57 protein-coding genes and 1 pseudogene (2 of these 58 running past the window's edge) are annotated in these 55,247 nt (G+C 67.0%); 8 read left to right on the top strand and 50 right to left on the bottom strand.

All coding sequences use genetic code 11. From position 1 onward, the window contains the following. From ABE571_RS01380 to ABE571_RS01200, 37 genes and pseudogenes are all read right to left on the bottom strand, one after another. A protein-coding gene (locus tag ABE571_RS01380) for a flagellar biosynthetic protein FliQ (protein WP_019184809.1) crosses the window boundary here: on the bottom strand, positions 1-61 show its beginning. The gene continues 209 nt to the left of window position 1, outside the view; only the first 61 of its 270 coding nucleotides appear in the window; the start codon lies at positions 59-61; its stop codon lies off the left edge, out of view. 38 nt (positions 62-99) lie between these two features. Beyond that, on the bottom strand, positions 100-882 hold the full coding sequence (fliP, locus tag ABE571_RS01375; protein WP_121036736.1) for a flagellar type III secretion system pore protein FliP: 783 nt from the start codon (positions 880-882) through the stop codon (positions 100-102). A gap of 2 nt (positions 883-884) precedes the next feature. After that, positions 885-1,286 carry a flagellar biosynthetic protein FliO gene (gene fliO, locus ABE571_RS01370; protein ID WP_313211870.1) on the bottom strand — a complete coding sequence of 134 codons (402 nt, stop codon included), beginning with the start codon at positions 1,284-1,286 and terminating at the stop codon, positions 885-887. Continuing rightward, positions 1,283-1,621 (bottom strand): flagellar motor switch protein FliN, encoded by a 339-nt coding sequence (fliN, locus tag ABE571_RS01365; protein ID WP_121036738.1) that lies wholly within the window; start codon positions 1,619-1,621, stop codon positions 1,283-1,285. The genes fliO and fliN overlap by 4 nt, the downstream gene beginning before the upstream one ends. Beyond that, the gene (gene fliM / locus ABE571_RS01360) at positions 1,618-2,625 is read right to left on the bottom strand and encodes a flagellar motor switch protein FliM (RefSeq protein ID WP_313211869.1); all 1,008 of its coding nucleotides are present in this window, start codon (positions 2,623-2,625) and stop codon (positions 1,618-1,620) included. Before fliM ends, fliN begins: the two co-directional genes overlap by 4 nt. Before the next feature lie 8 nt (positions 2,626-2,633). After that, complete coding sequence (locus tag ABE571_RS01355) at positions 2,634-3,152, bottom strand: flagellar basal body-associated FliL family protein (protein WP_313211868.1); 519 nt, start codon at positions 3,150-3,152, stop codon at positions 2,634-2,636. Between the two features lie 114 nt (positions 3,153-3,266). Then, complete coding sequence (locus tag ABE571_RS01350; protein ID WP_346493120.1) at positions 3,267-4,418, bottom strand: flagellar hook-length control protein FliK; 1,152 nt, start codon at positions 4,416-4,418, stop codon at positions 3,267-3,269. Further along, on the bottom strand, positions 4,418-4,876 hold the full coding sequence (gene fliJ / locus ABE571_RS01345) for a flagellar export protein FliJ (RefSeq protein WP_070471607.1): 459 nt from the start codon (positions 4,874-4,876) through the stop codon (positions 4,418-4,420). The genes ABE571_RS01350 and fliJ overlap by 1 nt, the downstream gene beginning before the upstream one ends. A 3-nt stretch (positions 4,877-4,879) precedes the next feature. Then, positions 4,880-6,259 carry a FliI/YscN family ATPase gene (locus ABE571_RS01340; protein ID WP_313211866.1) on the bottom strand — a complete coding sequence of 460 codons (1,380 nt, stop codon included), beginning with the start codon at positions 6,257-6,259 and terminating at the stop codon, positions 4,880-4,882. Continuing rightward, entirely contained in the window at positions 6,256-6,891 is a 636-nt protein-coding gene (locus ABE571_RS01335; protein ID WP_088435059.1) for a FliH/SctL family protein, read from the bottom strand. The genes ABE571_RS01340 and ABE571_RS01335 overlap by 4 nt, the downstream gene beginning before the upstream one ends. Next, positions 6,888-7,874 (bottom strand): flagellar motor switch protein FliG, encoded by a 987-nt coding sequence (gene fliG / locus ABE571_RS01330; RefSeq protein WP_026070041.1) that lies wholly within the window; start codon positions 7,872-7,874, stop codon positions 6,888-6,890. Before fliG ends, ABE571_RS01335 begins: the two co-directional genes overlap by 4 nt. A 13-nt stretch (positions 7,875-7,887) precedes the next feature. Further along, the gene (gene fliF, locus ABE571_RS01325; protein WP_346493049.1) at positions 7,888-9,528 is read right to left on the bottom strand and encodes a flagellar basal-body MS-ring/collar protein FliF; all 1,641 of its coding nucleotides are present in this window, start codon (positions 9,526-9,528) and stop codon (positions 7,888-7,890) included. A 12-nt stretch (positions 9,529-9,540) separates the two neighbouring features. Further along, entirely contained in the window at positions 9,541-9,903 is a 363-nt protein-coding gene (fliE, locus tag ABE571_RS01320) for a flagellar hook-basal body complex protein FliE (RefSeq protein ID WP_313211863.1), read from the bottom strand. Positions 9,904-10,213: 310 nt separating this feature from the next. Then, on the bottom strand, positions 10,214-11,710 hold the full coding sequence (locus ABE571_RS01315; RefSeq protein ID WP_313211862.1) for a sigma-54 dependent transcriptional regulator: 1,497 nt from the start codon (positions 11,708-11,710) through the stop codon (positions 10,214-10,216). Further along, positions 11,707-12,084 carry a response regulator transcription factor gene (locus tag ABE571_RS01310; RefSeq protein WP_026070040.1) on the bottom strand — a complete coding sequence of 126 codons (378 nt, stop codon included), beginning with the start codon at positions 12,082-12,084 and terminating at the stop codon, positions 11,707-11,709. Before ABE571_RS01310 ends, ABE571_RS01315 begins: the two co-directional genes overlap by 4 nt. A gap of 14 nt (positions 12,085-12,098) precedes the next feature. Beyond that, entirely contained in the window at positions 12,099-13,511 is a 1,413-nt protein-coding gene (gene rpoN, locus ABE571_RS01305) for an RNA polymerase factor sigma-54 (RefSeq protein WP_313218269.1), read from the bottom strand. A 264-nt stretch (positions 13,512-13,775) separates the two neighbouring features. Further along, a complete protein-coding gene (locus ABE571_RS01300) occupies positions 13,776-14,408 on the bottom strand; it encodes a response regulator transcription factor (protein ID WP_121036749.1) in 633 nt (210 codons plus the stop codon). Between the two features lie 87 nt (positions 14,409-14,495). Further along, entirely contained in the window at positions 14,496-15,077 is a 582-nt protein-coding gene (locus ABE571_RS01295; RefSeq protein WP_346493048.1) for a PilZ domain-containing protein, read from the bottom strand. Further along, complete coding sequence (locus tag ABE571_RS01290; protein WP_346493047.1) at positions 15,074-15,373, bottom strand: hypothetical protein; 300 nt, start codon at positions 15,371-15,373, stop codon at positions 15,074-15,076. The genes ABE571_RS01295 and ABE571_RS01290 overlap by 4 nt, the downstream gene beginning before the upstream one ends. Continuing rightward, a complete protein-coding gene (locus ABE571_RS01285) occupies positions 15,370-15,657 on the bottom strand; it encodes a hypothetical protein (RefSeq protein ID WP_019184790.1) in 288 nt (95 codons plus the stop codon). Before ABE571_RS01285 ends, ABE571_RS01290 begins: the two co-directional genes overlap by 4 nt. Continuing rightward, a complete protein-coding gene (gene fliS / locus ABE571_RS01280) occupies positions 15,654-16,073 on the bottom strand; it encodes a flagellar export chaperone FliS (protein WP_019184789.1) in 420 nt (139 codons plus the stop codon). The genes ABE571_RS01285 and fliS overlap by 4 nt, the downstream gene beginning before the upstream one ends. Positions 16,074-16,210: 137 nt before the next feature. Then, positions 16,211-17,551 carry a flagellar filament capping protein FliD gene (fliD, locus tag ABE571_RS01275; RefSeq protein ID WP_346481047.1) on the bottom strand — a complete coding sequence of 447 codons (1,341 nt, stop codon included), beginning with the start codon at positions 17,549-17,551 and terminating at the stop codon, positions 16,211-16,213. Between the two features lie 183 nt (positions 17,552-17,734). Continuing rightward, complete coding sequence (locus ABE571_RS01270; protein ID WP_346482283.1) at positions 17,735-19,285, bottom strand: flagellin; 1,551 nt, start codon at positions 19,283-19,285, stop codon at positions 17,735-17,737. A 223-nt stretch (positions 19,286-19,508) separates the two neighbouring features. Next, positions 19,509-20,336 carry a flagellin gene (locus tag ABE571_RS01265; RefSeq protein ID WP_346493119.1) on the bottom strand — a complete coding sequence of 276 codons (828 nt, stop codon included), beginning with the start codon at positions 20,334-20,336 and terminating at the stop codon, positions 19,509-19,511. 21 nt (positions 20,337-20,357) lie between these two features. Further along, positions 20,358-21,050 (bottom strand): annotated as a pseudogene (locus ABE571_RS01260) (flagellin); the annotation flags it as partial. An 86-nt stretch (positions 21,051-21,136) separates the two neighbouring features. Further along, the gene (gene flgL, locus ABE571_RS01255) at positions 21,137-22,345 is read right to left on the bottom strand and encodes a flagellar hook-associated protein FlgL (protein ID WP_346493046.1); all 1,209 of its coding nucleotides are present in this window, start codon (positions 22,343-22,345) and stop codon (positions 21,137-21,139) included. Next, complete coding sequence (flgK, locus tag ABE571_RS01250; protein WP_346493045.1) at positions 22,342-24,222, bottom strand: flagellar hook-associated protein FlgK; 1,881 nt, start codon at positions 24,220-24,222, stop codon at positions 22,342-22,344. The genes flgL and flgK overlap by 4 nt, the downstream gene beginning before the upstream one ends. A gap of 8 nt (positions 24,223-24,230) precedes the next feature. Further along, positions 24,231-25,445 carry a flagellar assembly peptidoglycan hydrolase FlgJ gene (flgJ, locus tag ABE571_RS01245; protein ID WP_346493044.1) on the bottom strand — a complete coding sequence of 405 codons (1,215 nt, stop codon included), beginning with the start codon at positions 25,443-25,445 and terminating at the stop codon, positions 24,231-24,233. A 1-nt stretch (position 25,446) separates the two neighbouring features. Next, entirely contained in the window at positions 25,447-26,562 is a 1,116-nt protein-coding gene (locus tag ABE571_RS01240) for a flagellar basal body P-ring protein FlgI (protein ID WP_346462694.1), read from the bottom strand. Between the two features lie 106 nt (positions 26,563-26,668). Then, a complete protein-coding gene (flgH, locus tag ABE571_RS01235; protein WP_346482288.1) occupies positions 26,669-27,361 on the bottom strand; it encodes a flagellar basal body L-ring protein FlgH in 693 nt (230 codons plus the stop codon). A gap of 22 nt (positions 27,362-27,383) precedes the next feature. Beyond that, a complete protein-coding gene (flgG, locus tag ABE571_RS01230) occupies positions 27,384-28,169 on the bottom strand; it encodes a flagellar basal-body rod protein FlgG (protein ID WP_102788470.1) in 786 nt (261 codons plus the stop codon). Positions 28,170-28,274: 105 nt separating this feature from the next. Next, positions 28,275-29,030, bottom strand: a complete 756-nt coding sequence (locus ABE571_RS01225; RefSeq protein ID WP_121036760.1) for a flagellar basal body rod protein FlgF — start codon at positions 29,028-29,030, stop codon at positions 28,275-28,277. Between the two features lie 32 nt (positions 29,031-29,062). Next, positions 29,063-30,286: a flagellar hook protein FlgE gene (gene flgE / locus ABE571_RS01220; RefSeq protein WP_313212291.1), complete on the bottom strand. Its 1,224-nt coding sequence runs from the start codon at positions 30,284-30,286 to the stop codon at positions 29,063-29,065. Positions 30,287-30,317: 31 nt separating this feature from the next. Then, complete coding sequence (locus ABE571_RS01215) at positions 30,318-31,004, bottom strand: flagellar hook capping FlgD N-terminal domain-containing protein (RefSeq protein WP_346493043.1); 687 nt, start codon at positions 31,002-31,004, stop codon at positions 30,318-30,320. A gap of 26 nt (positions 31,005-31,030) precedes the next feature. Next, positions 31,031-31,438 carry a flagellar basal body rod protein FlgC gene (gene flgC, locus ABE571_RS01210; protein WP_346493042.1) on the bottom strand — a complete coding sequence of 136 codons (408 nt, stop codon included), beginning with the start codon at positions 31,436-31,438 and terminating at the stop codon, positions 31,031-31,033. 3 nt (positions 31,439-31,441) lie between these two features. Further along, complete coding sequence (flgB, locus tag ABE571_RS01205) at positions 31,442-31,837, bottom strand: flagellar basal body rod protein FlgB (protein WP_152150781.1); 396 nt, start codon at positions 31,835-31,837, stop codon at positions 31,442-31,444. Positions 31,838-32,067: 230 nt separating this feature from the next. Further along, positions 32,068-33,012 (bottom strand): chemotaxis protein, encoded by a 945-nt coding sequence (locus ABE571_RS01200; RefSeq protein ID WP_070471614.1) that lies wholly within the window; start codon positions 33,010-33,012, stop codon positions 32,068-32,070. A gap of 105 nt (positions 33,013-33,117) precedes the next feature. Between ABE571_RS01200 and flgA the strand changes: the two genes are divergently transcribed. The 4 genes from flgA (at position 33,118) to ABE571_RS01180 (ending at position 35,820) form a co-directional block, all read left to right on the top strand. Further along, positions 33,118-33,765: a flagellar basal body P-ring formation chaperone FlgA gene (gene flgA / locus ABE571_RS01195; RefSeq protein WP_313218283.1), complete on the top strand. Its 648-nt coding sequence runs from the start codon at positions 33,118-33,120 to the stop codon at positions 33,763-33,765. 109 nt (positions 33,766-33,874) lie between these two features. Next, positions 33,875-34,177 carry a flagellar biosynthesis anti-sigma factor FlgM gene (gene flgM / locus ABE571_RS01190; protein WP_313212294.1) on the top strand — a complete coding sequence of 101 codons (303 nt, stop codon included), beginning with the start codon at positions 33,875-33,877 and terminating at the stop codon, positions 34,175-34,177. Between the two features lie 2 nt (positions 34,178-34,179). Further along, positions 34,180-34,512: a hypothetical protein gene (locus ABE571_RS01185; RefSeq protein ID WP_026070037.1), complete on the top strand. Its 333-nt coding sequence runs from the start codon at positions 34,180-34,182 to the stop codon at positions 34,510-34,512. Between the two features lie 84 nt (positions 34,513-34,596). Further along, on the top strand, positions 34,597-35,820 hold the full coding sequence (locus ABE571_RS01180) for an ATP-binding protein (RefSeq protein ID WP_346493041.1): 1,224 nt from the start codon (positions 34,597-34,599) through the stop codon (positions 35,818-35,820). Positions 35,821-36,038: 218 nt separating this feature from the next. Here ABE571_RS01180 and ABE571_RS01175 read toward each other — a convergent pair whose 3' ends face one another. Continuing rightward, the gene (locus ABE571_RS01175) at positions 36,039-37,796 is read right to left on the bottom strand and encodes an EAL domain-containing protein (protein ID WP_346493040.1); all 1,758 of its coding nucleotides are present in this window, start codon (positions 37,794-37,796) and stop codon (positions 36,039-36,041) included. A gap of 3 nt (positions 37,797-37,799) precedes the next feature. Continuing rightward, positions 37,800-39,905 (bottom strand): PAS domain S-box protein, encoded by a 2,106-nt coding sequence (locus ABE571_RS01170; protein ID WP_346462275.1) that lies wholly within the window; start codon positions 39,903-39,905, stop codon positions 37,800-37,802. A 150-nt stretch (positions 39,906-40,055) separates the two neighbouring features. On the opposite strand from ABE571_RS01170, the gene ABE571_RS01165 reads away from it, so the two are divergent. Continuing rightward, positions 40,056-42,842 carry an EAL domain-containing protein gene (locus ABE571_RS01165; protein WP_346493039.1) on the top strand — a complete coding sequence of 929 codons (2,787 nt, stop codon included), beginning with the start codon at positions 40,056-40,058 and terminating at the stop codon, positions 42,840-42,842. Positions 42,843-43,209: 367 nt separating this feature from the next. On the opposite strand, the gene ABE571_RS01160 is transcribed toward ABE571_RS01165, so the two are convergent. The 6 genes from ABE571_RS01160 to ABE571_RS01135 all read right to left on the bottom strand — a co-directional run bounded on the left by ABE571_RS01160 (position 43,210) and on the right by ABE571_RS01135 (position 47,617). Beyond that, positions 43,210-43,506: a hypothetical protein gene (locus ABE571_RS01160; RefSeq protein ID WP_313218288.1), complete on the bottom strand. Its 297-nt coding sequence runs from the start codon at positions 43,504-43,506 to the stop codon at positions 43,210-43,212. A gap of 99 nt (positions 43,507-43,605) precedes the next feature. Further along, complete coding sequence (locus ABE571_RS01155; RefSeq protein ID WP_121036770.1) at positions 43,606-44,796, bottom strand: methyl-accepting chemotaxis protein; 1,191 nt, start codon at positions 44,794-44,796, stop codon at positions 43,606-43,608. Positions 44,797-44,942: 146 nt separating this feature from the next. Beyond that, positions 44,943-45,557 (bottom strand): high frequency lysogenization protein HflD, encoded by a 615-nt coding sequence (gene hflD, locus ABE571_RS01150; protein WP_152150794.1) that lies wholly within the window; start codon positions 45,555-45,557, stop codon positions 44,943-44,945. Continuing rightward, entirely contained in the window at positions 45,554-46,693 is a 1,140-nt protein-coding gene (gene mnmA / locus ABE571_RS01145) for a tRNA 2-thiouridine(34) synthase MnmA (protein WP_313218289.1), read from the bottom strand. The genes hflD and mnmA overlap by 4 nt, the downstream gene beginning before the upstream one ends. After that, entirely contained in the window at positions 46,690-47,151 is a 462-nt protein-coding gene (locus ABE571_RS01140) for an NUDIX hydrolase (protein WP_313212301.1), read from the bottom strand. Before ABE571_RS01140 ends, mnmA begins: the two co-directional genes overlap by 4 nt. A gap of 1 nt (position 47,152) precedes the next feature. Beyond that, positions 47,153-47,617: a YbjN domain-containing protein gene (locus ABE571_RS01135; protein WP_313212302.1), complete on the bottom strand. Its 465-nt coding sequence runs from the start codon at positions 47,615-47,617 to the stop codon at positions 47,153-47,155. A gap of 94 nt (positions 47,618-47,711) precedes the next feature. Here ABE571_RS01135 and clpS point away from each other — a divergent pair, with 94 nt between their 5' ends. Both clpS and clpA read left to right on the top strand, forming a co-directional pair. Continuing rightward, entirely contained in the window at positions 47,712-48,044 is a 333-nt protein-coding gene (gene clpS / locus ABE571_RS01130; protein ID WP_121036775.1) for an ATP-dependent Clp protease adapter ClpS, read from the top strand. Positions 48,045-48,418: 374 nt separating this feature from the next. Beyond that, the gene (clpA, locus tag ABE571_RS01125; RefSeq protein WP_313212303.1) at positions 48,419-50,698 is read left to right on the top strand and encodes an ATP-dependent Clp protease ATP-binding subunit ClpA; all 2,280 of its coding nucleotides are present in this window, start codon (positions 48,419-48,421) and stop codon (positions 50,696-50,698) included. An 82-nt stretch (positions 50,699-50,780) separates the two neighbouring features. On the opposite strand, the gene ABE571_RS01120 is transcribed toward clpA, so the two are convergent. The 5 genes from ABE571_RS01120 to trxB form a co-directional block, all read right to left on the bottom strand. Further along, positions 50,781-51,155, bottom strand: coding sequence for a hypothetical protein (locus tag ABE571_RS01120; protein ID WP_346493038.1), 375 nt, complete (start codon positions 51,153-51,155; stop codon positions 50,781-50,783). A gap of 203 nt (positions 51,156-51,358) precedes the next feature. Continuing rightward, positions 51,359-51,577, bottom strand: a complete 219-nt coding sequence (gene infA / locus ABE571_RS01115; RefSeq protein ID WP_005409596.1) for a translation initiation factor IF-1 — start codon at positions 51,575-51,577, stop codon at positions 51,359-51,361. Between the two features lie 86 nt (positions 51,578-51,663). Beyond that, entirely contained in the window at positions 51,664-52,413 is a 750-nt protein-coding gene (aat, locus tag ABE571_RS01110) for a leucyl/phenylalanyl-tRNA--protein transferase (RefSeq protein WP_313218291.1), read from the bottom strand. Continuing rightward, positions 52,410-53,537, bottom strand: a complete 1,128-nt coding sequence (locus tag ABE571_RS01105) for a GNAT family N-acetyltransferase (protein ID WP_346493037.1) — start codon at positions 53,535-53,537, stop codon at positions 52,410-52,412. The genes aat and ABE571_RS01105 overlap by 4 nt, the downstream gene beginning before the upstream one ends. 114 nt (positions 53,538-53,651) lie before the next feature. After that, positions 53,652-54,614, bottom strand: coding sequence for a thioredoxin-disulfide reductase (gene trxB / locus ABE571_RS01100; protein WP_102788476.1), 963 nt, complete (start codon positions 54,612-54,614; stop codon positions 53,652-53,654). 255 nt (positions 54,615-54,869) lie between these two features. Between trxB and ABE571_RS01095 the strand changes: the two genes are divergently transcribed. Further along, positions 54,870-55,247: the 5' end (the start) of a DNA translocase FtsK gene (locus tag ABE571_RS01095; protein WP_121036781.1), read on the top strand. Its footprint extends 1,980 nt past the window's final position; 378 of the gene's 2,358 nt are visible here — the first part of the coding sequence; the start codon lies at positions 54,870-54,872; its stop codon lies beyond the right edge, outside the window.

Here is a 55,247-nt window from a genome sequence, read left to right as displayed (position 1 = left end):
CAACCCACAACACGGTGATCAGGCCACCACGCAGTTCGGTCAGGGCAAGTTCGGGCGTCATGTCAGTCTCGGGTCCGTTTCGATCACAGGGTGGGGCGGTCAGACCGCATTGAAACTGGCGGCCAACGTGCCCACCACCAGAACCCAGCCATCCACCAGCACGAACAACAGGATCTTGAACGGGGCGGAGACCAGCATCGGCGAGAGCATCATCATGCCCATCGACATCAATACGCTGGCCACGACCAGATCGATGATCACGAAGGGAATGAAGATCAGAAAGCCGATTTCGAAGGCGGTCTTGAGCTCGCTGGTGACGAACGAGGCGACCAGGATCGGGAACGGGATGGCATCCGGGCTGTCGTAGGTGCCGTGGCCGGCCATGCCGGCAAAGGTCATCAGATCGGTCTCGCGGATCTGCGCCAGCATGAAGGCGCGCAGCGGCTGGGTGGTCAGGGTCCAGGCCGTCTGGAAATCGATCTCGCCGTTGAGGTAGGGCGCCATGCCGCTGCCCCACGCCTTCTGCCACACCGGCAGCATCACCATCGCGGTGAGGAACAGCGCCAGGCCGAGCAGCACCTGGTTGGACGGGGTCTGGCCGGTGCCGAGCGCCTGGCGCAGCAGGCCCAGCACGATGATGATGCGGGTGAAGGCGGTCAGCACCAGCAGCATCGACGGGATCAGGGTGATCGCCGTCATCAACAGCAACGTCTGCAGCGGCAGGCTGACCGGCTGCCCGCCGATCTTGCCGACATTCACATCCGGCAGTGCCGGCACACCCGGCACGCCGGGCGCGGCCCAGGCCAGGGCCGGCAGCGCGCACAGCAGAGCGGTCAGCAACAGCGGCAGGTAACGGGTCCAGGAAGTACGGGGGCCACGCATGGTCAGGGTTCCTTGCGCAGCCGCTGTTGCAGCAGCTGGGCGAAATTCGGGAGGTGTTTGAAATCGGGAAGGCGCGCCGGCGTCGGGGCCGGCAGGGGGTCGGGCAGCTGATGCAGCGTGTTGATGCCGCCGGCAGTGACGCCCAGCAGCAGCTGGGTGCCATTGACCTCGACCACCACCACGCGCTCCTTCGCGCCGACGGTCAGGCTGGCGACCACGCGCAGCCCCTCGGCCGGGCGGAAGCCGCTGCCGGGCATGCGCTTGAGCAACCAGCCCAGCCCGACGATCAACGCCAGCACGCCGAGCAGTGCCAGCACCGCACCGAACATGCCCGGTGCAGCGGCGGCATGCTGGCCGACCTTGACGGTCGAGGCGCCGGCCGCGATCAGCAGCCCGGCACTCAACGCAGTCTCCGGATCCGTTCGCTCGGGCTGACCACGTCGGTCAGGCGCACGCCGAAGCGGTCGTTGATCACCACCACCTCGCCATGGGCGATCAGGGTGCCGTTGACGAACACGTCCAGCGATTCGCCGGCACCGCGCTCCAGTTCCACCACCGAGCCCTGGTTGAGCTGCAGCAGGTTGCGGATCGGCAGGCGGGCGCGGCCCACTTCCAGCGACAGCGTCACCGGCACATCCAGGATCACATCCAGGTTGAGCTCGTCGCCGACCGTGGTGTCATCGGACTGCAGCTGGGTGAACTGTGCCGGTGCCGGCGCGTTGGATTCGATATCGTTCATTGCGGGTCTTCCTGCAGTACGGGAACGCGTGGGCGGATGCCCGGGGGATGGGTGGCGGTGATCTTCACCGCGTTGAAACCGTTGGCGACGCCGAACTCGCCGGTGAACACCGGCACGTTTTCCACGCACACCGGCACCTGCTTGGGCAGCTCGATCGGCAGCACATCGCCGATCTTCAGCTTGGTCAGGTCGCGCAGGCTCATGCGCTTGGTGGCCAGTACGCTGGAGAGCGTGACCTCGGCGATGTTGAGCTGCTCGCGCAGCATCACGCCCCAGCTGGCATCGCGGTCGTTGCGGTCGCTCTGGATGCCCGCGTCAAGCAGCTCGCGGATGGGCTCGAGCATCGAGTAGGGCAGGGTGACGTGGATGTCGCCGCCACCCCCGTCAAGCTCGACATGCAGGCGGCAGACCACCACGTACTCGCGCGGCGTCACGATGTTGGCGAAGTGCGGATTGATCTCGGAGTTGATGTACTCCAGCTCCACATCCATCACCGGCGCCCAGGCTTCCTGCAGATCAGCGAAGGTCTGCTTGAGCAGCAGGTGGATCACGCGCATCTCGGTGGCGGTGAACTCGCGCCCTTCGATACGGGTCGGGTAGCGCCCATCACCGCCGAAGAAGTTGTCCACGATCGCGAACACCAGCGTCGGCTCGAACACGATCAGCCCGGTCCCGCGCAGCGGCTTGAAGCGGATCAGGTTGAGGTTGGTCGGCACGTACAGCGAGTGCATGTAGTCGTTGAACTTGATCAGCTCGATGCCACGCACGGAGAGTTCAGCCGAGCGGCGGATCAGGTTGAACAGGCCGATGCGCCACAGGCGCGCGAAGCGCTCGTTGACCATTTCCAGGGTCGGCATGCGGCCGCGGATGATGCGGTCCTGACTGGCGAAATCGTACGAGCGCGCCTCGCCGGGCGTGGGCGCATCGAGGTCGGTCTCAACCGCACCGGAGTCCACGCCATGCAGCAGGGCATCGATCTCGTCCTGGGAAAGCAGGTCATTCATGGTCGCCCTTACTGGGTCACGAAACTGGTGAACAGCAATTCGTCGGCACCGGGCTTGCCGGTCTCGGCCTTGAGCAGCTTCTGCACTTCAGCCAGTGAACTGGCCTGCAGGCGCTCTTTGCCGGCGCGGTCGGCGATGTCGCTCGGCTCGACCTGGGAGAACAGCATCAGCAGCTTGGCGCGGATGGCCGGCGCATGCAGCTTGATCGCCTCCATCGCGGCCGGGTCGCGGCTCATCAGCTGCACTTCGACCTGCAGGTAGCGCGGGCCGTCGAAGCTGCTGTTGAGGTTGACCACGAACGGCGGCTCAAGGCCGAAGTACTGCGCCGGGGCAGGCACCGCGGATTTGCTGGCGGCCGGCTTGGCGGCCTTGTCATCATGCTTGGACTGGGTGAAGTACCAGACCCCGCCACCGGCGGCGCCAGCGGCGAGCACCGCGACCAGGGCGGTGACCAGGAGCGGACTGCGCGGCTTGGCGGTCTTGTCCTTCTCGGCGGATTTCTTGGTTTTATCGGCGGCTGCGGCCACGAGGGGAAGCTCCAGAGGATTGCTTCCTGCCTACATGCAAAGGCCGTGCCTGAATGCTGAAGACGACGTGTCGGCTTTCTGGCGGCGCGGTGGAGCCCGCGCCGCCGCGTGTGATCACGCGTAGGCGTCGACCAGCCCGCGCTGGCGGATCAACTGCGAGGGCGACAGCGTGGTGTCGGCCAGCGCCGGTTCTCCGTCCTCGCCATTCATTCCGCCGCGGCCATCGCCTCGTCCGCCATCGGGCGCGGTCTGCTGGTGGCCTACATCGGCATTGCCAAGCTGGAAGCCCTGCTCGCCAAGCAGGTCGCGCAGGCGCGGCAGGCTGCTTTCCAGTGCATGACGCACGTCGGCGTGGGCGCTGGTGAAGCTCGCATGGACCTTGTCGCCGTCCAGTTGCAGGCGCACCTCGATCGGACCGAGGTCGTTGGGGGTGATCTTGATGTGGGCGTGGCCGATCTTCTGGTCCGCCAGCCAACCGACGCGCGCGCCGACGGCATCGTCGAAATCCTCACCCCCCAGATGCGGGGTGGCGGTAGGCGAGCCGGTGAACAGGCTGGCCACCGTCGGCTTGGCCTCGGTCATGCCCTGCAGCGCATGCAGCAGCGGGCTGGCGGGGGCATCGGGGCCGTCGTTGGTGGCCGCGTTCAAGGCGTCCGTGAAGGTTTTGAGCAGCAAGGCATCGTCGGCCGGCGCAGCCTCGGCAGCCAAGGCGGGCAGGGCGATGCTGCCGTCGGTGGATGGCGCGGCAGCCAGCGCCGGCGGGGTTGCGTTGGCGTCCGGGGCTGCGGTGGCCACGGCCGGCAGGGCCGCATTGGCGCACGCGGCGGCGCCGGTCGCCACGGGTGTGACGGGCGTGGGCGCCGGTACCGGCAGGCCGTTCAATGCCAGCCCGGCAAGCCCCAGCGGGGGCCATGCGGCCTCGGTGTCGTCGGCCGGTTCGGCGGCCGGCTTCTCCGCCGTGGCCGGTGCCGTGGCAGCGGTATCGGGGGTGGCGACCGTGTCGTCTTCCTTCCTGGCGCTGGGCCTGGCGGGGCGTGTCGCGGCGTCCTTGTCCTGGCTGGCGGTGCCGGTCGTGGCGCTCTTGCCTGCGTCGCGGCTGCTGCCGGCGTTGCGCGGCGTGTCGTTGCGGGGCGCCTCGCGACCTGGCTTGAGCAGCGCGTCAAAGTCCCGACGGTCGGTGCCGCGGGTGCTGTCCGCGCGGGGGCTGGACGAGGTGCCGCCCGCATTCTGTGCGGAGGCGGCGCCGCCGAGCAGGCCGGAAGGCATCACGGGCTGCCTCCGTTCTCGCCTTCTTCGCGCTGCGCCTGGCGCGAACGGCGGGCGCCGAGATCGTCCATCTCGCGCTGGTCGCGGCGGTCGGTGACCACCTTTTCCTGCGCGCGGTAGCTGGCGGCGAGCTGTTCCAGCACCTGCTTGTCACGGCTGGCCAGCAACAGGCGGGCGCGCTCGGCGTCCACCTTCTCGCGGTTGTTGTCCACGGTCTGGCGCTGCTGGGCGACCGCACTGTCCAGGCGATCCAGGAAGGCGCGGCGGTTCATCAGCTGGGCCGGGCTGGTGGCCGACATCTGGGCACCGGCGTATTCCTCGGCGTAACGGCGCAGCTCATCCAGGCGCGACACATGCGTGTCGAGCGCACGCTGGCGCTCGGCCAGGTCGCGGGCGACCTCGTCTTCGTGGTCCTGGGCTCGTTTCAGCAAGGGGTCGAAGCGCTTGGATTGGATCATGGCTTAACTCTCTGGTTCCACCAGCCGCTTGAGGGCGGCCTGACTGTGCGGCAGGTCGGCGGCTTTGCCGACGTCCTGGCCGAGGAATTCAACAATGTCCGACCAGCGCTCCAGCGCCTCGTCGGTCGCCGGGTCGTTGCCGCGCTGATACGCGCCGATCGCGATCAGGTCGCGGTTGGACGAATACGCCGAGACCAGCCGCTTGAGCTTGCGGATGCGCAGGCGCCACGGCTCGTCGGCGATTTCCGTGACCACGCGGCTGACCGAGGACTCCACGTCGATGGCGGGGTACAGGCCGCTGTCGGCGACGCGGCGCGAGAGCAGGATGTGACCGTCAAGAATCGCGCGTGCGGCATCGGCGATCGGATCCTGCGGATCATCGCCTTCGGTCAGCACGGTGTAGAACGCGGTGATCGAGCCGCGGCCCTTGGCGCCATTGCCCGCGCGTTCAACCAGTGCGGGCAGCTTGGCGAATACGGAGGGCGGATAGCCGCGGGTGGTCGGCGGCTCACCGACGGACAGGCCGATCTCGCGCTGGGCCTGGGCGAAGCGGGTCAGCGAGTCCATGAGCAACAGCACGTTCAACCCCTGGTCGCGGAACCACTCGGCGATCGCGGTGGCGCGGTAGGCACCGTGCAGGCGGGCCAGCGGCGGGCGGTCGGCCGGGGCCGCCACCACCACGGCGCGGCGCAGGCCTTCTTCGCCCAGCGTGCTTTCCACGAAATCGCGGACCTCGCGGCCACGTTCGCCGATCAGGCCCACCACGATGACATCGGCGGCGGTGTAGCGGGTCATCATGCCCAGCAGGGTCGATTTACCGACACCGGAGCCTGCGAACAGGCCGACACGCTGGCCGCGACCGATCGGCAACAAGGCGTTGATCGCGCGTACGCCCACGTCCAGCGGCTGGGTGATCGGCTCACGCGAGAGCGGGTTGATCGAGACGCCGGCCATGCCGACGGTGCCTTCGGCGCGGATCGGGCCCTTGCCATCCAGCGGCACGCCGTCGCTGTCGATCACGCGGCCGAGCAGGCCTTCGCCCACTTCCACGCCACCGCGGCCGAGCGAGGGCACGACCCGCGCATTGGGCAGCAGGCCGTGCAGTTCGGCGCTGGGCATCAGGTAGGTGCGTTCACCGGCGAAGCCGACCACTTCGGCATCGACCCAGCCACCGTCGGCCACCTCGACCTTGCAGCTGGCGCCCATCGGCGCTTCACAGCCGACTGCTTCCAGCGTCAGGCCAACCGCGCGGCGCAGCACGCCTTCGCGGATCAGGCCGCGGCCATGCGCGGTATCCGGGCGGATGTTGTCCAGCCGCGACGCCAGCCGCAGGTTGCGCGCGGCGGTCCAATCGGCGGGTGGGGGCAGGGTATCGGTGTTCATGGGGTGGTTCCGGCTTTGCGGATGACCGCATCCAGGGCGCCGCGCAGGCGTGCATCCAGCGTGCCGTCGATGCGCACGGCCTCGGCATGCACGCGCAGGTCGCCGCGGCTCAGGCTCAGATCCGGCGTCAGGCGCTGGTTCGGGGCCAGGTTGAGCACCGGCGCCAGCGCAGCGATGTCGTCTGGATGCAGGCGGACCTCCACATCGCGGCTCGCGCCACCAACGGCATCCACCGCTTCATTGACCAGCTGCGCCAGCAGTTCCGGTTCGGCCTCGTAGGCACGCCCGACCAGGTTGCCGGCCACCCGCACTGCCAGCTCGCCGAGTGCGGCGACCACTTCGTTCTCCAGCCGCACCAGTGGCCGGCTGAAGTTGTCCAGGATGCCTTCGATCTGCGCGATCAGCCGGCGCACTTCCGCCTGGCCCTGGGCCAGCCCTTCGGCGTGCCCCTGATCGAAACCGTCTTTCTCGGCGCTGTCCTGGATCGCCTGGATTTCTTCCAGGGTCGGCAGCTGCAGCAGCGGTTCCGGCTCGTGCTCCGGATCCGGTTCGGTGAGCTCGAACTGCTCTTCCGGCGGCGGCTCGGGCACCGCCAGCAGGTCCGGGGCAAGCCAGCGCACGGCGTTGTTCACAGCATGGCCTCCGCGTTGCCGCCAATGGTGACGGTGCCTTCATCGGCCATCCGCTTGACGATCGCCAGGATCTCGCGCTGCGCCACTTCCACATCGGACAGGCGCACCGGGCCGCGGGCTTCCATGTCTTCGAGCAGGATTTCAGCGGCACGCTGGGACATGTTGCGGGTGATCTTGTCGCGTACCTTGATGTCGGCGCCGCGCAGGGCCAGGCCGAGGCGCTCGCCGCTGACTTCGCGCAGCACCAGCTGCAGTTCGCGGTCGTCCAGGTCGACCAGATCGTCGAACACGAACATCAGGTCCTGGATGCGGCCGCTCAGCGGGGCATCGATGCGGGCGATCTCGCCCAGGATCGCCTGATCCTGGCCGCTGTCCATGAAGTTCAGAATGTTGGCCGCACACTGCACGCCGCCCACGTTGGACGACTTCAGGTTCTGGTTGCCGGCGAACTGGCGCTCCATGATCTCGTTGAGTTCATTGAGCGCGTTCGGCGGAATGCCATCCAGCGTGGCGATGCGCAGCAGTACGTCCACGCGGGTGCGTTCGGGCAGCAGCTTGAGCGCGTCGGCGGCCTGGTCGGTTTCCAGGTGGGCCATCACGATGGCGATGATCTGCGGGTGCTCGTTGCGGACCAGGTCTGCGACGGCACGCGGATCCATCCACTTCAGCGCGTCCAGGCCGGTGGTGTTGCGCCCCAGCAGGATGCGGTCGATCAGGCTGCCGGCTTTTTCGGTGCCCAGCGCCTGCACCAGCATGTTGCGGATGTAGTCGTCCGAGCCCACGCCGAGCGAGGTCTTGGAGCCCAGCTCGCTGCCGAACTGGTCCATGACCCGCTCGACCTGCTCGCGGGTGATGTCGGTCATGGTCGCCATCGCGATGCCGATCTTCTGGACTTCCTTGGGCTCCATGTGGCGCAGCACTTCGGCCGCGTCCAGTTCACCCAGCGAGAGCAGCAGGACGGCAGCGCGCTGAACGCCGGTCAGCGGGGGAGGTGCATCAATCATTGGCCACCCAGCCCTTGACCACCTGGGCCACGCGCTTGGAATCGGTTTTTACAGCTTCACGCGCCATGCGCAGTCGTTCCTCGTAAGAGTCCACCGGCAGCGCCAGCGGTTCATGTCCGGCCGCGTGCAGGCGCTCGCTGCCGATCGCCGGCAGCCCTTCGCCATCGTCGACCAGCTGCACATCGGCACGGTGGGGTTCCAGCGCGTCATCCTTGGGCTTGGTCTGGCCGGTGATCGAGCGCAGCGCCGGGCGCAGCACACCGAACACCAGGGCCAGCACCACGATCGCGCCGAGCAGCAGACGCAAGGCGTCCTGCACCTGGGGCAGCTCCCACCACTTCGGCCCTTCGACCGGCGTCACTTCGCGCACGAACGGGGCATTCATCACCGAGACCGTGTCGCCTCGTTCGGCATCGAAGCCGACCGCCTGCTTGACCAGCGCTTCGACGCGCGTCAGCTCGGCCGCCGAGAGGGCCTGGTCGGCCATCTTGCCGTTGGCACCGGCGCGCGGCACGTTGTCCACCAGCACCGCCACCGAGACGCGCTTGATGCGACCGGCCGGCTGGCGGGTGTGCTGCAGGGTGCGGTCCAGCTCGTAGTTGCGGGTCGCGTTCTTGGAGGTTTCCGTCGGCGCCTGCGCCGTGGCCGGTGCGGCGGCCGGGCCGGGCGGGGTATTGCTGGCAGCCCCGGGCACGCCCTGCGGGCCGGGCACGTTGCTGCTGTTTTCGCTCATCTGCTCACTGCGCAGCTTCTGCGGCTCGCCGTTGTAGAGCTCGCGGGCTTCTTCGATCACCGAAAAATCCATGTCCACGCTGACTTCCGGGTTGACCCGGCCGGGGCCGGTCATCGGCTCGAGCAGCTCGCGGATGCGCTGATTGAACGAGGTTTCCTGGCGGCGCACCTGCTCGAACTGCGCGGCATTCATGGCCGCTTCGCTGTTCGGGTCGGAGACGCTGAGCATGCGCCCGCTCTGGTCCACCACAGTGACGCGCTCGGGCGCCAGGTCCGGGATGCTGGCGGCGACCATGTGCACGATCGCATCGATCTGGCCGCGTTCAAGCTGCTGGCCACCGCGCAGCTCCAGCACCACCGAGGCACTGGCCACGTCACGCTGGCGGGTGAAGGCGCTGGGCTTGGGGATGGCCAGGTGCACGCGCGAATCACGGACCGGGCGAAGCGTGTTGATGGTGCGCGAGAGCTCGGTTTCCAGCGAGTGCTGGTAGCGGGCGTTTTCCATGAACTGGCTGACGCCGAAGCCCGGGTCACGCTCCATCAGTTCGAAGCCCAGACGGCCGCTGTCGGTCAGGCCGGAGCCGGCCAGCTTCAGGCGGGCATCGTGCAGGTTCTTTTCCGGCACGGTGATGCCGCCGGTGGCGGGATCCAGCTGGAAGGGAATCTGCGCCGCGCGCAGCAGGTCGGTGGCCTCGGCCGTGGCCTTCTGGTCCAGCCCGGTGTACAGCGGCACCATGCCCGGCTTCTGCGACCAGAAGAACACGAACAGTCCTGCCGCCACGGCCACGGCGATCATCGCCATCAGGCCGAGCCGACGGGTGATCTGCAGGCTTTGCAGCCGGTCGAACCACTGCCCAGCCTTTTCGGTGTTCAGCGATTCTTTGGAGAGCGACAGGGCCATGCGTTTCTATCCTTACAGCGGCATGTTCATCACGTCCTGGTAAGCCTGGACGAGACGGTTACGGACTTCCACGGTGGCGCGGAAGGCGATCTGGGACTGCTGCGAGGCGACCATCACTTTGGCCAGGTCCGCACCGGGTTCACCCAGTTCGAAGGATTTGGCCAAGGCGCCGGATTTCTGCTGCGCATCGTTGACGCCGGCGATGGCGCCGCGCAGCGTTTCGGTAAAGCTCGGGCCCTGGATCTCCTGGGGGGACACCAGACCCTGGATGGCATTGCTGCGCGGCAGCTCCGTCAGCGGACTGACGGCGGGCTGCCCTATCTGGGTCTGGAAGGTGCGGATCTGAGAAAGGATCGAGGTGACGGAGTGCGACATCTGGAACGTTCCGAAGCAGGGGTGGGTTACACGGGAATACGTTGCAAGTGCCGTGCCGAAACGGATGAGTGGTTCAGTTTTGTAAGGGTGGCGCGGGTTTGCGTATTCAGCGGCGCCTGCAGGCGCGGCCGTGATCTTCGTCAGGCGCCGGGGAGTGGCCGAGCGGCGGTGTGACGCGGTGGCGTGCCGGAGAGTCGACGCCGGAAAACCGGCGGAGGGTGCTCTGAGCCTTCGAGGCGGAGACCATTTGACAGATCCACAAAAAAGCCCGGGACAGGCCCGGGCTTCTGGTTTCCACGTGTTGATCGGCTCAGCCAGCCAGTTCGGTCTGGTCGCGCTCGATGCCGTACTTGCGCAGTTTTTCCACCAGGGTGGTGCGGCGCAGGCCGAGCAGCTGGGCGGCGTGGGCGACGACGCCCTGGGTGCGTTCCAGCGCTTCGTTGATCAGGTTCAACTCGATGTTGGCCATGTGGTTGCGCAGGTCCAGGCCGTCGTCGGGCAGGGCCGGGGCGCGGCTGACGGGGCCGTTGCCGTTGTCCAGGGCCGGGGTGCTCTGGGCGCCCGGGGTGTGGAAGGAGAAGCTGCGCAGGTCCAGGCGTTCGTCGGCCACGGCGGCTGGCGCCGCTACGGCCACCGGCGCGGCGGCGGCGAAGTCACCGCGATAACGGGCCGGCAGGTCCTGCACGCGCACGTTGCCACTGGGGTGCAGCACGGCAAGGCGCTCGACCAGGTTGGTCAGCTCGCGCACGTTGCCGGGCCACTCGTAGGCGGCCAGGGCCTGCAGCGCTTCGCCGGTGAAACGCACTTCACCACGCCCGGTACGGGCCAGCTGGCCGGCGATGGTGGTGACCAGTGCCGGCAGGTCTTCGCTGCGCTCGCGCAGGGCCGGCACATCGATCGGGAACACGTTGAGGCGATAGAACAGATCCTCGCGGAACTTGCCGTCGGCGATGCGCGATTCCAGATCGCGGTGGGTCGCGGCGATCACGCGCACGTTGCAGCGGATGGTCTGGTTGCCACCGACGCGCTCGAAGCTGCGCTCCTGCAGCACGCGCAGCAGCTTGACCTGCATCGGCAGGCTCATGTCGCCGATTTCGTCCAGCAGCAGGGTGCCACCCTCGGCCATTTCAAAGCGGCCCTTGCGGGCGCTCAGTGCGCCGGTGAAGGCGCCTTTTTCGTGACCGAACAATTCGCTTTCCAGCAGGTCGGCCGGAATGGCGCCGCAGTTGATCGCCACGAACGGGCCATCGCGGCGGGGCGAGCGCTGGTGGATCGAGCGCGAGACCACTTCCTTGCCAGTGCCCGATTCGCCCAGCACCAGCACGGTGGTGTCGAACGCGGCGACCTGCTCGATCATCCGGCGCAGCTGGGTGACGGCCGCGCCATCGCCGGTCGGGCCCTGGTCCTGCACGGCGCCGGCCTGGTGCTCGGCATCCAGGCGCTTGAGGCTGGCACGGCGCAGCAGGCCTTCCATCTGCGCGTGGCGCAGCGGCGCTTCCAATGGCCACACATTGGCCTCGTGCAGGCCGAACTGCTGGGCGAATGCGGTGGTGTCGCCGTCGATCAGCATCACCGGCGGGGGCAGGGCACCCTTGCCCAGCCAGGCGAACAGCGCGTCGCTGCGGTCGGAATTGTCCAGCCCGCCGATGATCGCGGCCATCCAGTCGTTCGGGCGGTGGCGGGTGATGTCGAAGTCGTTGGCATCGGCCACCCAGCGCGGGTTGAAGTCCATGAACTCCAGCAGGGCGACGGTGCGCTCGGCGCGGACGGCGTCGTTGTCCAGTACCAGGATGCGGGATTCGCTCATGATCCGTTCCCCTTCAGGCCTTCCAGGATCGGCATCACTTCCTGGATGTAGGACAGCTTGCTGACGAAGTTGTCGGCCCCGGCGCGCAGCGCATGCTCGCGGTGTTCGGCGTCATCGAAGTGGCTGGCGATGACGATGTACGGCGCATCATCCTGGGATTTGATCAGGCGGGTCGCCTGCAGGCCGCCCATCTCCGGCATGGCCAGATCCATCAGCACCACCTTCGGGCGCAGCGACTCGGAGCGTTCGATCGCTTCCAGGCCATTGGCGGCGCTGCCGATCACGTCGAGCCAGTCGACCTTGCGGAAGTGGCGCATGGCGGCATTGATGAAACCTTCGTGGTCGTCGACCAGCAGGACGGTGAGCTTGTTCATGTCTTCCATTTCCTTCAGCCCACCCGGGCCAGGAGGTGCGGGGTGCTGGCATGGCTGCGGCGGCGTTCGCGCGCCGGGGCGATGTCCAGTTGTTCGCGGTATTTTGCAACGGTACGGCGGGCGATGTTCACCCCTTGGCGCGAAAGCAGGCCGGCGATGGCTTCATCGGCCAGCGGCCGGGCAGCCGGTTCGGATTCGATGAGACGGCGCACCATGGCCTTGACGGCCTGGCCGGAGACGCTGGCACCTTCAAGGCGCACGGCGAAGAAGTGCTTCAGCTCCAGCGTGCCGCGCGGGGTCTGCAGGTACTTGCCGGTGGTGATGCGCGAGACGGTGGACTCGTGCATGCCGATCGCGTCGGCCACTTCCTTCAGGGTGAGCGGCGCCATGGCTTCTTCGCCACGGGTCAGGAAGCCGGCCTGGCGTTCGATGATCACGCGCGCCGTGCGCAGCAGGGTGTCGTAACGCATCGACAGGCCGCGGGTCAGCCAGCGCGCTTCCTGCAGCATGTCACGCAGCGGCTGCGCCGCTTCGCTGGTCTCGGCCAGGGCCTGTTCGTAGTGCGGGTTGATACTGAGGCGGCGGCTGGTGGCCGGGTTCAGCGCGACGCGCCACTGACCATCGGCATGCCAGGCGACCACGTCCGGAATCACGACGCCGTTGCTGTCCGGCAGCAGGCTCTCGCCCGGGCGGGGCTGCAGCGACAGGATCAGCCGGACGGCCTCATGGATGTCGGCCACTTCGGCATCCAGCTGCTGGGCCAGGGCCGGGTAGTCGTGTGCGGCCAGCGCGGCCAGGCCGTCGTCGAGGACGCGCTGGGCGAGGTGGCGGGCCGGCACGCGGCCGGGCAGGGCGCGCAGCTGCACGCTCAGGCATTCGTACAGGTCCTGCGCGGCCAGGCCGATGGGATCGCCGTGCAGGATTCGCTGACGGACCGCTTCCACACCGGCAGCGTCCACATCGCAGCGCGCACTGGCGAGCAGGGTCAGCTGGGCAAGCGGGGCATCCAGATAGCCGGCGTCGTCGCAGTGCTCCAGCCAGAAACCAGCCACCGCCAGGTCGCGGTCATCCAGCTCCATCGCCAGCCGCTGCAGGGCGCGCAGCTGCGGATCGGAGGACTCGCCGGCTGCCACGCGCTGCATGCGGTCATCGTCACCGTCCTGCCAACCGGCACCGGCCACGTCCCACATGGTGCTTTCCGGCAGTTCGTCGAAGGCGGCCACATCCTGGGCGGTGGTGGCTTCGGCGGTGTCGGCAGCCACCGGCTCCGGCGCTTCTTCGATCTCGAGCAGCGGGTTGGTCTCGAGGGCGCGGCGGATTTCCAGTTCCAGCTGCATGCCGTCGAGCTGGAGCAGCCGGATCGACTGCAGCAGTTGCGGGGTGAGGTGGAGCTGCTGACCCATCTGGGTCGACATGGAGGCTTTCAAAGTGGTGTCCCGTTCGCACCGACTCCCCGGTGCGTTATGGAACACATCTTGCTTCTCTTCCCGTACGCCGGGAATCAGGGGGTTCCTGAGTCGGGTCGTCAAATCCCTGACAGCGTGTAGGGGCCGCCCCTACATCGGCGCGGTATTTTGACGGGTGTCCGGGGTCGAGGCCTTGTTCTTCCGTGCCAGTCCGCCTGATCGGGCTTCAAAAATCCGTCGCCCTGCCCGGTGGACACACGCCGTGCGCCGGAGAACCGGCGCGAATCACTCCAGCTCGTGCTGATGACGGGCGGCGAGCAGCACCAGATCATTGGCACGGCGGCAGCCCAGCGACTCCATCATGCGGGCGCGGTGCGTCTCCACCGTCTTGACGCTGATGCCCAGGTCCGCCGCGATTTCCTTGTTGCTCTCGCCCTTGCCGATCTGACGCAGGATCTCGCGCTGGCGCGGCGACAGTGCGGCCACACCGACCGGCTTTTCCCTGCCCAGCATGGGCGCCAGCATCTTGGCCGAGATCTGCGGACTGAGGAACACCTGACCGGCATGCGCGGCGCGCAGGGCGAGTTCGAGTTCCTGCGGGGCGGCATCCTTCACCACGAAGCCGACCGCGCCACGGTCCAGCGCATCGCGCACATGCACGGCATCGTCGTGCATGGTCATCATCACCACGCGCGAGCCGGGCGTACGCAGCAGGATGTCGCTCAGGGCTTCCAGGCCGGTGCGGCCGGGCAGGGACAGGTCCATCAGGACCACGTCCGGGGAATGCTGCACGCTCAGCTGCAGCGCCTGCTCGGCGTTGCTGGCCTCGGCGATGACCTCGACGTCGGCAAAGCCCTGCAGCAGGCGACTGAGGCCGGCACGGACCAGGGTGTGATCATCGACGATGAGAACGCGCACAGGCTGCTTGGGGAGCGGGGAGGCCGTCACCTTAACGGAGTGAAGGCCTACCGCCAAGCCGAATACGTCACAGTCGGGGCCGTACGGTCAACGCAGGCGACGCGCTTCGGCGATCTGGCGGCGGTGCAGGCGGAACAGATGCCGCTCCAGGGCCATTTCCAGCGCGTCGCTCAGCCCTTCGAAACGCAACCACAGGTAATGCGCGCCCGAGCCATTGGCCGCTTCGGCCACGATCACCACGGGCAGGTCGATATGGTCGGGCAGCCAATCGCAGGGCTGCAGGCGGATCACGCCCATGCTGCCCGGTGCGGCGCCGCTGCGGCTGCCCTGTTCCAGGCGGATGCCACGGCGTGACCAGCGCAGGGGGCGCAGTGGCAGGTCCTGCGCACTCTGCCGGACCAGGCGGCCCAGCAGCACCATGACCAGATCGAGCTTGGCTTCCAGGCGCTGCACCTGCAGGGTGGGATCGCTGCGGTCGTCATGACCGTCATCGCTGCGGGCATCCTCCACCAGCGCCACGCTGCGCAGCAGGGTCTCGGCCGTGCCGGGGCGGATCACCGCGCTGCCGATGCGGAACTCGGCCGGCAGCGCCACGTCGCAGCTCAGCGTCTCATCGAACAGCTCGCTTTCGGCCGGGTGATGGATGGCGCTGGTGCGAAGCTCGTTCATGAAAGGGATTCTGCGCAAAGGCGCGCCTGTGCGGCGCGGGGTGGGTGGCGATGGTCACGGCCAGGGCGGCTGGCACCCTCGCGTTGGCGCATCATGAACAGCATGATGCGCTGCTGGCGTGCCTGTAGTGAAGCCAGGCCCGGCACGTCGGACAGGGCTGATGGGCCGGCCAGATAATTGCGCTGGGCGGCATCGAGGGCATCAAGCTGGCGACCCGCTTCGACGAGGTTCTCATCGTGCAGGGCCGCTTCCAGTGCATCCAGCCGTGCGTTGATGGAGCCGAGCGAGGCGATCACAGTGCCTCTGCCTGCAGGTAGGCGTGGGCGGCGCGGAGGGAGCGACCGCTGTGCTGCAACTGCGCGGCAGCTTCGTCGCGAAGCTGGACCATGCGCGAGAGCACGCGCTGCTGATGGTCGCGCAACGCCTGGATCGCAGCATCGGTCGGGCGTTCAACCACCAGCGACAGCGCCGCGACCGCCTGCAGATGGTCGGTCATCAGGCGTTGGCTGGCTTCGTGGTCGCCGCTGGGCAACGCAGCTTCCAGGGTATCCAGGGTGTCGTGGAGCGGGCGCAGGTTCATGGCGCAGCAACCGGCCGCACCTGGCGGTGGTCGGCCGGAATGGCGTTCCACGCCGAGTCGATTTCCATCACCAGTCCAAGGGCCTCTTTCAGCGCCGTCGGATCGTTGTGCAGGTTGGCCTCGGTCAGGCGCATGATGATGAAATCGTAGAGTGCCGATAGGTTGGCCGCGATCTCTCCGCCGGCCTCATGATCCAGCGACCCGTTGAGGTGCCCGACGATGGCGCAGGCTTCGCCGATGGCCTTGCCCTTGCGCGGCTGATCATTGCGCTGCAGCGATGCTTCGGCGGTACGGATGCGTTCGCAGGCGCCGGCCAGCAGCAGGGCGACGAGCTTGTGCGGATCGGCATCGACCACTGAAGTGGTGACGCCGACCTTGCGGTACTGCTCGGCGAACTGCCGATTGGGACCGTACATGTATGGACTCTCCTGAGTTGCCTGCGTGCCGGAGTACCTGCGCGGTTGGCGCAGCGTGGCACAGGTCTTATTGGGTTATCGGCGCATACGGCCGCCGACTTGAGGCTGCCGTATGCAAAGGGGGAAGGCAGGGCGGATCAGCTGGTCAGCTGCGAGGCCAGCGAGCTGCTGGCCGATTGCATCTGGGTGACCAGCGTTTCCATGGCGGTGAACTGCTTGGTGTAGCGATCGGAGACTTTTTCCATCCGCGCATCCAGGTCGTCCAGTTGCTTTTCCAGCGCCTTGATCTGTTTGTTGAGCGAGCTGGTGCGCTGGGTGATGGTGCCCGTGGTCGCATCGAGATTGCTCTTGAGCAGCTCGGTCAACGGCTTGCCCATGGCGCCCTCGGCGCCGAACAGTTTCGTGGCGGCCTCGGGATTCTTGGACAACGCCGTATCGAGCGTGGTCGAGTTGAGGCTCAGGGTGCCATCGGCGGCGATGGTCACGCCCAGCGCCTTGAGGTCGTTGACGTTTGCGCTTATCTGGCCGCGCAGCTGCTGCTGCAGGCCGCGCACCATGGCATCGCCGGTCATGGTCGAGGCGGTGCCGGTTTCGGCGTTGTAGGCGCTGGAGTTCTTGAGCGTGGACTGGATGGAGTTGTAGGCGGTGATGAACGCGTTGAGGTTGGTCTTGAGCGTGCTGTTGTCCGGGCTGATGGTCAGCGTCTGGGTCTCGCCTTCCTTGGCCTTGGTCAACGTCAGGCTGACGCCCGGCACCAGATCGGTAATGGTGTTGGAGCTGCTGGTCCGGGTGAACCCGTCCACCACCACCACTGCATCCTTGGCTTCGACCATGACATCCATCGTCGAGGCATCGGTACCATCGTACTGCAGCGCCGCGAGCCCGCCGTTGCCACCGCTGGCGCTGACCTTGAGGGCGCCCTTGCTGCCGGCGTCGACCGCCGTCAGCACCAGGTGCTCGCCATCGTCGGCGGTGACGACCGCCGCGGTCACGCCCTTGCTGGCGGCGGCGGAATTGATCTCCGCCGCGATCTTGGCCAACGTTGCGCCCGCTTCGATGGTGACACTGACGCTCTTGTCGCCATAGCCGATCGTCAGCGTGCCGTCACCGACGACCGCCTCTTTCTCATAGGCCTTCGAACTCAGCTTCTGGTTCTGTGCCAGGGATTTTACTTCCACCTGGTGGGTACCCGCGGCTGCCTTGCCAGCCGTGGTGCTGGTATCCAATGCGGCGGTGAAATTGGACTCGGTCGGCGTGCTGGTCTTCAGCCCGGGGGTGGCCATGCCCTTCGTCAGCGCGGTCAGTGCCGTCTGCAGACCGGTCATGCCGCTCTTGATGGTGCCCAGCGCCGAGAGTTTGGCGCTGGCGGCCACGCCGGCGGTATTGATCTGCTTTTCCCGGGGTTCGCGCTCCTTGGCGACCAGCTGTGAAACCAGGGAGGGAATGTCGAGGCCGGAGCCAATCGTGCCGAGGGCCATGAAGGGGATCCTTGTTCTGGGGCGGGCCGTGCGGATGTCCTGCATCTGCTATCGGCGGGTGATGGACGAGCTTGAGCGCCTGGGCGCATCCCGGCGTGCTGCAAGCTCTGTGCCACGTTTGCTCCGGACACGAAGAAGGGGGCTTTCGCCCCCTTCCCGTTACTGCAAGGTACTACCGCTGGATCAGCGCAGCAGGCTCAGCACGTTCTGGCTGGACTGGTTGGCCTGGGCCAGCATGGCGGTACCGGCCTGCTGCAGGATCTGGTTGCGGGTCAGCTCGGCGGTTTCCGAAGCGTAGTCCACGTCGCGGATACGGCTACGGGCGGCGGACATGTTCTCCGACGAGGTGTTCAGGTTCGCAACCACCGAGGTGAAGCGGTTCTGGATGGCGCCCAGGTCAGCTCGCGAGGAGTTGATCGAGTTCAGGGCTGCGTCCATTGCCAGGATGGCGTTGTCGGCACCGTCCTTGGACGAGATGTCCAGGTCGGCAAAGCCTTCAGCAGCCTTGCCGGCAGTGAACTTGGCGGTGGTGGCGGCGAGGCCGGTGGCATCCTTCAGTTTGTCGGCAGTCAGGCTGCTCTTCACTTCGAAGTTGGCCTTTTCCGAGGTCAGCTGCAGCTTGCCTTCCAGCAGCGAAGCGGTGACGCCCGTTTCGTGGGTCTTCGCATTGATTGCGTTGACCAGCGCGGTGCTGCGATCGCCAGCGGTCTTTGCGCCACCGACGGTGATGTCGACGAAGCCCGAACCATCGCTCTTGCTGATCTGCAGCTGGCCAGCGGTGACGCCGGTCGAGAAGTCGGCGGCCTCTGCGATCTGAGTGGCGTCAGCGACGGTCACGCCAGCAGCAACGAAAGGCGCGCCAGTGATGCTGAAGCCTTTACCGGAGTTCGAAACGGTGATGGCGCCGGCAGCTGAGGACGTGGACACGCCAGCCGCAGCCAGTTCGCTGGACTTTGCAGCAAGCGCCGTGTTGATGTTGGCAATCATCGACGTGCGTGCGGCGGCGACATCTGCGCCGCCGGTGACGCCAGCAACATCAATCTGAACGCCGGACATGCTGAACGAGAACGCTGCGTACGCCCTTGCGCCGTCGGCGCCAGTGGCATCCTCCAAGCTGGCGCCATTGATCGTTCCTGCCGTTGCATTCGCGATCGCATCCTTGGCGCCACCGACGGGCACGTCACCGCTAGCCGTGGCCGCCTTGGATGCCGTCGTCCAGTTGCCCAGCTTGCTGATGTTGGCGTTGGCGACCTGCGAGATGTTGATCGTCTGGCCCTGGTTGGCGCCGATCTGGAAGGCCTGGTTGGTGAAGCTGCCGTCCAGCAGGTTGGTGCCGTTGAAGTTGGTCTGCTCGGCGACGCGCTGGATTTCCTGCTTCAGCAGCTGGACTTCCGCGTTCAGCGCCTGGCGGTCCGAATCGGAGTTGGTGGCGCTGCGCGACTGCACGGCCAGTTCACGGACGCGCTGCAGGTTGTTGCCGATTTCACCCAGGGCGCCTTCGGCGGTCTGGGCCAGCGAGATGCCGTCGTTGGCGTTGCGGGCGGCCTGGTTGGCGCCGCGGATCTGGGTGCTGAAGCGCTCGGAAATGGCCAGGCCGGCCGCGTCATCCTTGGCGCTGTTGATGCGCAGGCCGGAGGACAGGCGCTGGATCGTGGTGGCCAGGTTGGTGCCGCTGGTGCTCAGGTTGCGCTGGGCGTTCAGCGACATGGTGTTGGTGTTGATGACTTGTGCCATTGTGCGGTTTCCTTGTTGGCAGTGTGTCCGGCAGAGCAGCCTGACCGGTTTCGGGGGGCAGTGGCTGGCGCCCCACCAAGGGGTGTGCTACCGCTGCTGAAATCAATAACGGCACTGCACGTCCTGCCTTTAGCGGTCTTTACTGTTTTTTTCCCGGCGGCCAACGAAAAAGCCCCGCCATCTGCATGGCGGGGCCCCTTCTGAGCTCACTACCGGCGGCGGCTTACGACTGCAGCAGTCGCAACACGTTCTGCGGCACCTGGTTGGCCTGGGCCAGCATGGCCGTGCCCGCCTGTTGCAGGATCTGGCCGCGGGTCAGCTCGGCGGTTTCCTGTGCGTAGTCCACGTCGCGGATACGGCTGCGCGCGGCGGAAAGGTTTTCCGAGGTGGTGTTCAGGTTGGCAATAGTCGAGGTGAATCGGTTCTGGATCGCGCCCAGGTCCGCGCGGGCCGAGTTGATGGAATTCAACGCAGCGTCCATCGCGAGGATGGCGTTGTCAGCGTTCTCCTGGTTGGAAATGTCCAGCTCGGCGAAGCCAACCTGAGCAGTGCCAGCGGCGTAGTTGGTGGTCGCGCCGGCGGTCAGGCCGGTCTGCTGCGCCAACGCAGCCGCAGCCGCGGTCTGATCCGTGCCGATGGCACCCACGGTGAAGTTCTCGTCCTTCGACGTCAGCTTCAGCGCCCCATCCACCAGCGAAGCGCTTACGCCGGTTTCGTGGGTCTTGGCATTGATGGCGTTGACCATCTGAGTCGAGCGCTCTGCTGCGGTCTTGGCACTGTCAAGGTCAATGGTCACTGCCTGACCCGGGATGCCGTCCACGGTGCCGGTGATGGTGAAGCTGGTCTTGCCAAAGGTCGCTGGTGTGGCTTCGCTACCGTTGTTGACGGCGGCTGCAAACGTAGCGCCGTCGAAGCCGCCGCCGGTCTGGGTAATGGTGAAGTTGCCGCCATCTGCGCGGCTGAACTGGATATCCCCATCCGCGACGGTGCCCGTAACGGTAATGCCGGCGGCCTTGAGCTGCTCAGTCTTGGCGTCGAATGCCGTCTGCATATCAGCCGCCGAGACAGCAGTGCCGGCTGCGCGGCCCAGGATCTCTACGCTGCCGACAGTGAGGTTGTACGCAACCGTTCCACCCGCACCGACCGGCTGGAAGGTGCCGGACGCTGCCGAGATGGATGCTTCCGCCTTGACTGCACCACCATCCGGCGTGATGCCCTGAGCAGACGCGTTCGTCGAGGCACTGGTCCAGCTGCCCAGCTTATGTACATTCGCATTGGCGATCTGCGAAATGCTGATCGTCTGGCCCTGATCGGCACCGATCTGGAAGGCCTGGTTGGTGAAGCTGCCGTCGAGCAGATTCGTGCCGTTGAACGTGGTCTGTTCGGCCACGCGCTGGATCTCCTGCTTCAGCAACTGCACTTCGGCATTCAGCGCCTGGCGATCGGAGGAGGAGTTGGTGGCGCTGCGGGCCTGCACGGCCAGCTCGCGGATGCGCTGCAGGTTGTTGCCGACTTCGCCCAGTGCACCTTCAGCGGTCTGCGCCAGCGAAATGCCGTCGTTGGCGTTGCGCGCGGCCTGGTTCAGGCCACGGATCTGGGTGGTGAAGCGCTCGGAGATCGCCAGGCCGGCCGCATCATCCTTGGCGCTGTTGATGCGCAGGCCGGACGACAGGCGCTGGATGGAGGTGGCCAGCGAGTTGCTGCTGGTGGTCAGGTTGCGCTGAGCATTCAGCGACATCGTGTTGGTGTTGATGATCTGTGCCATGTTGCGTCTCCGTGGGTGCTCGATTCGGGTCGGGTGGGTCTGGCGCGGGATGCGCCCTGCGTGGATTCAGATGAAGGGAAGGGGGATCAGCGGATCATGTTGAAGAGGGACATCGACTGCATCTGGCTGAAAATCGTCTGTGCGGCCTGGAGAGCAGCGCTCTCCAGCTTGTACTGGCCGATGGCATCGGCGTAGTCGAGGTCACGCATGGTCGACAGCGTGGATTTGACGGTGACAGCGGTGGATTCACGCGCACTGGCCGCGCTGTCTATGGCGGCCAGTTGGGCACCGCCTTTGGCACGCGCATCGATCATGTTTTCCGATGCGCGGGTGATGTCGCGGATGCTGGACTGCAGGGTGTTCTGCAGTGCCGTGCGATCGCTGTCGGTCGACGGATCAGCTTCCAGCGCGCTGACCAGCTTGTCCAAGGTGGAGAAGATGTCGCGTGTATCCGCATCGCCAACGTTGAACGCATCGCCTGCGGCGGGCTTGCCTTCGATACGAAGACGAACCCCGGCGACCACGATGTCTTCCCCGGCAGCATGCGTGCCAGTGCCGACTACGGCGCCGCCGGCGTCCAGAACTTCGTAAGCGCCGTCGCCGGCATCGGTGAAGTGCACGGTCAGCGAACCGCCTGCCCACGCGCCGGTGCCGTCGCGACTGACCGAGGTCAGCAGGCCGCTGCCGGTGTTGGCGGCGCTCGCACTGGCATCCACCGCGCCATCGCCGGTGCGGATGCGCATGAAGATGTCGCTGCCGGGCAGGGCGTCGGACACCAGTTGCCCGGGGGCGACCTCCACCTGTCGCTGGCTCTGGTCACCGGTGTAGCTGACGCTGCCGCCGGTGAGCAGGAAGGGGGCGTCAGCATCGTTGTTTCCGCCGAAGAGGTAGCGGCCACTGCCGTCTTTGGAATTGGCCAGCGACAACAGGCTCTGCTGGATGGCCTTCAGCTCGCTGACGATTGCCTTCAGGTCGCTGCTCTTGGGTACCGGGCTGTTGGCCTGGATGCTCAGCTCGACCGCGCGCGACATCAGGTCGTTGACCTGCGCCAGCGCGTTCTCCTGCATGCCGAGGCGGTTCTGGACGTTGTTGGCGTTCTTGCCCAACTGCTCCAGCCCGGCGACGACACGATCCAGGCCGACGGCAGCGCCGGCCGAGACCGGGTCGTCCTTGGCGGAGACGATCTTGCTCCCGGTGGCGATCTGGTTCTCCAGATGGTTCAGCTTGGCCTGCTTGGCCAGCATCAGCGAAACCGACTGGTTGAACATCATGCCGGTAGAGATGCGGTTGTTCATGAGCGTACGGCTCCCAGGATCGTCTGGAACATGGTGTCGGCGGTGGAGATCAGCTGCGATGCCGCCTGGTAGGCCTGTTGAAGGCGGAGCATGTCGGCCGCTTCCTCATCCAGGTTCACGCCGGATATCGAATCGCGTGCGGCCTGGGCCTGGTCGGTGATCACCTGCTGGGCCTGCAGCGAGTACTCAGCCGAGCGGGCGGCGGCGCCGACCTGGGTGGTCAAGCCGCCCAGCGCGCCGTTGAGCGTCACCGTGCCTGCATTGAACGTTTTGGCGTCTTCGACCTTGGCCAACAGCAGCGCATTGCTGTTGTCCGAGGAACCGGCCGGGGTCGGCCCGATGTTGAAGGTGTCCCCCTGCTTGGGCGCACCGTCCAGCACGAAGCTCCAGCCGTTGGCGGTGATGGTCTGCCCGGCGGTGTAGGTGTTCGGGCCGACGCCATCGATCGTGTATTCGGTGGCACTGATGAACACGATCGCCGCCGGATTACGCAGCGCCGCGTTCTCCGCGTCGGTCACCTTGACCCCGGTGAGCTTGCCGGTGCCGGTGTTGGCCATCGCGGCGGTGCCCTTGATCGGCGCGGCGGCGGCGATGCGCGAGGTGTCGGTGATCGCCACTTCCATGCTGCCGGCCACGCCTGCGGTGGGCTGCAGCAGGAAGCGGTCGTCCTTGGCCGGCGCGCCGCTCATGACCAGGCTGACGCCATTGAGCACCAGCGGGTCGGTTGCGGTGCCGGTGCCGGTCATCGGGACCGTGGCGCCGGTGTCGGCGCGGGTGGCCTGCCACTGGGTGCCATCGAACTTCATCACGATGTTCTGGCCATCCAGCTTGGACAGATCGCCGAAGCTGGCGCTCATGCTGGCGGTGCCGGTGTTGCTGCTGTTGGCGGTGATGCGTGGGTTGCCGATGGTGAAGAAGTCGCCGCCCATGTTGCCGTACAGATCCGCGCCCTGGCGGTGGACGTCGTTGAAGCTGCTGGCCATGCCGATCGCCAGCTTGCCCAGCTCGGCCTGCGCCGGGGTCAGGACGGTATCGCGGAACTCCAGCAGGCCACCGATCTGGCCGCCGAGGGTCTTGCCATCGATGGTGATCTTCTGGCCCTGGCTTTCCAGCGCCAGCTGCAGGCGCTCTGGCTGGTACGGATCGGTGACGGTGGTGACCTTGGAGGCAGTGGTGCCCACCACCAGGGCCTGGCCGCCGGCGGTATAGACATTCATGATGCCGCCGTCCTGCATCACCGCGTTGCCGCCGGTGTAGCCGACCAGGTTGGCGATCAGCTGGTCCCGGCGATCGAGCAGGTCCGGGGCGGCCGTGGCCGCGTTGCTGCCGATGGAACCATTGAGCTGGGCGATCTCCTGGGCCAACCGGTTGATCTCGGTGGCGCCGGCGATCAGGCCATTGTTGACCTCGCCATTGAGGTTGTTGAGCTGGGTATTGAGCTGCTGGAAGCGGTTGGCCAGGGTCTTGCCGCTGTCCAGCACGTTCTGCCGGTCGGCGCTGCCCGAGGCGTTGGACGAGAGTCCGCTGACCGAATCGAAGAAATTCGACCAGACCCCGGCGACGTTGGTGGAGGCGTCGGAGAACATGGCATCGACCCGGTCGGCCATCGTGGACAACTGCTTCAGACGCGCCAGCTCACCGCTGCCATCGAGCAGGCGCGAGATGGCCAGCTGGTCCGCCACGCGGCGGACATCGGTGATGCGGGTGCCATTGCCGACGTCGCCATACCCGTAGTTCTGCGGGTTGGCGGTGGCGAAGTCCACTTTCTGCCGGCTGTAGCCGGGCGTTTTGATGTTGGCGACGTTGTGGCTGGTGGTCGCCAGGGCCCGCTGGAAAGCGAGCAGGGCGCTGGTGCCGGTGGAGAGTACGCTGGACATGGGTTACCTCAACGACGGATGACACCCAGCCCGGTCGGGCTGGCGGTGCTGGCAAAAGTGCGGCCCAGGCGCTCGCCGGCATCGCTCACCGCCGCGACGGCGCGCTCGATGGTCGGGCCGCCGGCGATCGCGGCGATCTTGGCCGCGTAGGTCGGATCGGTGGCGTAGCCGGCGCGCTGCAGCCCCTGCGCGAAGCTGCGCACGTTGCTGCCGGCCTGGAGGGCGTTCTGGTAGCGCGGGCTGGTCTTGAGCAGGCGCACGTAGTCGGCGAAGCTCTCGCCCACCGAGTTGTAGGCGCGGAAGCTCGCCGTCTCGTTGCGGCGCACACCGTTGACGTACTCGTGGGTGCCGCTGGTGGCGCGCTCACCCTGCCAGCCATTGGCCTTGATCCCGAACAGGTTGTGCGAGCTGTCACCGCCACTGCGGCGGACCAGCTTGCGGCCCCAGCCGGTTTCCAGCGCGGCCTGGGCGACCAGCGCCTTGGCATCCACGCCCAGTTCGCGCGCGGCCTGCTGCGCATGGCCCCAGATGCTGGCCACGAAGCCTTCCGGCGTGTGCGGGCCGAGCTCGGCGGCGGCTGTGTTGGCCGCCAGGGTATCGGCGGCGCTCGGGCCGGTGGCCGTAGTGCGGTTGACGCCGGTCCAGCGGTCATCGGCCATGGCCCAGTCGGCGCTGGCTGGATCGGTCACAGGGGTCGCCGCGTAGGGATCGCTGCGGCCGATCGCCTCGTGCATCTGGCTGCTTTCACGGCCGGCAATCAGGTCCAGCGCGCGTTCCATCGGCTGCAGCACCGCGGACGGTGCATCGCCGTTCAACTGCTGCAGCAGGTCGACCTCGCGTGGCGCGGACGGCGCGGTGCTGGCCGGCAAGGGCATGGCGGCGGCCGGTGCATTGAGTTGATAGGCGCGCAGGGCCGCGGCCGGGTTGAGCGTGGTATCGACCGGCTTGGCCGTCTCGCCCTCGGCGCCGCCCAGCTGGCGCGCGATCATGCTCGACAGCCCCAGGCCGCGGCCGCGGGTCATCGCATCGGCGATCTTCTGGTCGTACATCTCGCGGAACATGGTGTTTTCGCCGGGGAACAGCGAATCGCCGAAGCTCGCCTCGCGCATGCTCTTGATCAGCATCTGCGCGAACTGGCCTTCCAGCTGGCGGGCAACCTTGTCGACCTTGGCCGGGCTGTTGGGCTGGGCGGGATTGAGTTCCAGGGCCGGTTGGATGCGCATGTCAGATCACCTCGAGTTCGGCACTGAGCGCGCCGGCCTGCTTGAGGGCTTCCAGGATGGCGATCAGATCGCCCGGGGCCGCGCCCACGGCATTCACCGCGTGCACGATTTCATCCAGCGTGGTGCCGCCGTTGAACTTGAACATGCGGCTGCCATCGTTGGTCGCGGTGATGGTCGACTGCGGCGTCACCACGGTCTGGCCGCCACTGAACGCGCCCGGCTGGCTGACGTTGGCGTTCTCGTTGATGGTCACGGTCAGCGAGCCATGGGAGATCGCCGCAGCGCCCACGCGCACCTGCGCGCCGATCACCACCGTACCGGTACGCGAATTGACCACCACCTTGGCCGGCGCACTGCCGGGGGTCAGTTCCAGGTTTTCGATACGCGCCAGCAGGCCGATGCGCGCGCCCGGATCGGACGGCGCGTTGACCGCCACGGTGACGCCATCGATCGCGCGGGCGGCGCCTTCACCGAAGGCGGTGTTCAGTGCCGCCACCATCCGCGAGACCGTGGTGAAGTCGTTCTTGTGCAGGTTCAGGGTGATGTCGCCACCGCCGCTGAACACATCCGGCAGCGCACGCTCGACGGTGGCGCCATTGGGAATGCGGCCGACGCTGGGCACGTTGACCGACACGCGCGAGCCATCCTTGCCCTGCGCACCGAAGCCGCCGACGATCAGGTTGCCCTGGGCGATGGCGTAGACCTGCCCATCGGCACCGCGCAGCGGCGCCATCAGCAGCGAGCCGCCGCGCAGCGAGACCGCGTTGCCCACCGAGGAAACGGTGATGTCGATCGGCTGGCCGGGCTTGGCGAACGGCGGCAGCTCGGCATGGATGGCCACGGCCGCCACGTTCTTCAACTGCGGGTTGACGTTGGCCGGTACGTTGACGCCCAGCTCGCCCAACAGGTTCTTCAGGCTCTGCACGGTGAAGGGCGCCTGGCTGGTGCGGTCGCCGCTGCCATCCAGGCCGACCACCAGGCCGTAGCCGACCAGCGCGTTGCCACGCACGCCGCCGACCTGGGCCAGGTCCTTGATGCGCTCGGCGGAGGCGGGCGCGACCAGCGCGAACACGGCCAGCAGCGCCAGCACGGCACGCGTCGCGCCGTGCGACACCATGCGTTGCGTCACCATGTAGAGCGACGCCGCGCGTCGCTGCTTCGCCACGTGGGGGTACGCCATGCGTCGCTGCCGGAACAGGGAAAGGGAGAAGGTCATGTCAGGCTCAGTACGGCGCCAGCGCCGAGTTGAAGAAGCGGCTCAGCCAGCCCATCGCGTTGGATTGGGCGATCGCGCCGCGGCCGCCGTAGACGATGCGGGCATCGGCAACGCGGCTGGAGGGAATGGTGTTGTCCGGGAAGATGTCCGCCGCGCGCACGATGCCCTGCACCTGCACCAGCTCATCGCCCCGGTTAAGGCGCAGGTTCTTGGCGCCCTGCACGACCAGGTTGCCGTTGGGCAGGCGCTGGATCACGGTGACCGTCACGCTGCCCTGCAGGCGGTTGCTCTGCGCGCTGGTGCCCTTGCCGGTGAAATCGCGTGAGCCGGCGGCGCTGGCACTGAGGATGTCCTTGCCGCCGAGCGTGACCGGGGCGCCGAAGATGGTCGGCGTGCCGATGCTCAGCTCCGACTCTTTCGAGGTGGAGGTGTTGGCGGTGGTCTGCGCGGTGGTGTTCTCGGTCAGCGTGATCGTAAGCAGGTCGCCCACATCGCGGGCGCGCCGGTCCGAGTACAGCTGCAGGCCGGGGCCGGCGGCGTAGATCGCACCGGCCGTGGCCTGGGCCGAGGGCGGCATGATCGGTTCCACCGGCGCCATGGCCGGGTAGGGGCGGACATCGCCGGCGATCACGCAGCCACTCAGGGTGGCGACGATGACGGCGGCGGCGAGCAGGCGGAGGGCAGGGGCAAGACGCGACATGGCAGGTTCCCGGGTCGACCGATCAGACGTTCTGGTTGAGGTAGCCGAGCATGGCGTCGGTGGTGGAGATCGCCTTGGCGTTCATTTCGTAGGCGCGCTGGGTTTCGATCATCGAGACCAGTTCTTCCACCACGTTGACGTTGCTGCCTTCCAGTGCACCCTGCACCACGGTGCCCAGGCCGTTCAGGCCGGGGTTGCCGTTCTGCGCCGGGCCGGAGGCGGTGGTTTCCAGGAACAGGTTTTCACCGCGCGCCTGCAGGCCCGCTGGATTGACGAAGTCGGTCAGGGTCAGCGCGCCGATTTCCACCGAGGCGGCGTCGTCGGCCATCTTCACGCTGATGGTGCCGTCGGTGCCGATGGTGAGCGACTGCGCGCCTTCGGGAATCTGGATGCCCGGCTGCACCGGGTAGCCGCTGTTGGTGACCAGCTCGCCATCCTGGTTGCGCTGGAATGAGCCATCGCGGGTATAGGCCGAAGAACCATCCGGCATCTGCACTTCAAAGAAGCCGCGGCCGTTGACCATCACATCCAGCGCGCGGCCGGTCTGCTGCTGGCTGCCCTGCTCGAAGTTCTTTGAGGTGGCGACCACGCGCACACCGGTGCCCAGCTGCAGGCCCGACGGCAACTGCGTCTGCGCCGAGGAAGCGCCGCCGGGCTGACGGACCTGCTGGTACAGCAGATCTTCAAAGCTGGCACGGTCCTGCTTGAAACCGGTGGTGTTGGTGTTGGCGAGGTTGTTGGAAACCACCGACATGCGCGTCTGCTGCGCATCCAGTCCGGTCTTGGCGATCCACAATGCCTGGTTCATGGCGTCATTCCTGTGTTGTAGCGGGTGGCCGCGTGGTGCGGCCCTTGCGAAGGGCAATGCATGGCGCGTGCCAGAACGGCGCCGGGATTACGTCACGGCGCGCGGTCAGCCGCCCAGGCGCAGCAGGCTGTTGGCGCTGCGCGCGTTGTCATCGCCGTGCTTGATGACTTTCACCTGCATTTCGTACTGGCGCTGCAGCTGGATCATCTGCACCAGTGCACCGGCGGCATCCACGTTGCTGCCTTCCAGCTGGCCGCTTTCCAGCGACTTGCCCTGGGCCTGCACGAACGGCTGCTGTGGGTCGGTGTTGCGCATCAGTCCATCCAGGCCGCGTTCCAGCCGTGCGTCGTCGGCCTGCACCACGCGGATGCGACCCACGTTGGCCATCGTCTGCGGGCCTTCGCCCAACGGAATGATCGAGATCGTGCCGTCGTTGCCGATGTCCATCGCCTGGTGCGGCGGGATCGCGATCGGATTGCTGTTCTCATCCAGCACCGGATGGCCGCCGGCGGTCACCAGCTGGCCATTGGGCGTGATCGACAGCGCCGCGCCCCGGGTATACGCCTCACCCGCATTGGCGCCGGGTGCCTGCACGGCCAGCCAGTTGCCGGCCTGCAGGGACAGATCCAGCGGGTTGCCGGTGATCTGCTGGGCGCCCATGCGCCGGTTGAAGCCGGCATCCACGTGCAGGGCATCCACGCGCGAGGCATAGCCGGTCCCTTTGATCGGGAAGGCCTCGGTGTTGGCGAGCGCCTCCTTGAAGCCGGGGGTATCGGTGTTGGCCAGATTGTGCGACAGCGTGCCCTGCGCCTGCAGGGAAGCGCGTGCACCGGTCATCGCGACGTAGAGTGCCTTGTCCATCGGTGTAGTCCCGTGTTGCGGTCAGTGGCTCATCAACGCAGGTTGATGATGGTCTGGGTGATCTGGTCCTGCGTGGAGACCATCTGCGAGTTGGCCTGGAAGTTGCGCTGGGCGGTGATCATGTTGACCAGCTGCTCGGTCAGGTCGACCGTGGAGGCTTCCAGCGAACCGGCCTGGATCTTGCCCAGGTTGGAGCTGTCCGGTGCACCGGTACGCGGGGTGCCGGAAGCGAAGCTCTCCGTCCACAGGTTGTTGCCCTTGGCTTCCAGGCCCTGTGCGTTGTTGAAGGTGGTCAGGGCCACCTGGCCCAGCGCCTTGTCGTCGCCATTGGAGTAGCGCGCGTAGACGATGCCCTCTTCGGAGACGGTGATCTCGTTGAGCTTGCCCGCTGCATAGCCGTCCTGCTGGGTGTTGCGCAGCGCGAACTTCTCGCCGTACTGGGTCGAACCGCTCAGGTTCAGCGACATCGACAGCACGCCGGCGCCGGTGGTCGGGGTGAACGGATCCATGACGATCTGGCCGTTGGCCGGGCTGGTCAACGCACCGCTGTCGGAGAACTGCAGCGTGGTCGGGGTACCGGCAGCCTTGCCGTCCACATAGTTGTAGACCTGCCACTCGTTCGGGTTGTCGGTCTTCACGAAGTAGGAGGTCTGGGTGTGGCTCACGCCCAGCGAGTCGTACACGGTGATGCCGCCGGTGGAGTGGTTGTAGCTGTTGGAGTCGGTCGGGTCGAAGGTGTCGACCGTCGGCTGCTTGGCGTTGGCCGGCAGGGTGAAGCTCACATCGACCTTGCCGGTCTGCCGCGGCGGGCTGTCGGTGGTCATCAGCTGCAGGTCGGTCAGGCGGCCGGCATCGAAGTTGGTGCCGTCCGCGTTCGGGGCGAACACCTGCAGGCGCGCGCCCTGCGGGTTGGTCACGTAGCCGGCCTGGTCGGTCTGGAAGTTGCCGGCGCGCGAGTACACGCGCTCACCGTTCATGGTCAGGGTAAAGAAACCTTCGCCGGAAATGGCCATGTCCAGGCTGCGCCCGGTCTGTTCGTTGTTGCCCTGCGAGAACTGCTGGGCGACGTTGGTCACCCGCACGCCGGAACCGACCGCGTTCTTGGACAGGCCATAGCTGGTGGCCGAGAACAGATCGGCGAACTCCGCGCGCGACTGCTTGAAGCCGGTGGTGTTGACGTTGGCGATGTTGTTCGCGGTGACGTTCAGATCGGCATTGGCTGCGTTGATGCCGGACAACGAGACGTTGAAGCCCATGGGATGCTCCTGTGGATGCGGGTAAGGCGGCTCAGCTGATGCGGAGCACGTAGTCGATCGGGGCCGTGCCCAGACCCTTGAGGTTGAGGTACAGGCCGTCCGTGCCGACGGTGACGCTCTCCACCGGGGCCTGAACGTAGGTGTTGAGCTTGGTCTTGGTGCCGGCGGTATCGGTATGCGAGGCGGCGATGGTGTAGGTGCCGTCGGCCATGCGGTTGCCGTTGGCGTCCTTGCCGTCCCAGTCGAAGGTGACTTCGCCGGAGGCCTTGGCTTCCACGCTGATCTGGTTGACCTTGACGCCGTTGGCATCGGTGATGTCCACCGTCACGAAGCCGGCGCCGGGCGCGGCGACCATGCCGGTGACGTCACCGTCCTTCTCCAGCGCGAGCTTCTCCGACGGCACCAGCACTTCGTGGCCGACCAGGGCCGCGCCGCGCAGGATCTGGTCGCTGGACATCGAATCCTGGAAGCCCTTGACCGTGTTGTTGAGGTCGGTGATGCCCTGGACCTGCGACAGCTGCGCCATCTGCGCGACCATCTGGGTGTTGTCCATCGGCTTGAGCGGGTCCTGGTGCCGCAGCTGCTCGGTCATCAGGCGCATGAAATCGGCCTGGTCCAGGGTGCTCTTTTTCTTGCTGGTATCGCTGTTGGGCGCGTTCAGGCCCAGCGCGGTGTAGATATCGCTGCTGTTCTGGCCAACGCCGTTGGTGCTGCTCATGGGAGGGGATTCCTGCGGTAAGAGGGTCAGCGACCCATGGTCAGCGTGGCCAGCGCCAGTTCCTTGGCGGTGGTCAGCATTTCCACGCCGGCCTGGTAATTGCGCGAGGTGGAGATCAGGTTGACCATCTGCGCGACCGGATCCACATCGGGCTGGTAGATGTAGCCATCGGCATCGGCGAGCGGGTGGCCCGGCTCGTAGCGCTGGATCGGCGCGGCGTTGCTCTGGCTGATTTCCTTGACCTGCACCGTGGTGATGTTCGGGTCGGTGCGGCTGGTGACCGACTGGAAGATCGGCTCCAGCGGCTTGTAGACCGCACCGGCCGACCCGGCGACGGTATCGGCGTTGGAGAGGTTGGAAGCGATGGTGCTCATGCGCACGGACTGCGCCTGCAGCGCAGAGCCGGCGATATCGAAAATGGGCAGATTGCTCATGGCTTATTGCCCCGTGATCGCGGTGAGCATCGAGCGCACCTTGGATTCGACGAAGCTCAGCGAGGCGCGGTACTCCAGCGCGGCGCGGCCGTAGGCGGCGCGTTCGGCATCCGGGTCGACGGTGTTGCCGTCGATGCTCGGCTGCACGCCTTCCTTGGCGATCTGGAACGGGTTCAACCCGCCGCCGATCTCATAGTGCTTTTCACTGGTGGTCTTCAGCAGACCGTTGCCATCCAGGCCCTGGGCATTGCGCAGGGCGGCATCGAAGTCCAGGTCCTGGGCCTTGTACCCGGGGGTGTCGGCATTGCTCAGGTTGCTGGCGATCAGCTTCATCCGCTGCTCGCGCAACGGCATGGCCTGGGCGTGGACACCCAGATAGTTCGAAATCAGATTGGGCATGACGCACTCCCACGGGACGATGCCTGGGGCAGTGCAAGCGGCGTGCCAGAGGGGCGGCAGAAGAGAGGGGCCGGTGCCCGGCGGCATCATTCACGCCGGGAGATTCACCACGCCAGGGAGGCCAAGGCCCCGCGTGGAGTCAGGAAACAGCCCTCGGCGTAGATCCACGCCATGCGTGGATGCCGTCAACCAACCCGAGGGAGGGCGCCGACACCAGGGCCGGCCGCCCTTTACGCCGCCATCGCCACCTTGCGCAGGCGGTCCAGCAGGAAGTCCGCCAGCTCATGCGGGGAGTACTTGGCCACGAACGCGTTCGCACCGACCCGCTCGACCATCGCGTTGTTGAACACGCCCGACAAGGACGTGTGCAGCAGCACGTACAGGCCGGCCAGGCCCGGGTGACGCCGGATTTCCGTCGTCAGGGTGTAACCATCCATCGCCGGCATCTCGATATCGGAGATCACCATGGCGTAGCGCTCGGCCGGGTTCTCGCCCGAGGCGTGGATCTGCAGCAGGTGGTCCAACGCCTGCTTGCCGTCCGACAGCAGGGTCGCCCCGACCCCCAGCTGGTCCAGCACGCTGCGGATCTGCTGGCGGGCCACGCGCGAATCGTCCACCACCAGCACCTGCATCGGCGGGGCATCGGGGGGCAGGGCCATGGACGGGTCCAGCACCGCTTCGCCCCGGATCTCGGCGATGTCGGCCAGCACGCTTTCCACGTCGATCACCTGGATAAGCTCGCCCTGGAAGCGGGTCACCGCCGTCAGGTAGCTCGATTCGGCGCCCAGTTCCGGTGGCGGATGGATGTCTTCCACGGCGATGTTGACGATGCGTTCCACACCACTGACCAGGAAGCCCTGGATGGAGCGGTTGAACTCGGTCACCACCAGATAGCCCGGCGCCTTGTCGGCATCGGGCTCACGCTCGGGATGGCCGATCGCCAGGCCCAGGTCCAGCACCGGCACCGAGCGGCCACGCACATCGGCCACACCGGCGAACTGGCTGGGCAGCCCGGGCACCTGGAACAGATCCGGGCGCCGCAGGACTTCCTGCACCTTGAACACGTTCACGCCAAAAAGCTGACGTCCCCCCAGCCGGAACAGCAGCAGGGCCAGACGATTGTGGCCGGCCAGGCGCGTACGCTGGTCGATGCGGTTGAGCAGGTCATGGGACATGGGCTTGGTATCGGCGGCGGTGGCGATGACTTGAGCGCGGCGTGCGCCAGGCTTCGGCACGGCGCTTGCATCGTGCTGCCCATGTTCCTTGCCCCTGGAGTGCCCATGCGTTCTCTTGTCCTTGCCGCGCTGGTGCTGGTGGCGCCCGCCTGGGCCGCCGGCGGCTGGCAACCCGTGGACAGCATCCGCCAGGCGGCGCTGGGCACCCTCCCGGCCGGCAGCGAAGGTGACACCACGCTGGATTCGGCACTGCGCCTGCCGGCCTGCGGCCAGCCGCTGGCGGCCCAGCCAACCGGCAGCAGCACCGTGGAGGTCAGCTGCCCCGATGCGGGCGGCTGGCGCCTGTTCGTACCCGTAAAAGTGCGTCGCAACCAGACGGTGCTCATCCTCAACCGTGGCGTGGCCGCTGGAGAAACCCTGGCGGCCGCCGATATCACCACTGGCCAGCGTGATGCGGCCCGGATCGCCGGCGCCGCGTTGGCCGATCCGGCCGCGGCGGTCGGTCGCGTGGCACGCAGGACCCTCAGTGCGGGCAGCCTGCTGTCGGCCAATGACCTGGTCGCGCAGCGGCTGGTGCGGCGGGGCGACAGCGTCGCGCTGGTGTCGCGGCGGGGCGGGGTGGAGGTCCGGGTGGCCGGACGCGCCATGGCCGATGCCGGCGAAAACGAGCGGGTCTCGGTCGAGAACCTGTCGTCCCGCAAGATCGTGCAGGGCACCGTCGCGGCCAGCGGTGACGTTTTAGTGACGCGCTGAACACGATTGTGAATACGCGCCACTTTTCCGGCAAAACCTGCAATATTCCCCTAAAGATGGCGTCCGCCCGGCCGTTATCCCTTGTGAACCGCATTCCCAGGACAACTCCATGAGCCAGAAAATCGACGGCAACCTCCCGGCCACCGCCCATCTGCGCAGCGTCGCTCCGGGTAACAAGCCGAGCGTCAGCACCGATGCCCCGGCCCGGCCGGTGGAAGCCGCTGACAGCCTGCGCCTGACCGGCGAAGCCACCAGCCTGCAGACCCTGCAGCGTGAATTGTCCACGGCGCCGGCGATCGATGCCGGGCGTGTGCAGGCGGTGCGCGATGCGCTGCAGAACGGCAGCTACAAGATCAATCCTGACGCGATCGCTTCGCGCATGCTTGAGCTGGACCAGCAGCTGCAGGGATGAAGCTGGCGATGAGCGAGCCGCTGCAACGCCTCAGCGATGCCCTGGACGTCGAACGCCAGGCATTGGTCGAGCATGACGTGCACGCGCTGATCCGTGCGACCGGCGCCAAACTGGAAGCGCTTCGGGCGCTCGAGGCCGCGCTGCCGGTCGGCCAGGCCGAACGCGTGCAGGAACTGGCCGAGCGCAACCACGCCAACGGTGTGCTGCTGTCGCGCCGCCGCCGCGAGGTCAACTGGGCCCTGCGCCAGCTCGGCCGCAGTGAAGAATCCTCGGCGTATGACGCCAAGGGCCAGTCGCACATCCTGCATACCCGGCGGCCCCTCGCGGTCGCCTGATCTCCCCGTCTGGCGGCCCCCGGCTGCCGATGTGAACGTCACCGCGTATATTGAGCGCCTGTTTCCAGCCGCCTCGATGTGACCGTGACCGTAACTTCCGCCCTTGTCACCGCCCCGTTGCCCCCGCATCCGGTCCTGCTTGCCCTGTTTGAACGGATCAAGGAGGGCGTGCTGCTGTTCCGCGAGGATGGCAGCGTGGCGCTGGCCAATGCCGCCGTCAGCGAGATCCTCGGCCAGGCCGAGCGCGATGCCGCCCTCACCCCGGCGCAATGGCTGCGCCAGCTGCTGCCACCGGATGCGCTGGAACAGGCGCGCCTCAACGGCCACTGGAACGGGAGCCTGCCGGTCGACGAGCGCATGGTCATCGCCCACGTCTACCATCATGACGATGGCGGCCAGCGGCACTATCTGGCCCTGTTCCGCCGCATCGAAGGCCAGGAGGATTACGAGCGCGAGCTGCAGCAGCGCCATGCCGAACTGCGCCAGGCCTACCTGCGCCTCAACGGCACCCAGGAAAAGCTGCTGCAGTCGGAGAAGATGGCCTCGATCGGCCAGCTCGCCGCCGGTGTGGCGCACGAGATCAACAACCCGATCGGTTATGTGCACTCCAACCTCGGCAGCCTGCAGGAATACCTGCGCAGCCTGTTCACCGTGATCGAAGCCTACGAGCGGGCCCTGCGTGCGCCGGACCCGAAGGCGCTGATCCCGGAAATCGATGACATCCGCCAACGCTTCGACATCGATTTCATCAGCCGCGATCTTCCGCAGCTGATGGCCGAATCACGCGAGGGCATCGAGCGGGTGACCCGGATCGTGCGCGATCTGAAGGACTTCTCGTATTCCGGCCGGGATGAGTCGTGGAAGCTGGTGGACCTGCATGCGGGCCTGGAATCCACGATCAACATCATCTGGAACGAGCTCAAGTACAAGGTGACCCTGCACCGCGAGTTCGGCCAGCTGCCGCTGGTGGAGTGCCTGCCGTCGGAGTTGAACCAGGTGTACATGAACCTGCTGCTCAACGCCGGCCACGCCATTGCCGACCGCGGCACGATCCATGTGCGCACCGGGGTCGAGGGCGACACGGTCTGGGTGGAATTCGAAGACACCGGCGGCGGCATCTCGCCGGACCTGCGCCAGCGCATCTTCGATCCGTTTTTCACCACCAAGCCGGTCGGCAGCGGCACCGGGTTGGGGCTGTCGATCTCCTACAGCATCATCAACAAGCACCATGGACGCATCGATCTGGAGAGCACGCCGGGGATGGGCTCCAAGTTCCGGCTGGTGCTGCCGATCAAACAGCCGCGCTGATCCGACAACCGTCGCGCCGGCCGCTGGCCCGCATTGCGCGGGCTTTCAGGCATCGCGTTCGGTTGGGCAAGAGCAGCCGACCAACGGTCGGCTCTACCAGGATCTCCGGCGCGTGCAACGTAGAGCCGACCGTTGGTCGGCTGCCGCCTCAATCCGCCTCAATCCGTCTCAATCCGCCTCAATCCGCCTCACTCCGACTCAATCCGCGTCAATCCGCCTCAATCCGCGTCGACCGCCGGCAGCGCTGGCGCCGGTGCCGTGTTCGCCCGGCGCTGCTCCTCGTGGGTGCGGAATGCCTGGTGGATGTGCTTGCGCAGCTCATCATCGTTCCACGGCTTGGTCAGGAACCGGTAGATGGCGCCACGGTTGATCGCGTCGGTCACGGTATTGAGGTCGGTGTAACCGGACAGCACCAGGCGGATCGTATCCGGGTAGAGCATCTTCACCCGGCCCAGGAACTCGGTGCCGCTCATGTCGCTCATGCGCTGATCGGACAGGATCACCTGCACGTCGTTGATGGCCAGCAGATCAAAGGCATCGCGCACGTTGCCGGCAGCGAGAATGCGGTAACCGTCGCGACGGAACAGGCGCACCAGCGAGCGCAGCACGTTTTCTTCGTCATCCAGCAGCAGCAGCGTGCGGTCCGGACGGGTTTCTGCGAAGGCCTCCGGACGCAGGTAACGGCGGCGCAGGGTCATGCCGGCGGCATCGGCCGACATCGGCTCGCCGAACAGATAGCCCTGGAACACATCGCAGTCGTTGCGGCGCAGGAAGCCGAGCTGGGCCTGGGATTCCACGCCGTTGGCGATCACGGTCATGCCCAGCTGGTGGCCCATGGCGATGATCGCGCGGGCAATCGCGGCTTCGCGGTTGCCGGCCGGCGCGCTCTTGATGAAGCTGCGGTCGATCTTGAGCTTGTCCACCGGATACCGGACCAGCGCGCTGAGGCTGGAATCACCGGTGCCGAAGTTGTCCAGGCTCAGGCTGATGCCTTCGTTGCGCAGGTTGACCAGGGTTTCGTGCACGAAGTTGACGTTGTTGGTCAGCGCGCTTTCGTTGATCTCCAGCGTCAGCATCTGCGCCGGGACGCCAGCGGCCTGCATCAGCGACATGACCTCGGCGAAGAAGTTCGGGCGCAGCAACTGCAGGGTGGATACGTTCACTGCGATGGTGAAGTCATCGAAGCCCTGGTCGCGCCACAGCTTGGCCTGTTTGAGCGCGCCTTCCAGCACCCAGGTGCCGATCTGCACGATGATGCCCAGGCGCTCGGCGGTGCGCATGAAGCGCTCCGGCACCAGCATGCCCAGCGTGGGCGATTGCCAGCGCAGCAGTGCTTCCATGCCGACCACGTGGCCGTCGCGGGCGCTGACCAGCGGCTGGTAACGCAGTTTGAGCTCGCCATTGGGGATGGCGTCGACAATCTGGCGCGCGATGATGCTCTCGCTATGTGCGCTGGACGGCGTATCCACCGCGTGGATGCGCACCGCATTGCCGCCTTCGCGGGCGGCCTGGTGCAGCGCATCTTCGGCGTGGTCGAGCAGGCGCGACACGCCGGTGCCGTGCTCCGGGCACAGGCTCACGCCCAGCTTGCCGGTCATGAACAGCGTGTAGGGCAGCACCGACAGCGGCAGCTCCAGCTGCTGGCGGATTTCCTCGGCCAGGTCCTCGGGCAGCGGCATGTCCGCAGTGCGCGGCACGGCCAGCAGGAATTCATCGCTGCCGTGGCGCCACAGCTTGCCGCGCCCGCGCAGGTGGTGCTGCAGGCGTTGTGCGACCAGCACCAGGGCCTGATCGCCCACCTCCGCACTCATGTTCTCGTTGACCGAAGCGAAGTGGTCGATATCCACGTGCATCAGCATCAGCGGCGTGCCGCCGGAGGCAGCCTCGGTCACCATGGCCTGCAGCTCGGGGTTGCCCGCGCCCAGGCGGGGCGGTGCATCCTCGATGCTGACCAGGGGCAGGGAAGGGTTCCACATGGGTCAGTGTTCCAGAGCGTCGTGAGCCGTCGCGCCGGCGGCGCGGTACGGCAGGTAAAGGTCGATCAGGGTACCGGCGCCGTGCGCCGATTCGATGCGTAATGTGCCACCCACGCTCTGCGCGCGCTCGCGCATCACGATCAGGCCCAGGCCGCGCGGGCCATCCGGGTCGAAGCCTTCGCCATCATCGCGGACCTGCAGGTGCAGCCCGTGGTCGTCCACATCGCGCAGGTGCAGGTTGACCTGGCTGGCGCGGGCGTGGCGCAGCACGTTGGTGAGGCTTTCCTGTGCGATGCGGAAGCACGCCTGCTCGATGTCGCCGGCCGGGCGTCGGGGCAGGGACTGGATGTCCGGCAGCAGTTCGATCGCCGCCGAGCGGAACAGCACGCCGGCCTGCCAGCGCAGTGCCGCTTCCAGCCCCAGCGCATCCAGCTGCGGTGGGCGCAGCAGGGTGGAAATGTCGCGCAGCTTGCCGACGGTCGCATCGGCCAGCTGGATGATCTGGGCGAGGTCTTCATCGCGGCGGGCGGCGTCCTGCTCGTCCTGGGCGGCGTAGGCAGACAGTTTCATCGCGGTGATCGCCTGGCCGATGTCGTCGTGCAGATCGCGCGAGATCGCCCGGCGCTCGTCCTCCTGCAGCGAGAACAGTCGCCCGGCCATCGCCTGCAACTCACGGTTGCTGGTTTCCAGCGCCTCGCGGATGCGCTCGGGCTCGCTGAGGTCGCGCACGATCAGCAGCTTGCAGTTGCGCCCGCCGTAGCGCACATCGCCGACCGCCAGGCCGGCCTGGAAGGCCTGGCCGTTGAAGCGGCGCATGCCGATCACTTCGCCAGCCCCGGCGCTCTGCAGGGGCAACTGGGCGAACAACTGCGCCCGCACGCGGGGCAGGTCGTCGTCGGTGACGAGGGCGGCCAGCGGTTCGCCGAGCAGGGTGTGGTGGCCGTAGCCGAATTGGGTGGCCGCGCAGGCATTGGCGTACAGCACGTGCTCCTCGGACAGGATCACCACGCCATCAGGCAGTACCCGCACCAGCTCGCGGAATTGTTCTTCGCGCTCACGCAGCAGGCGCCGCGACTGCTCGCGCTCGGTGACATCCTGCAAGGTGCCCAGCACGCGCGGGCGGCCGGCGTCGTCCTGGCCGCTCTCGGCGCGCAGGTGCACCATCAGGGCGCGCCCGTCCATCGCCAGCAACGGCAGTAGTACATCGATCTGCACGGGCTCGCCGGAGCTCATCTCCTGCAACAGTTGTTCGCTGAGCGCCGCCGTGGCCGGATCGGCCGGCACCAGCAGCTCATCGAACCGGTGCCAGCGCCGGGCGTCGGGCGCGCGCCGCCCGAGCAGGCGATACACCTGATTGGCGTACCGGCCCAGGCCAGTGGCCGGGTCGATCTCCCATGCGCCGATGCGCGCCATCTCGTGCGCTTCTTCCACCCGGGCCAGCGCCTGGTCGCGGCGCAACAACGCCTGGTCTTCGCGGGTGCGGTCGATCGCGATCAACAGACGCGCGCGACGGCCGCCGTAATCGATGAAATTGCTGCGCATCTCCATCCGCCGGGTGCTGCCGTCACTCAGGCGCAGGTCGGCGGTGATCACGCACAGTTGCTCGGGATTGGCGCGGATGTGGTCCAGCTTGGCCTCGAGCATGGCCTCGTGCCCGGGCGGCCACAGCGCGGTGATCGGCATCGCGGTGAAGGCCTCGCGGCTGAAGCCGAAGAAGCTGGCCGCGGCCGGGTTGACGTCCAGGATCGCCAGCGACGCCAGGTCGTAGACCAGGATCGGCCCGGGATTGCCTTCGAACATCTGCCGGTGGCGCGTTTCCGAACTCTCCAGCCGCGCGTGGGTGTGCAGCACGTGCTGGGCCAGCGGGCGCAGCAGCAGATAGATCAGGGCCGCGCTGGCGACCACGAAGAATGTGCCCTTGATGGTCTGCCACTGCGCGGCCGTCTGCAGATCCCCGGCCACCAGCTTGACCGCCGCGTCGCTGCTCAGGATCCACACCAGGGCCAGCACCAGGTAGGCCACGACCACACGCCAGCGGTCGCGGCGCAGATCGCGTGCCAGCGGGGTCTCGGCAGCGGGTTCGGAAGGGCCTGGCAGGCGGGTCGACATGGGGCAGGGCGGGGCCAATCGGACAAGGCGAGTGTCATCTTACCTGCCCCGGGCGAGGATGCAGGGCACCAGGGAACTCAATAAACCGCAATCTCCGCCGTTAACGATTGCGTTCCCCGGTTGTCGGGTGCGTTATCGGAGTTACAGGGCGTGGACCAAGGGATTATCGCGAGTCTGCTGCAGCACCCATTGGCCTCGGCGCTGGTGATCCTCGACCGTGCCGGTCGCCCGATCGCCGCCAACCCGGCCGCGCGCGAGCATGGCCTGCCGGCAACGGTCGCCGCCTACGGGGAGGTGCTGGAAGACCTGCGCCTGCTCGCCGCCGACGGTGGGCTGGTGCCCTGCCAGCTTCCCGGCGGGCCCGGTGGTCGCTTCGATGGCTGGATGCGCGCGGTGCACGATCCGGATGGGCACCTGCTGGCCTTCACCCTGAGCGTGCCCGAGCCGGTCGCCGCCTATGCGGGCAGCTGCTGGGAAGTGGCTCTGGATCACGCCGGGCACGGACTGTGGGATTGGGATCTGCCCAGTGACAGTGTGCGCCGCTCACGGCGCTGGGACGGCCAGCCCATCGAGGATTCCCACAGTCATGCCGACGGTGTCAGCGCGCTGCTGGAGAACGTCCACCCGGACGATCAGCCCGCGGTGCGCGTGGCGATGGATGCCCACCTGCGCGGCGAGAGCGATGCCTATACCACCCAGTTCCGTGCCCGCCATCCCAACGGGGAGTGGCGCTGGGTGCTGGATCGCGGCCGCGTGGTCACCCGCACGGCCGACGGCCAGCCGCTGCGGATGGTCGGTACCCACACCGACATCCAGGCCCAGAAGCAGATGGAAGCCCAGCTGCGCGAGCAGCAGGTGCACCTGCGCGAAGCCCAGCGGATCGCCAGCATGGGCAGTTGGTCGTGGGATCCGGAGGCGCGCCAGTTCTGGTGGTCGCCCGAGTTCCGGGCGCTGCTGGAGACCGGTGATGCACCGCTGCACGGCCGCCGCCACTGGCTGCGCCAGCTGGAGCCGCACTCCCGCGGCCGGCTGCGTGGCGCCTGGCGCCGGATGTGGCGCGATGGCGCGGCCACCACCCTGGAGCTGGAGCTGATCCGTGACAACGGCGGCGCGCTGCACCTGCGCGTGTGGATGCAGCCGTTGATCGGTCCGGACGGGCGGATCCAGCGCCTGCTCGGGCAGGTCCAGAACATCACCGAGCAACACCAGACCGATGCGCTGATCCGCTGGCGCACCGAGCTGCTCAACCGCGTTTCCGCGCTGGGTCGCATCGGCGGCTGCGAGATCGAGGTGGGCACCCGCCACATGCAGTGGACCGAGGAGTGCTATCGCATCCACGGCCTGCGCAAGGAGGCGATCAGCCTGGACCAGGCACTGAGCCTGTACACCCAGGACTCGCGCGACGCGTTCGAGGCAGCCCTGTTGCGGATCGCCGAGGGCGGGCTGCCCGAGCAGCTGGACCTGTGTTTCTACCGGCAGTCCGGGCTGCGCATCTGGGTGCAGGTGCTGATCGAGCTGGACCGCCGCGATGGCCTGCCGACCCGCTTCGTGGTGCTGTTCCGTGACATCACCCGCGAGCGCGAAGCCAACGAGCGCATCGAGCTTCTGGCGCATTACGATCTGCTCACCGGCCTGCCCAACCGCATGCTGCTGCGCGAGCAGACCGCAGACGCCATCGAGGAAGCCCGCGACCGCGGCAGCCCGCTGGCGATGCTGTTCATCGATCTGGATGGCTTCAAGACCATCAACGACACCTTCGGCCACGCCACCGGCGATGCGCTGCTCAAGGCGGCCGCCTCGCGCCTGCACCAGAGCCTGCGCAACAACGACCTGTTCGGGCGCTTCAGCGGGGACGAGTTCATCGTGGTGCTGCGCGACCTGGCCGCGCCGGAAGACGCGGGCCACGTCGCGCGCAAGCTGATCGCCTCACTGGCCGAGCCGCTGCACCGCGGCGAGAGCACGTTGAAGGTCGGCGCCAGCGTCGGCATCGCGATGCTCGACGACAGCCGCCAGGATTTCGAATCACTGCTGCGCGCCGCCGATGCGGCGATGTACGCGGCCAAGGAAGCCGGGCGCAACACCTACCAGTATTACAGCCAGGACGCGCTGGCCAAGATCCAGCGCAAGCTGGAGATCGAGCACGCGCTGCTTGGCGCGATCGAACGCGAAGAGTTCACCCTGGCCTACCAGCCCCTGATGCATGCCGAGAATGACCAGCCCCCGGCGATCGAGGCGCTGCTGCGCTGGCATCGCCCGGGCATCGGCTACTGCAGCCCGGCCGAGTTCATCCCGATTGCCGAGAAGTGCGGCGAGATCGTCCGCATCGGCGACTGGGTGCTGGCCGAAGCCTGCCGCCAGGCCGCCGCGTGGGACGCTGCCGGCCTGCAGTTCGACCGCGTGGCGGTGAACGTTTCGGCCGTGCAGCTGCGCGACCGCGGCTTTGCCGAGCGCGTGATCGACATCTGCCACGCCCACGGCTGGCCACCGCAGCGCCTGGAGCTGGAGCTGACCGAGTCCGCCCTGATCCGTGACACCGAGGTGCTGCGGCATTGCTTCGATGTCCTCGAGCGCCACGGCGTGCCGCTGGCCGTCGACGATTTCGGCACCGGTTTCTCGAACCTGCACTATCTCAATCGCTTCCCGGTCGGCCGCCTCAAGATCGACCGCAGCTTCGTGCAGGGCATGCTGCACGATGCCGGCACCGCCGAAGTCACCCAGGCGATCGTGCATCTGGGCCATGCGCTGGGCATGAAGGTCGTGGCCGAAGGGGTGGAGACCGAGCAGGAAGAGGCGATGCTGCGCCGCCAGGGCTGTGATGAGATCCAGGGCTACCTGTACTCGCGCCCGCTGGCCCCGCGCGATCTGGCGCAGTGGTTGAAGCTGGGTACCCAGACGCCGCCACGCGAGAGTTATGCAGCGGTGACGCAAAGCGTTTGAGGGCGGCGTCGTCGCCCTGTGCGGGGCTGCCCGCCTGACCTGACTCTGAGAATCAGGCGGTTGCCAACGGCGTCGCCAGCCTGACTGGTGCAGCGCCCTGGCGAGATGCGGGAGGACTTCCTTTGCAGTCGATCCTCGCCACCAGCGACTCTCACAACAGGATGGGCAGGCAGCAATGGCCGAGCGTGCGTTTACGTTCGGCTGTGTAGCATTCGATCCGGTAGTAGTCGCGCATCGGCAGGCTCACGCCAGGCAAGGCGGGAGGATATCCATGTTGAATGCCTTTCGCGGGTCCGCGACGGAGCAATTGTGCTCCGGTAACTGCATCGATACAGACTGATCGGGGGACGTGGCGGATGCCGCGCCTTCAGCGCGCAGCAGCACCCAGATCATCACCGCTCAAGCCCAGATCCCAGGCCAGGCCGGCGAGGGCAGGATCGATCGCGGGTGGCAGTGCGGCAATGGCGGGCGAGGGGCGCCTGGCCAGCTGCGCCAGTTCCTGCTGGGCAAGTTGCTCCAGCCGGGCGATCAGGGCGCGGCCCTGCAGTGGCGCAGCCGCAGCGGCAGGTGCGGCTGCGAGAGTGACGGCGTCACTGCCCGGCACCGCCGGCTCCAGCTCGGCGGGGACAACAGAGGCAACCGACAGCAGGGACGCGTTCAACATCAGGTAATCATCTGCAGCCAAGGCGGGTAGTGCAAGCACAACGGCCCCGGGGTAAACCGGGGCCGCAGGGTGTGCCGGGAAGGGCACGGTAAAGCTGGATCAGAACAGCTCGACCGCGCCGGCGGCCATGCTCTGCTGGGCGACGGCCTTGTGCGGCGGGCGCTCCCACTCGGTGCGCATGTCGCGCAGGCGGGTGCCGGTGCGCTGCAGGGCGGTCACGACTTCTTCGTCGAACACGCCGCCACTGCGATGCAGCAGTTCCTGCAGGGCCACCGCCTCGCGGTTGATCGCGGTCAGGCGATCCAGGTGGGTATGCACGCCGCCCAGGGCCTGGGTGGCGATGTCCTCGAACTGCAGGGCACGCACGGCTTCGGCGACGCTGCTGTCGATGGCGCGGCCGCACTCGGAGATCTCACGCATGCCGTCACCCAGCGATGCGTTGATCTGGGCCACGTTGTCCAGCATCTGCGCGGCTTCATGGCGCGCTTCGCGGGAGCGGTCCATATCGCGGGAGGCCATGTGCGAGACGGTCTCGCGCACCTTGGCGATGGCGTCCTTGGAGCTGTGGGCCAGCTTGCGGATCTGCTCGTTGAAGGTGGTGGAACGCTCGGACAGGTTGCGGACTTCGTCGGCGACCACCGCGAAACCGCGGCCGGCTTCACCAGCACGCGCGGCCTCGATGGCGGCGTTCAGGGCCAGCAGGTTGGTCTGGTCGGCAATCGACTTGACGTCTTCCAGCAGCGCGAAAATGCCATCCAGGTGCTGCGCCATCTGGTCGATGTGCTGCACGGTGGTGCTGCTCTGGCCGCTGACCTGCTCCAGCGCCTCGACCAGCTGCTCCATGCGATGGCTGGCGTGCTGGGCGAAACGGGCCACGTCGACGCCGGCACCACCTTCGTCACCGGCGCGGTCGACGATACGGGCCAGGGCCTGGCTCTGCTGGCGCGACTTGCGGTTCATGGCATCGAAGCTGCTGCCCAGGCCACCGACCGCATGTCGGATCAGATCGCGGGCACGTTCGACCTCGCCACGCGAGCCTTCGATTTCGTTGCCGACAAACGAGCGCAGCTCGGTCAGCAACTGGTCCTGCTCGCGCAGGATGCGGGCCTGCTCAGGCGAACGCTGGGTCTGGGCGCGGGCGCTCCACCAGGCAAACCCGAGCCAGCTGAGCGTCATCGTGCTCAGGATCGCCCAACGCAGGGCGGCTGGCCACTCGAAGCCGATGGCAAAGGGAAGCAGAAGGGTCAGGACCAGGGGGGCGGCCAGACGGATGAAGAGGCGTGAGTACATGGACGTTCTCGGGGAGGTGCACGGATGCTGTATCGGCCGTACCCCGGTTTGCTTTAGCCGTCCGCATGATTTTTCCGCCCGTCGCCCTCGACCCAAGGGGCACGAGGCTGGGCCGCCGATCCCGCCGGCGGCCCCTCCACCGCGGCTCAGCGCAGCTGGCGCGCGACCGCTTCGAGCATCGTTTTGCGGGAGAACAGGAAGTCCCAGTACTGGCCGCCGGTCTGGCGCCACAGCACCGCCGAGCGGACCGCCGCCAACAGCAGGGCGCGGATCTCGGCGACCACGCCGGCCTGGCCGAGGTAGTGCGGATTGCCCTGGACCATCACGCGCGGCTTGAGGTTGCTGATGGTGTCTGCGTACAGGCCACCCAGCGCGGCGAGCACGTCCGGGTGGGCGCTGTCGCCGAGCTCGCTGGCCTGGGCCTGGGCGCGCTCGATGCCGGTGCTGACCTTGGCTACGATCTCGTTCTCGCGCACGAACCGGCGCTCCAGCTGCAGCACGGACAAGGCCAGGCGAGGCAGGTGCTCATCCTGGCCCTGGCTGCTCAGGTAGTTGTGCAGCAGGCGCAGGCCCGGGGCGACATTGCTGGCGCTGCCGTAGATCTCCTGCGGGCTGGCCGCGTCAATGCGGAACACGCTCTCCACCGCGGTGCGGACCACGGCGGCTTCGGAGTGGCCGGTTTCGGCGATGCGGCGGACCTGCTGCAGGGCCTGGGCGATGCCGGCCAGAGCAAGAACGCGGTCGTCGACGGAAAAACTCATGCAGCAGATACCTCGAAAGGAGAAGGGGTGGCGCGAAGGCGCTGTTCCAGGGGGGCATCGGTGGCGGCGATGACGGCGCCGCCAAGGCAGACCTCATCGTCATACAACACCAGCGATTGACCGGGGGTGACGGCACGCTGCGGCCGGGCGAAGCGCACCTCCAGGGTGCCGTCATCGCGCACAGACACCGTGCAGGGTTCATCGGGCTGGCGGTACCGGGTCTGGGCAGTGCACGCGAACCGGCGCGCGGGCGGGGCGCCGGCGATCCAGTGGGCGGCCTCGGAGTGCAGCCGGGTGGACTGCAGCCACGGGCTCTCGCGGTCCTGGTCCACGTACAGCACGTTGCTGGCGACGTCCTTGCCGACCACATACCACGGCGCCGCCGGCCGGCCTCGCACGCCGCCGATGTTCAGGCCCTCGCGCTGGCCGAGCGTGAAATAGAACACGCCGGGATGTTCGGCGATCAGGGCGCCATCGGGATCGCGGATCTCGCCTGTTTTCGCCGGCAGATAGCGGCCGAGGAACTCGCGGAAGTCGCGTTCGCCGATGAAGCAGATCCCGGTGGAATCCTTCTTGGCGTGGGTGGGCAGGCGCGCGTCCCGGGCAATCCGGCGCAGGTCGTTCTTCTGCAGATCGCCGATCGGGAACAGCGTGGCGGCCAGCTGTTCCTGGCCCAGCTGGTGCAGGAAGTAGCTCTGATCCTTGCTGCGGTCGGCACCACGCAGCAGTGCCCAGCGGCCGCCGACCTGCGCGACGCGGGCGTAATGCCCGGTCGCGATGCGCTCGGCGCCGAGCTCACGCGCGGCATCGAGGAAATGCTTGAACTTCACTTCGCGGTTGCACAGCACGTCCGGATTGGGCGTGCGGCCGGCGGCGTACTCGGCCAGGAAGTGTTCGAACACCCCTTGCCAGTACTCGCTGGAGAAATCGCGGAAGTGGAACGGGATGCCGAGCAGGCCGCACACGGCCACGGCATCGCGGCGGTCATCTTCGGCGCGGCAATCGCCGCTGCCGTCATCGGCCCAGTTCTGCATGAACAGCCCGGCCACCGGCTCGCCCTGCTGGACCAGCCGCCAGGCCGCGACGGAGGAGTCCACGCCGCCGGAGACACCGACCATGATGCGCGGGGTGCTCATGCAGCCTCCTTGACGATGGAGAGCGGGTGGCGCTGGCCCGCCAGGTAATCTTCGACCACCTGCCAGACCAGTGGGCTGCGCAGGCGGTCGGGATCGGCCTTCAGCTCGGCCGGGGTCAGCCAGAGCGCGCGCAGGATGCCGTCGTCCAGCGGCCGGTCGGGATCGTGCGACACCGGTTCGGCCGCGTAGGCAAAGCGCAGGAACGGCGTGCCATCCGGGGCGGTCCACTGGTAGGTACCGATGAAGGCGCTCAAGCGCACCGTCCAGCCGGTCTCTTCCAGCGTTTCACGCACGGCAGCCGCCGCCAGCGATTCGTCCGGCTCCAGGTGCCCAGCGGGCTGGTTCAGCACCTGGCGTCCGTCGATCGCCTCCTCGACCAGCAACAGACGCCCATCACGCACCACCACGGTGGCCACGGTGACATGGGGCGTCCAGCGCGGTTCCTGCACGGCATTCACTTCAGTATTCGTCCTGCTCGGTCAGTTCGAGCTCCATGGCGTCCGCAGTGCGGATGGCCGCATCGATGGCGTCGCTGAGTTGCTCCGGGGTGGCAGTGGCATCGACCTTGACCACGAACATCGCCAGCTGGTCCTGCTTCACCCAGGCACCCATCTTGGCATCCTGCGAGTCTTCCAGCAGGCGGTTGGCGACGGCAGCGGGGAACTGCTTGCCCGGCGAATTGTAGGCCGGCGACCAGATCTCACGGATCTTGTGCTTGCCGAACTCCTCGACGGTGGAGCGCACGAAGGCCAGCTGGCTGCGGCCATCATCCATGTCGAAGACCATCTTGTAGTCGCCGTCCTCGTCCACCTCGTAGGTGTACTTCAGCGTGTCCAGGGCACGCCCGACCGCCTTGTCCGGCTCGGCCGCATGGGCGCCGGTGGCAGTCACGGCCAGCAGCAGTGCGGCAGCAATCCTTTTCATGAAATCCCTGTGAAGGTCTGGTTGGAGAGTGCAGATTGTGAAGGGCGGCGGGGGGCAACGTCCAATCCGGGGGCTGGAGCCCTATAATGTGGGGATGCCCCGCGAGACTTCCCACGAAACTCATCACGACCATGGCGTGCTGCTTGAGCCTGCACGCCCTGAGGTCGCGCCACCGCCGATGTACCAGGTGATGCTGTTGAACGACGACTACACCCCGATGGATTTCGTGGTGACAGTCCTGCAGCACTTCTTCTCGATGGATCTGGACCAGGCCACCCAGGTGATGCTTCACGTGCACACCCGCGGCCGCGGCGTGTGCGGGGTATTCACCCGCGAGGTCGCCGAATCCAAGGTCGCCCAGGTCAACGAGTTCTCGCGCATGAACCAGCATCCGCTGTTGTGCACGATGGAAAAGGCCAGCGGCTGACGTTCTGGCGGGCCTGCACTGCGTGTGCCCGCGATCCGCACTGTTCCACCAACACTGACATCCGGCCCTCAGCGGCCGGCGTGTCCCTGCGTCGTGCCTGCTACGAAGCCTGCTCTGGCGGTCCGACGATGGCACGCGCGCCAGTCCCTCCCGGCGCCACCCGCGGGCCGCTGCAGCACCGTTGGCTGGCCGTGACATTGCCATCACGGCAAAGCTGCCATTTCGTGGCCGGAAGATCGTGCATGATGGAGGCTCGTCGAATGGACGGAGCGGTCAGGCAAGTGCTAACGCCGTCTGAACGCACTGATCCGCTAGGGTGATGGAAATCGTGAAGGTTGGCCGCATATTGTTCCTAACTGCCGCCGGAGTTAATCATGTTCAGTAAAGACCTCGAACACACCATCGGACAGTGCTACAAGCGCGCCCGTGAGGCCCGGCATGAATTCATGACGGTGGAACACCTGCTGCTGGCACTGCTCGACAACCCGTCCGCCCAGGCCGTCCTCAAGGCCTGCGGCGCGGATGCCGACCGCCTGCGCCAGGAACTGGAACAGGCCATCGAGGCCTCGGTCTCGCGCCTGGCCGAAGATGATGGGCGCGATACCCAGCCGACGCTGGGCTTCCAGCGCGTGCTGCAGCGCGCGGTGTACCACGTGCAGTCCTCGGGCAAGAAGGAAGTCACCGGCGCCAACGTGCTGGTGGCGATCTTCGGCGAGAAGGACTCGCACGCCGTGTACTACCTCAACCAGCAGGACGTCACCCGGCTGGATATCGTCAACTACCTCTCCCATGGCATCGCCAAGCTGGGCGAGGAGGGCGAAGTGCCGCCCGCCGCCGATGGCGAGGGCCGCACCGAGGGTGCCGAGGGCGAAGGCAAGGGGGATGCCCTGGCCGAGTTCGCCAGCAACCTCAACGACCAGGCCCGCAACGGCAAGATCGACCCGCTGGTCGGCCGTGCCGATGAAATCGAGCGCACCATCCAGGTCCTGTGCCGTCGCCGCAAGAACAACCCGCTGTACGTGGGCGAGGCGGGCGTGGGCAAGACGGCGATCGCCGAAGGCCTGGCCAAGCGCATCGTGGAAGGGTCGGTGCCGGATGTGCTCGCCGATGCGGTGATCTATTCGCTGGACCTCGGCGCGCTGGTGGCCGGGACCAAGTACCGCGGCGACTTCGAAAAGCGCCTGAAGGGCGTGCTGACCGCGATGAAGAAGCTGCCCAATGCGGTGCTGTTCATCGATGAGATCCACACCATCATCGGTGCCGGGTCCGCCTCGGGCGGCACCATGGATGCCTCCAACCTGATCAAGCCGGCCCTGGCCTCGGGCGAGCTGCGCTGCATCGGCTCGACCACCTTCCAGGAATACCGCGGCATCTTCGAGAAGGATCGGGCCCTGGCCCGCCGTTTCCAGAAGATCGACATCGTCGAGCCGACGGTGGGTGAAACCTACGAGATCCTGCAGGGCCTCAAGCCCAAGTACGAAGCGCACCACGGCGTGACCTACGCCGATGACGCGCTGCAGGCTGCGGTGGATCTGTCGGTCAAGCACATCAACGACCGCCTGCTGCCGGACAAGGCGATCGATGTGATCGACGAAGCCGGTGCCCGCCAGCGCCTGCTGCCGGACGGTGAGCGCAAGGAACTGATCGACATCGAGGAGATCGAGACCATCGTCGCCAAGATGGCCCGCATCCCGGCCAAGCAGGTCAGCGCGACCGACAAGGACGTGCTCCAGCATCTGGAGCGCAACCTGAAGATGGTGATCTTCGGCCAGGACCCGGCCATCGAGACACTGTCCTCGGCGATCAAGCTCGCCCGCTCGGGCCTGGCCAATCCGGAAAAGCCGATCGGCAACTTCCTGTTCTCCGGCCCGACCGGCGTGGGCAAGACCGAGGTGACCAAGCAGCTCGCGCTGCAGCTGGGCATCGAGCTGGTCCGCTTCGACATGAGCGAGTACATGGAGTCGCATTCGATCAGCCGCCTGATCGGTGCCCCTCCGGGCTATGTCGGCTTCGACCAGGGCGGCCTGCTGACCGAGAAGATCGTCAAGACCCCGCACTGCGTGCTGCTGCTGGACGAGGTGGAAAAAGCCCACCCGGACATCTTCAACATCCTGCTGCAGGTCATGGACCGCGGTGTGCTGACCGACACCAATGGCCGTGAGGCGAACTTCAAGAACGTGGTGCTGGTGATGACCACCAATGCCGGCGCGGCCCAGGCCTCGCGGCGTTCGATCGGCTTCACCCGCCAGGACCATGCCACCGACGCGATGGAGGTCATCCGCAAGAGCTTCACGCCGGAGTTCCGCAACCGTCTGGATGCGATCGTGCAGTTCCAGGCGCTGGGCTTCGAGCACATCCTGCGCGTGGTGGACAAGTTCCTGATCGAGCTGGAAATGCTGCTGCAGGAAAAGCACGTCAGCCTGTCGGCCACCCCGACCGCGCGCGACTGGCTGGCCCACCATGGCTTCGATCCGCTGATGGGTGCCCGCCCGATGGCGCGCGTGATCCAGGACAAGATCAAGCGTCCGCTGGCCGACGAGCTGCTGTTCGGCAAGCTGGTCAACGGTGGCAAGGTCAGCATCGACGTCCGCGACGACCAGCTGTTTGTCGAGACCGAGGCCGAGCCGGAGCGTCTGTTGCCGGCCACGGTGTAATCGGGTCGCAGGTGTTGTCGAGATGAATGCAAAAGCCCCCGAAAGGGGGCTTTTGTTTAGGCGGGCGTGGGCGCTTGGTCGATCACTGGCGCGCGCGCGCCTTACGTGTGAATTCCTCGGCGGTGATCGGATCAACGGCACTGATCGCGCAGCTCTGTCCATTGGTGCGCAGCTTGCTGGCCCCTGCGCCGCAGAGTTGGCCCTCCCGGCCGGGCGTGACAAAGGCGAGCTTCGGCGACATCGCGGCGCTGCTGCAGGAGCGTTCGAAACGCACCAGGTAATGCTGGTCGCCATTGCGCAGCAGCACGTCGCGGTCAGCCCCGTTGCGTACCAGCTGTTGATCCGCAGAGAGCGTGATGCAGTCGCCGGGGGCTGTGGGTTCGGCGGCCTGGGCCGACGCGGCGGCCAGACAGGTGATCAGGAGCAGGGGAGACGGGTACTTCATGGCGGGGGCCATCGGGTCATGATCCGGATTGGATCGACCGCCAGCGTGGACCGTTGCGTGCCAGGGCGAATCTGCATCAAGGCATCCTGACCGACGTCAGGGTGCACTGGGTCAGGGTGTCGCTTGGCAGGGTAAGGCCGCTGCCGGCGGAATGCCGCCCACGCGAAAAGGCCAGCACCTGGCTGGCCTTCTGGCGGGAACAACCCCCGGACCGCTTATTTCATGCGGTAGGTGATGCGACCCTTGGTCAGGTCGTACGGGGTCATTTCGACCTTGACGCGGTCGCCCGTCAGGATGCGGATGTAGTTCTTGCGCATGCGGCCGGAGATGTGGGCGATGATTTCATGCCCATTTTCCAGTCGTACGCGGAAAGTGGTGTTCGGCAGCGTCTCGCTGACGGTGCCTTCGAACTCGATGGAGTCGTCTTTCGACATGTAGTCCTGTGCAGTTCTGTAACCGGCCGAGCTGGCCTGAAGAGCGGGCATTTTACGCGCGTCGGGCGTTTGATGCAAAGTTTTGGTTAAGGCCGGTCCGGATCGGCGATTTCGGCGGCGGCCAGTGTGCCGAACAAATCCACCCAATCGCCTGCGGCGGCTGGCTGTTGGACCTGTTCACGGACCAGTGCGAGAAAACGCTGCCGGGGCCAGTGCTCAGCGCCCATGCGCAGGAGATGGTCATTTTCGACCTGCGCATCGATCAGCGGCCACCCCCAGCTGGCCAGCCGATGGGCCAACCCGGCCAGGGCGACCTTGGAGCCGCCCGAGACCGCACTGAACATGCTCTCCCCAAAGAACATCCGCCCGATCGCCACCCCGTAGATGCCGCCGACCAGGGCATCGCCATCGAACACCTCCACCGAGTGCGCGAAGCCGAGCCGGTGCAGGTCGACGTAGGCGTCGCGCATGTCGCGCGTGATCCAGGTGCCGTCCTGGCCCGGGCGCGGGCTGGCCGCACAGGCATTGATCACCTGCTCGAAACAGGTGTCGGCCCGCAGCGTCCAGGTGCTCTGCCGGAGCGAGCGGCGAAAGCGGCTGGACAGGTGCACGCCGTCGGTACGGAACACCATGCGCGGGTCCGGCGACCACCACAGCAGCGGCTGGCCTTCGGAGAACCACGGAAAGATACCGCCGGCATAGGCATTGAGCAGCCGCACCGGCGAGAGGTCGCCGCCGAGCGCCAGCAGGCCATCCGGATCGCGCAGCGCGGTCTCCGCGGGCGGGAAGGGAGCGTCCGGCGCATCGTCCAGGCGCCAGGGCAGCCGGCGGGTCATGCCAGGTCGGCCTTGAACGGACTGTGCGACGCCAGTACACGTGCGTAGTGGGCGACCTCGGCGCGCTCCTGTGCGCACCACGCAACCAGTGCCTCGGCAAAGGCGGGCTCGGCGATCCAGTGCCGGCTGCGCACCCGGTGCGGCAGGAAGCCGCGCGCCAGCTTGTGCTCACCTTGGGCGCCGGGCTCGAAGCGGGCCAGTCCTTCGCGCAGGCAGTAGGCGATGCCCTGGTAGTAGCAGGTCTCGAAATGCAGGCCGGGCAGGGTGGCGCCGCCCCAGTAGCGCCCATAGAGCGTGTCTGCGCCACGCAGGCACAGCGCACCGGCGACCGGCCCGCCATCGAGCACGGCCAGGAAGATCACCAGCGCGCGCGGCATCGTGCGGGCGAGATGCTGCAGGAAGGGCAGCGTCAGCGCGGGAGAGTTGCCGTACTCGGCGAAGGTCTGCAGGTAGAAGCCGTGCATGGCGCGCAGATCGGCCTCGGTCGCCTCATCGCCATGCACGATGCGATACGTGACGCCGCTGCGCGCGAGCTTGGTGCGTTCCTGGCGGATGTTCTTGCGGTGCTTGTGGTCCATCGCGCCGAGGAAGTCGTCGAAGGTCTGCCAGCCACCGGGGTTGTGCCACTGGAACTGGATGTCCTCGCGCAGCAGCCAGTCCGGGCTGAAGGCGGGGTCTTCCTCGGCGGGGTGGAAGTTGATGTGGGCCGAGGACCAGCCCAGGCGTGCCACTTCGCCCGCCAGCGATGCCAGCAGCGCGCCACGATCCTCCGTTGTGCCGGCAAATAGACGCGGGCCGGTCACGGGCGAATACGGCACCGCGCCCAGCCACTTGGGGAAGTAGTCCAGCCCGTGCTGGGCGTACGCGTGCGCCCAGGCGTGATCGAACACGAACTCGCCGTGCGAGTTGTCCTTGAGATAACCCGGGATCGCCGCGACCAGGGTGTCCCCGTCCCACAGGGTGAAGTGGCGCGGCCGCCAGCCCCATTCGGGGCGCAGGCAACCGTGTTCTTCAAGGCCGGCGAGGAAGGCGTGCGACAGGAACGGGTTGCGGCCGTCGTGCAGGGCGTCCCAGGCGGCGGCGGGGACATCGGACAGGCGATGCAGGAAACGTGGATCGGGCATGGGCAGAGGATAGAGCAGGTGGGACGGGCGCAGGGCGGGCGGAACGTACCGGCCAGTAAAAAGGCCGGTGAATGATTCACCGGCCTTCGTGTGCTGCGCGATTCGGGCGTCAGATCAGCTCGCCTGACCCTTCGCATCCAGATAGCGCTCGGCATCCAGTGCGGCCATGCAGCCGAAGCCGGCCGAGGTGATCGCCTGACGGTAGTGCTGGTCGGCCACGTCGCCGGCGGCGAACACGCCTTCCACCGAGGTCTGGGTGGCGTTGCCGCCCAGGCCCGAGCGGATGTCCAGGTAGCCGTTGTTCATGGTCAGCTGGCCATCGAACAGGCTGGTGTTGGGGTGGTGGCCGATCGCCACGAAGAAGCCATGGGCCTCGATGTCACGGGTGCTGCCGTCCAGCGTGGACTTGACGCGCACACCGGTCACGCCGGCGTCGTTGCCCAGCACTTCGTCCACCTGGTGGTGCCACACGGTCTCGATCTTGCCGGCGGCGACCTTGGCGAACAGCTTGTCCTGCATGATCTTTTCCGCCTTGAGGGTGTCGCGGCGGTGGACCAGGTAGACCTTGCGGGCGATGTTGGACAGGTACAGGGCCTCTTCCACGGCGGTGTTGCCGCCGCCGACCACGACCACGTCCTGGTCACGGTAGAAGAAGCCATCGCAGGTGGCGCAGGCGGACACGCCGCGGCCCTTGAAGGCCTCTTCGCTGGGGATGCCCAGGTACTTGGCGGTGGCGCCGGTGGCGATGATCAGGGCGTCGCAGGTGTACTCGGCGCTGTCGCCGATCAGCTTGAACGGGCGCTGGGAGACATCAGCGGTGTGGATGTGGTCGAAGATGACCTCGGTCTCGAAGCGCTCGGCATGCGCCTGCATGCGGGTCATCAGGTCCGGGCCCATCAGACCGTGTGCATCTCCAGGCCAGTTGTCCACCTCGGTGGTGGTCATCAGCTGGCCGCCCTGCTGCAGGCCGGTGATCACGACGGGCTTGAGGTTGGCGCGCGCGGCGTAGACGGCGGCGGTCCAGCCGGCCGGGCCGGAACCAAGGATCAACAGGCGGGAGTGCTTGGAGTTGCTCATGTAAGCTCGCAATAGAAGGTAGGGCGGGACACTGGCAGGGTGATTGCGCGGCGTCCGAGCGAAGTCATAGAGTGGCGGCAGGGGCGGGGCGATTCAAGGCGCGCAGTGGAACGCGGCGACCCGCCGGGCACGACGCCCATTCCGGTGCCGGAGTTTTGACGCTGGCCGTGCTGGCCAACGGCCGGCACCTACCGGGGTGGGATCCAGTCGTTTATTATCAAGCACTAACAGTGCATTCCCAAGGTGTGGTCTAAGGTGGCGAAACAGGTCCCGGAACGAGCCAAGGCGTCCGACAGCAAGGCAGCGCCGCGCAAACCGGCCGGCGAGGACAATCCGCGCCGGCAGCGCCTGTGGCGCGACCTGGGGTTGATCGCGGTCGCCCCGGCATTGCTGTATCTGGTCGCCAGTCTGTTCACCTACTCGGCCACCGACCCTGGCTGGTCGCATACCGGCAGCGTGGTCGCGCCGGTCCACAACATGGGCGGTCGCGCCGGTGCCTGGATCGCCGATGTCCTGCTGCAGCTGTTCGGCTACATGGCCTTCGTGCTGCCGATCGTGCTGGGCGCACTGGCCTGGATCGCGATGTTCGGCCTGAAGCGGGAAGCCAAGGGCGAGCATGACCTGGATCCGGCG

The sequence above is a fragment of the Stenotrophomonas sp. TWI273 genome (assembly GCF_039674765.1).
GTDB lineage: Bacteria > Pseudomonadota > Gammaproteobacteria > Xanthomonadales > Xanthomonadaceae > Stenotrophomonas.
Note: the sequence above shows the minus strand (reverse complement) of the source record. Positions and strands in the feature narration are given on the sequence as shown.

Bases quoted from the DNA above. Each gene is read 5' to 3' on its own strand.
- fliP (WP_121036736.1), bottom strand. From the start codon at position 882: ATGCGTGGCCCCCGTACTTCCTGGACCCGTTACCTGCCGCTGTTGCTG.
- fliN (WP_121036738.1), bottom strand. From the start codon at position 1,621: ATGAACGATATCGAATCCAACGCGCCGGCACCGGCACAGTTCACCCAG.
- fliM (WP_313211869.1), bottom strand. From the start codon at position 2,625: ATGAATGACCTGCTTTCCCAGGACGAGATCGATGCCCTGCTGCATGGC.
- ABE571_RS01350 (WP_346493120.1), bottom strand. From the start codon at position 4,418: ATGCCTTCCGGCCTGCTCGGCGGCGCCGCCTCCGCACAGAATGCGGGC.
- fliJ (WP_070471607.1), bottom strand. From the start codon at position 4,876: ATGATCCAATCCAAGCGCTTCGACCCCTTGCTGAAACGAGCCCAGGAC.
- ABE571_RS01340 (WP_313211866.1), bottom strand. From the start codon at position 6,259: ATGAACACCGATACCCTGCCCCCACCCGCCGATTGGACCGCCGCGCGC.
- fliF (WP_346493049.1), bottom strand. From the start codon at position 9,528: ATGGCCCTGTCGCTCTCCAAAGAATCGCTGAACACCGAAAAGGCTGGG.
- fliE (WP_313211863.1), bottom strand. From the start codon at position 9,903: ATGTCGCACTCCGTCACCTCGATCCTTTCTCAGATCCGCACCTTCCAG.
- ABE571_RS01315 (WP_313211862.1), bottom strand. From the start codon at position 11,710: ATGAGCGAATCCCGCATCCTGGTACTGGACAACGACGCCGTCCGCGCC.
- ABE571_RS01310 (WP_026070040.1), bottom strand. From the start codon at position 12,084: ATGAACAAGCTCACCGTCCTGCTGGTCGACGACCACGAAGGTTTCATC.
- ABE571_RS01295 (WP_346493048.1), bottom strand. From the start codon at position 15,077: ATGAACGAGCTTCGCACCAGCGCCATCCATCACCCGGCCGAAAGCGAG.
- ABE571_RS01285 (WP_019184790.1), bottom strand. From the start codon at position 15,657: ATGAACCTGCGCCCGCTCCACGACACCCTGGATACCCTGGAAGCTGCG.
- fliS (WP_019184789.1), bottom strand. From the start codon at position 16,073: ATGTACGGTCCCAATCGGCAGTTCGCCGAGCAGTACCGCAAGGTCGGC.
- fliD (WP_346481047.1), bottom strand. From the start codon at position 17,551: ATGGCCCTCGGCACGATTGGCTCCGGCCTCGACATTCCCTCCCTGGTT.
- ABE571_RS01270 (WP_346482283.1), bottom strand. From the start codon at position 19,285: ATGGCACAAGTCATCAACACCAACACCATGTCGCTGAACGCCCAGCGC.
- ABE571_RS01265 (WP_346493119.1), bottom strand. From the start codon at position 20,336: ATGCAGACGGCATTCGACGCCAAGACTGAGCAGCTCAAGGCCGCCGGC.
- flgL (WP_346493046.1), bottom strand. From the start codon at position 22,345: ATGAACAACCGCATCTCTACCGGCATGATGTTCAACCAGTCGGTTTCG.
- flgK (WP_346493045.1), bottom strand. From the start codon at position 24,222: ATGTCCAGCGTACTCTCCACCGGCACCAGCGCCCTGCTCGCTTTCCAG.
- flgJ (WP_346493044.1), bottom strand. From the start codon at position 25,445: ATGCGCATCCAACCGGCCCTGGAACTCAATCCCGCCCAGCCCAACAGC.
- ABE571_RS01240 (WP_346462694.1), bottom strand. From the start codon at position 26,562: ATGGTGTCGCACGGCGCGACGCGTGCCGTGCTGGCGCTGCTGGCCGTG.
- flgH (WP_346482288.1), bottom strand. From the start codon at position 27,361: ATGTCGCGTCTTGCCCCTGCCCTCCGCCTGCTCGCCGCCGCCGTCATC.
- flgG (WP_102788470.1), bottom strand. From the start codon at position 28,169: ATGAACCAGGCATTGTGGATCGCCAAGACCGGACTGGATGCGCAGCAG.
- ABE571_RS01225 (WP_121036760.1), bottom strand. From the start codon at position 29,030: ATGGACAAGGCACTCTACGTCGCGATGACCGGTGCACGCGCTTCCCTG.
- flgE (WP_313212291.1), bottom strand. From the start codon at position 30,286: ATGGGCTTCAACGTCTCGTTGTCCGGCATCAACGCAGCCAATGCCGAT.
- ABE571_RS01215 (WP_346493043.1), bottom strand. From the start codon at position 31,004: ATGAGCAGCACCAACGGCGTTGGCCAGAACAGCAGCGATATCTACACC.
- flgC (WP_346493042.1), bottom strand. From the start codon at position 31,438: ATGAGCAATCTGCCCATTTTCGATATCGCCGGCTCTGCGCTGCAGGCG.
- flgB (WP_152150781.1), bottom strand. From the start codon at position 31,837: ATGCCCAATCTGATTTCGAACTATCTGGGTGTCCACGCCCAGGCCATG.
- ABE571_RS01200 (WP_070471614.1), bottom strand. From the start codon at position 33,012: ATGTCCCATGACCTGCTCAACCGCATCGACCAGCGTACGCGCCTGGCC.
- flgA (WP_313218283.1), top strand. From the start codon at position 33,118: ATGCGTTCTCTTGTCCTTGCCGCGCTGGTGCTGGTGGCGCCCGCCTGG.
- flgM (WP_313212294.1), top strand. From the start codon at position 33,875: ATGAGCCAGAAAATCGACGGCAACCTCCCGGCCACCGCCCATCTGCGC.
- ABE571_RS01175 (WP_346493040.1), bottom strand. From the start codon at position 37,796: ATGTGGAACCCTTCCCTGCCCCTGGTCAGCATCGAGGATGCACCGCCC.
- ABE571_RS01170 (WP_346462275.1), bottom strand. From the start codon at position 39,905: ATGTCGACCCGCCTGCCAGGCCCTTCCGAACCCGCTGCCGAGACCCCG.
- ABE571_RS01160 (WP_313218288.1), bottom strand. From the start codon at position 43,506: ATGTTGAACGCGTCCCTGCTGTCGGTTGCCTCTGTTGTCCCCGCCGAG.
- ABE571_RS01155 (WP_121036770.1), bottom strand. From the start codon at position 44,796: ATGTACTCACGCCTCTTCATCCGTCTGGCCGCCCCCCTGGTCCTGACC.
- hflD (WP_152150794.1), bottom strand. From the start codon at position 45,557: ATGAGTTTTTCCGTCGACGACCGCGTTCTTGCTCTGGCCGGCATCGCC.
- mnmA (WP_313218289.1), bottom strand. From the start codon at position 46,693: ATGAGCACCCCGCGCATCATGGTCGGTGTCTCCGGCGGCGTGGACTCC.
- ABE571_RS01135 (WP_313212302.1), bottom strand. From the start codon at position 47,617: ATGAAAAGGATTGCTGCCGCACTGCTGCTGGCCGTGACTGCCACCGGC.
- clpS (WP_121036775.1), top strand. From the start codon at position 47,712: ATGCCCCGCGAGACTTCCCACGAAACTCATCACGACCATGGCGTGCTG.
- clpA (WP_313212303.1), top strand. From the start codon at position 48,419: ATGTTCAGTAAAGACCTCGAACACACCATCGGACAGTGCTACAAGCGC.
- ABE571_RS01120 (WP_346493038.1), bottom strand. From the start codon at position 51,155: ATGGCCCCCGCCATGAAGTACCCGTCTCCCCTGCTCCTGATCACCTGT.
- infA (WP_005409596.1), bottom strand. From the start codon at position 51,577: ATGTCGAAAGACGACTCCATCGAGTTCGAAGGCACCGTCAGCGAGACG.
- aat (WP_313218291.1), bottom strand. From the start codon at position 52,413: ATGACCCGCCGGCTGCCCTGGCGCCTGGACGATGCGCCGGACGCTCCC.
- ABE571_RS01105 (WP_346493037.1), bottom strand. From the start codon at position 53,537: ATGCCCGATCCACGTTTCCTGCATCGCCTGTCCGATGTCCCCGCCGCC.
- trxB (WP_102788476.1), bottom strand. From the start codon at position 54,614: ATGAGCAACTCCAAGCACTCCCGCCTGTTGATCCTTGGTTCCGGCCCG.